Source organism: Alterotamlana spongicola (assembly GCF_035818475.1).
Lineage (GTDB): Bacteria > Bacteroidota > Bacteroidia > Flavobacteriales > Flavobacteriaceae > Cognatitamlana.
The window spans coordinates 2,744,102-2,801,772 of the sequence record NZ_JAYMGV010000001.1; the positions used below are offsets into that span (position 1 = coordinate 2,744,102).

The 57,671-nt window shown below is 34.6% G+C and carries 53 protein-coding genes (2 of these 53 running past the window's edge); 31 read left to right on the plus strand and 22 right to left on the minus strand.

Annotation, left to right across the window (positions count from 1 at the left end):
• Together meaB and VOI54_RS11885 are read right to left on the minus strand one after the other, a co-directional pair.
• Positions 1-142 carry the 5' portion of a methylmalonyl Co-A mutase-associated GTPase MeaB gene (gene meaB / locus VOI54_RS11880; protein ID WP_326283009.1) on the minus strand. Its footprint begins 932 nt before the window's first position, so 142 of the gene's 1,074 nt are visible here — the first part of the coding sequence; the start codon lies at positions 140-142; the stop codon falls past the left edge of the window.
• Between the two features lie 72 nt (positions 143-214).
• Positions 215-769 (minus strand): DUF2911 domain-containing protein, encoded by a 555-nt coding sequence (locus tag VOI54_RS11885; protein ID WP_326283010.1) that lies wholly within the window; start codon positions 767-769, stop codon positions 215-217.
• 175 nt (positions 770-944) lie between these two features.
• On the opposite strand from VOI54_RS11885, the gene VOI54_RS11890 reads away from it, so the two are divergent.
• Genes VOI54_RS11890 through VOI54_RS11900 form a run of 3 tightly spaced genes read left to right on the plus strand, consistent with a single transcriptional unit; the run spans position 945 to position 3,598 of the window.
• Positions 945-1,496, plus strand: coding sequence for an RNA polymerase sigma factor (locus VOI54_RS11890; protein WP_326283011.1), 552 nt, complete (start codon positions 945-947; stop codon positions 1,494-1,496).
• Complete coding sequence (locus VOI54_RS11895; protein ID WP_326283012.1) at positions 1,480-2,061, plus strand: hypothetical protein; 582 nt, start codon at positions 1,480-1,482, stop codon at positions 2,059-2,061. The genes VOI54_RS11890 and VOI54_RS11895 overlap by 17 nt, the downstream gene beginning before the upstream one ends.
• A gap of 10 nt (positions 2,062-2,071) precedes the next feature.
• Entirely contained in the window at positions 2,072-3,598 is a 1,527-nt protein-coding gene (locus tag VOI54_RS11900) for a hypothetical protein (RefSeq protein WP_326283013.1), read from the plus strand.
• Positions 3,599-3,673: 75 nt separating this feature from the next.
• Here VOI54_RS11900 and VOI54_RS11905 read toward each other — a convergent pair whose 3' ends face one another.
• The 8 genes from VOI54_RS11905 to VOI54_RS11940 all read right to left on the minus strand — a co-directional run bounded on the left by VOI54_RS11905 (position 3,674) and on the right by VOI54_RS11940 (position 10,755).
• A complete protein-coding gene (locus VOI54_RS11905; RefSeq protein WP_326283014.1) occupies positions 3,674-4,351 on the minus strand; it encodes a GNAT family N-acetyltransferase in 678 nt (225 codons plus the stop codon).
• 2 nt (positions 4,352-4,353) lie between these two features.
• Positions 4,354-5,271 (minus strand): tRNA (adenosine(37)-N6)-dimethylallyltransferase MiaA, encoded by a 918-nt coding sequence (miaA, locus tag VOI54_RS11910; RefSeq protein WP_326283159.1) that lies wholly within the window; start codon positions 5,269-5,271, stop codon positions 4,354-4,356.
• A 274-nt stretch (positions 5,272-5,545) separates the two neighbouring features.
• Positions 5,546-6,388 (minus strand): ion transporter, encoded by an 843-nt coding sequence (locus VOI54_RS11915; protein WP_326283015.1) that lies wholly within the window; start codon positions 6,386-6,388, stop codon positions 5,546-5,548.
• A gap of 31 nt (positions 6,389-6,419) precedes the next feature.
• Positions 6,420-7,790: an exonuclease domain-containing protein gene (locus VOI54_RS11920; RefSeq protein WP_326283016.1), complete on the minus strand. Its 1,371-nt coding sequence runs from the start codon at positions 7,788-7,790 to the stop codon at positions 6,420-6,422.
• A 29-nt stretch (positions 7,791-7,819) separates the two neighbouring features.
• The gene (locus VOI54_RS11925) at positions 7,820-8,182 is read right to left on the minus strand and encodes a four helix bundle protein (RefSeq protein ID WP_326283017.1); all 363 of its coding nucleotides are present in this window, start codon (positions 8,180-8,182) and stop codon (positions 7,820-7,822) included.
• A 27-nt stretch (positions 8,183-8,209) separates the two neighbouring features.
• Positions 8,210-8,863: a YggS family pyridoxal phosphate-dependent enzyme gene (locus VOI54_RS11930; RefSeq protein WP_326283018.1), complete on the minus strand. Its 654-nt coding sequence runs from the start codon at positions 8,861-8,863 to the stop codon at positions 8,210-8,212.
• Between the two features lie 41 nt (positions 8,864-8,904).
• Positions 8,905-9,795 carry a 3-hydroxyacyl-CoA dehydrogenase family protein gene (locus VOI54_RS11935; protein ID WP_326283019.1) on the minus strand — a complete coding sequence of 297 codons (891 nt, stop codon included), beginning with the start codon at positions 9,793-9,795 and terminating at the stop codon, positions 8,905-8,907.
• The gene (locus VOI54_RS11940; protein ID WP_326283020.1) at positions 9,796-10,755 is read right to left on the minus strand and encodes a Gfo/Idh/MocA family protein; all 960 of its coding nucleotides are present in this window, start codon (positions 10,753-10,755) and stop codon (positions 9,796-9,798) included.
• A 158-nt stretch (positions 10,756-10,913) separates the two neighbouring features.
• On the opposite strand from VOI54_RS11940, the gene VOI54_RS11945 reads away from it, so the two are divergent.
• The gene (locus VOI54_RS11945) at positions 10,914-11,555 is read left to right on the plus strand and encodes a protein-L-isoaspartate(D-aspartate) O-methyltransferase (protein ID WP_326283021.1); all 642 of its coding nucleotides are present in this window, start codon (positions 10,914-10,916) and stop codon (positions 11,553-11,555) included.
• A 50-nt stretch (positions 11,556-11,605) separates the two neighbouring features.
• On the opposite strand, the gene VOI54_RS11950 is transcribed toward VOI54_RS11945, so the two are convergent.
• The 3 genes from VOI54_RS11950 to smpB all read right to left on the minus strand — a co-directional run bounded on the left by VOI54_RS11950 (position 11,606) and on the right by smpB (position 13,241).
• The gene (locus VOI54_RS11950) at positions 11,606-12,142 is read right to left on the minus strand and encodes a pyridoxamine 5'-phosphate oxidase family protein (protein WP_326283022.1); all 537 of its coding nucleotides are present in this window, start codon (positions 12,140-12,142) and stop codon (positions 11,606-11,608) included.
• A gap of 23 nt (positions 12,143-12,165) precedes the next feature.
• On the minus strand, positions 12,166-12,720 hold the full coding sequence (locus tag VOI54_RS11955) for a hypothetical protein (protein WP_326283023.1): 555 nt from the start codon (positions 12,718-12,720) through the stop codon (positions 12,166-12,168).
• Between the two features lie 62 nt (positions 12,721-12,782).
• A complete protein-coding gene (gene smpB / locus VOI54_RS11960; RefSeq protein ID WP_326283024.1) occupies positions 12,783-13,241 on the minus strand; it encodes an SsrA-binding protein SmpB in 459 nt (152 codons plus the stop codon).
• A gap of 110 nt (positions 13,242-13,351) precedes the next feature.
• Between smpB and VOI54_RS11965 the strand changes: the two genes are divergently transcribed.
• Positions 13,352-14,941 (plus strand): S41 family peptidase, encoded by a 1,590-nt coding sequence (locus tag VOI54_RS11965; RefSeq protein WP_326283025.1) that lies wholly within the window; start codon positions 13,352-13,354, stop codon positions 14,939-14,941.
• A gap of 131 nt (positions 14,942-15,072) precedes the next feature.
• Positions 15,073-16,473 (plus strand): dihydrolipoyl dehydrogenase, encoded by a 1,401-nt coding sequence (gene lpdA / locus VOI54_RS11970; protein WP_326283026.1) that lies wholly within the window; start codon positions 15,073-15,075, stop codon positions 16,471-16,473.
• A gap of 57 nt (positions 16,474-16,530) precedes the next feature.
• Here lpdA and VOI54_RS11975 read toward each other — a convergent pair whose 3' ends face one another.
• The gene (locus VOI54_RS11975; RefSeq protein WP_326283027.1) at positions 16,531-18,243 is read right to left on the minus strand and encodes a tetratricopeptide repeat protein; all 1,713 of its coding nucleotides are present in this window, start codon (positions 18,241-18,243) and stop codon (positions 16,531-16,533) included.
• 321 nt (positions 18,244-18,564) lie between these two features.
• On the opposite strand from VOI54_RS11975, the gene VOI54_RS11980 reads away from it, so the two are divergent.
• From VOI54_RS11980 to VOI54_RS11990, 3 genes are read left to right on the plus strand one after another with little or no spacing between them, the layout of a single operon-like run.
• Positions 18,565-19,140, plus strand: coding sequence for an RNA polymerase sigma factor (locus VOI54_RS11980; protein ID WP_326283028.1), 576 nt, complete (start codon positions 18,565-18,567; stop codon positions 19,138-19,140).
• Complete coding sequence (locus VOI54_RS11985) at positions 19,140-19,313, plus strand: hypothetical protein (RefSeq protein WP_326283029.1); 174 nt, start codon at positions 19,140-19,142, stop codon at positions 19,311-19,313. Before VOI54_RS11980 ends, VOI54_RS11985 begins: the two co-directional genes overlap by 1 nt.
• Before the next feature lie 24 nt (positions 19,314-19,337).
• On the plus strand, positions 19,338-20,165 hold the full coding sequence (locus VOI54_RS11990) for a mechanosensitive ion channel family protein (RefSeq protein WP_326283030.1): 828 nt from the start codon (positions 19,338-19,340) through the stop codon (positions 20,163-20,165).
• A 90-nt stretch (positions 20,166-20,255) separates the two neighbouring features.
• Here the strand turns inward: VOI54_RS11990 and VOI54_RS11995 are convergent, their stop codons facing one another.
• On the minus strand, positions 20,256-20,972 hold the full coding sequence (locus VOI54_RS11995) for a LytR/AlgR family response regulator transcription factor (protein ID WP_326283031.1): 717 nt from the start codon (positions 20,970-20,972) through the stop codon (positions 20,256-20,258).
• A 3-nt stretch (positions 20,973-20,975) separates the two neighbouring features.
• Positions 20,976-22,025: a sensor histidine kinase gene (locus VOI54_RS12000; RefSeq protein WP_326283032.1), complete on the minus strand. Its 1,050-nt coding sequence runs from the start codon at positions 22,023-22,025 to the stop codon at positions 20,976-20,978.
• A gap of 190 nt (positions 22,026-22,215) precedes the next feature.
• Here VOI54_RS12000 and VOI54_RS12005 point away from each other — a divergent pair, with 190 nt between their 5' ends.
• Positions 22,216-22,608: a MotA/TolQ/ExbB proton channel family protein gene (locus VOI54_RS12005; protein WP_326283033.1), complete on the plus strand. Its 393-nt coding sequence runs from the start codon at positions 22,216-22,218 to the stop codon at positions 22,606-22,608.
• 113 nt (positions 22,609-22,721) lie between these two features.
• Here VOI54_RS12005 and VOI54_RS12010 read toward each other — a convergent pair whose 3' ends face one another.
• Both VOI54_RS12010 and VOI54_RS12015 read right to left on the minus strand, forming a co-directional pair.
• A complete protein-coding gene (locus VOI54_RS12010; RefSeq protein ID WP_326283034.1) occupies positions 22,722-24,074 on the minus strand; it encodes a DEAD/DEAH box helicase in 1,353 nt (450 codons plus the stop codon).
• Between the two features lie 37 nt (positions 24,075-24,111).
• Complete coding sequence (locus VOI54_RS12015; protein ID WP_326283035.1) at positions 24,112-25,002, minus strand: aldose 1-epimerase family protein; 891 nt, start codon at positions 25,000-25,002, stop codon at positions 24,112-24,114.
• An 80-nt stretch (positions 25,003-25,082) separates the two neighbouring features.
• Between VOI54_RS12015 and pabB the strand changes: the two genes are divergently transcribed.
• A complete protein-coding gene (gene pabB, locus VOI54_RS12020) occupies positions 25,083-26,372 on the plus strand; it encodes an aminodeoxychorismate synthase component I (RefSeq protein WP_326283036.1) in 1,290 nt (429 codons plus the stop codon).
• Here pabB and VOI54_RS12025 read toward each other — a convergent pair.
• Positions 26,369-27,061: a hypothetical protein gene (locus VOI54_RS12025; protein ID WP_326283037.1), complete on the minus strand. Its 693-nt coding sequence runs from the start codon at positions 27,059-27,061 to the stop codon at positions 26,369-26,371. The genes pabB and VOI54_RS12025 overlap by 4 nt on opposite strands.
• A gap of 123 nt (positions 27,062-27,184) precedes the next feature.
• Between VOI54_RS12025 and tilS the strand changes: the two genes are divergently transcribed.
• The 10 genes from tilS (at position 27,185) to VOI54_RS12075 (ending at position 40,287) form a co-directional block, all read left to right on the plus strand.
• Positions 27,185-28,498: a tRNA lysidine(34) synthetase TilS gene (gene tilS, locus VOI54_RS12030; RefSeq protein WP_326283038.1), complete on the plus strand. Its 1,314-nt coding sequence runs from the start codon at positions 27,185-27,187 to the stop codon at positions 28,496-28,498.
• A 42-nt stretch (positions 28,499-28,540) separates the two neighbouring features.
• A complete protein-coding gene (gene ade / locus VOI54_RS12035; protein WP_326283039.1) occupies positions 28,541-30,160 on the plus strand; it encodes an adenine deaminase in 1,620 nt (539 codons plus the stop codon).
• Between the two features lie 34 nt (positions 30,161-30,194).
• Positions 30,195-31,148, plus strand: a complete 954-nt coding sequence (locus VOI54_RS12040; protein WP_326283040.1) for a YheT family hydrolase — start codon at positions 30,195-30,197, stop codon at positions 31,146-31,148.
• Between the two features lie 113 nt (positions 31,149-31,261).
• A complete protein-coding gene (locus tag VOI54_RS12045) occupies positions 31,262-31,723 on the plus strand; it encodes a (2Fe-2S)-binding protein (protein ID WP_326283041.1) in 462 nt (153 codons plus the stop codon).
• Between the two features lie 22 nt (positions 31,724-31,745).
• Positions 31,746-33,902 (plus strand): xanthine dehydrogenase family protein molybdopterin-binding subunit, encoded by a 2,157-nt coding sequence (locus VOI54_RS12050; RefSeq protein WP_326283042.1) that lies wholly within the window; start codon positions 31,746-31,748, stop codon positions 33,900-33,902.
• 45 nt (positions 33,903-33,947) lie between these two features.
• Positions 33,948-34,979 carry an XdhC family protein gene (locus VOI54_RS12055; protein ID WP_326283043.1) on the plus strand — a complete coding sequence of 344 codons (1,032 nt, stop codon included), beginning with the start codon at positions 33,948-33,950 and terminating at the stop codon, positions 34,977-34,979.
• 8 nt (positions 34,980-34,987) lie between these two features.
• Positions 34,988-35,614, plus strand: a complete 627-nt coding sequence (locus VOI54_RS12060) for a nucleotidyltransferase family protein (RefSeq protein WP_326283044.1) — start codon at positions 34,988-34,990, stop codon at positions 35,612-35,614.
• A gap of 184 nt (positions 35,615-35,798) precedes the next feature.
• Positions 35,799-37,283 carry a xylulokinase gene (locus tag VOI54_RS12065; RefSeq protein WP_326283045.1) on the plus strand — a complete coding sequence of 495 codons (1,485 nt, stop codon included), beginning with the start codon at positions 35,799-35,801 and terminating at the stop codon, positions 37,281-37,283.
• Positions 37,284-37,302: 19 nt separating this feature from the next.
• Positions 37,303-38,628, plus strand: a complete 1,326-nt coding sequence (gene xylA, locus VOI54_RS12070) for a xylose isomerase (protein WP_326283046.1) — start codon at positions 37,303-37,305, stop codon at positions 38,626-38,628.
• A gap of 6 nt (positions 38,629-38,634) precedes the next feature.
• Positions 38,635-40,287: a sodium:solute symporter gene (locus tag VOI54_RS12075; protein ID WP_326283047.1), complete on the plus strand. Its 1,653-nt coding sequence runs from the start codon at positions 38,635-38,637 to the stop codon at positions 40,285-40,287.
• An 82-nt stretch (positions 40,288-40,369) separates the two neighbouring features.
• Here VOI54_RS12075 and VOI54_RS12080 read toward each other — a convergent pair whose 3' ends face one another.
• Positions 40,370-40,855, minus strand: coding sequence for a CAP domain-containing protein (locus VOI54_RS12080; RefSeq protein WP_326283048.1), 486 nt, complete (start codon positions 40,853-40,855; stop codon positions 40,370-40,372).
• Between the two features lie 349 nt (positions 40,856-41,204).
• Entirely contained in the window at positions 41,205-42,230 is a 1,026-nt protein-coding gene (locus VOI54_RS12085) for a LacI family DNA-binding transcriptional regulator (RefSeq protein ID WP_326283049.1), read from the minus strand.
• Between the two features lie 153 nt (positions 42,231-42,383).
• Here VOI54_RS12085 and VOI54_RS12090 point away from each other — a divergent pair, with 153 nt between their 5' ends.
• The 8 genes from VOI54_RS12090 to VOI54_RS12125 all read left to right on the plus strand — a co-directional run bounded on the left by VOI54_RS12090 (position 42,384) and on the right by VOI54_RS12125 (position 53,324).
• Positions 42,384-43,859 carry an alkaline phosphatase D family protein gene (locus VOI54_RS12090; RefSeq protein WP_326283050.1) on the plus strand — a complete coding sequence of 492 codons (1,476 nt, stop codon included), beginning with the start codon at positions 42,384-42,386 and terminating at the stop codon, positions 43,857-43,859.
• Positions 43,860-43,863: 4 nt separating this feature from the next.
• Positions 43,864-46,158: an FdhF/YdeP family oxidoreductase gene (locus VOI54_RS12095; RefSeq protein ID WP_326283051.1), complete on the plus strand. Its 2,295-nt coding sequence runs from the start codon at positions 43,864-43,866 to the stop codon at positions 46,156-46,158.
• A gap of 158 nt (positions 46,159-46,316) precedes the next feature.
• Positions 46,317-48,830 (plus strand): nitrite reductase large subunit NirB, encoded by a 2,514-nt coding sequence (nirB, locus tag VOI54_RS12100; RefSeq protein ID WP_326283052.1) that lies wholly within the window; start codon positions 46,317-46,319, stop codon positions 48,828-48,830.
• A 285-nt stretch (positions 48,831-49,115) separates the two neighbouring features.
• The gene (gene nirD, locus VOI54_RS12105) at positions 49,116-49,493 is read left to right on the plus strand and encodes a nitrite reductase small subunit NirD (RefSeq protein ID WP_326283053.1); all 378 of its coding nucleotides are present in this window, start codon (positions 49,116-49,118) and stop codon (positions 49,491-49,493) included.
• Between the two features lie 23 nt (positions 49,494-49,516).
• The gene (locus VOI54_RS12110; RefSeq protein ID WP_326283054.1) at positions 49,517-50,101 is read left to right on the plus strand and encodes a DUF4202 domain-containing protein; all 585 of its coding nucleotides are present in this window, start codon (positions 49,517-49,519) and stop codon (positions 50,099-50,101) included.
• A gap of 10 nt (positions 50,102-50,111) precedes the next feature.
• A complete protein-coding gene (locus VOI54_RS12115; RefSeq protein WP_326283055.1) occupies positions 50,112-51,932 on the plus strand; it encodes a sensor histidine kinase in 1,821 nt (606 codons plus the stop codon).
• A 147-nt stretch (positions 51,933-52,079) separates the two neighbouring features.
• Positions 52,080-52,460, plus strand: coding sequence for a RidA family protein (locus VOI54_RS12120; RefSeq protein WP_326283056.1), 381 nt, complete (start codon positions 52,080-52,082; stop codon positions 52,458-52,460).
• Between the two features lie 198 nt (positions 52,461-52,658).
• Positions 52,659-53,324: a response regulator gene (locus tag VOI54_RS12125; RefSeq protein WP_326283057.1), complete on the plus strand. Its 666-nt coding sequence runs from the start codon at positions 52,659-52,661 to the stop codon at positions 53,322-53,324.
• Positions 53,325-53,334: 10 nt separating this feature from the next.
• Here VOI54_RS12125 and VOI54_RS12130 read toward each other — a convergent pair whose 3' ends face one another.
• Positions 53,335-54,390: an ATP-grasp domain-containing protein gene (locus tag VOI54_RS12130; RefSeq protein WP_326283058.1), complete on the minus strand. Its 1,056-nt coding sequence runs from the start codon at positions 54,388-54,390 to the stop codon at positions 53,335-53,337.
• A 190-nt stretch (positions 54,391-54,580) separates the two neighbouring features.
• Between VOI54_RS12130 and VOI54_RS12135 the strand changes: the two genes are divergently transcribed.
• On the plus strand, positions 54,581-56,008 hold the full coding sequence (locus tag VOI54_RS12135; protein ID WP_326283059.1) for an MFS transporter: 1,428 nt from the start codon (positions 54,581-54,583) through the stop codon (positions 56,006-56,008).
• A 213-nt stretch (positions 56,009-56,221) separates the two neighbouring features.
• A protein-coding gene (locus VOI54_RS12140; protein ID WP_326283060.1) for a molybdopterin-dependent oxidoreductase crosses the window boundary here: on the plus strand, positions 56,222-57,671 show its 5' end (the start). 2,075 nt of this gene lie beyond the right edge of the window; only the first 1,450 of its 3,525 coding nucleotides appear in the window; its start codon is at positions 56,222-56,224; its stop codon lies off the right edge, out of view.

Genomic DNA, 57,671 nt, shown 5'->3' on the forward strand with positions numbered 1-57,671 from the left:
CTAAAATACTTGTAATTACAGTGGCTGCATCTAAGCTTTTTTTACGCTTTGATTTAATAGAGTTGATAGAGGATTCATTAGTGACTTCTGAAGAGGAAACACCTTTGTTTTCTTGTAATGCTGATTTTTTTTCCTTGGACACGAATAGACTAATCTTTGTCTAATTTACAATTTTATTTGCAGAAATTATGTGACAAAAAAGTTGTTTATAGTGTTACTTTAAAGGAACTGCAACTTTTACATTGTCCCAAGCCATAGTTAAAGATAAATTATCAGTGGAGTTATCAAAGGCTATAGTAAACTGTTCAACATATTTCCCCAGCTTTTGTACAGGAACTTCAGTATTAATAACATCGTAATTGGGATCCCACATAGGTTCCATTTTTTCATTGACCCCCCATTTATACTGTTTTGAATTAAAAATAACGATCCATGTAGAATCTTTAGGAACGGTCCATAAAGTATACTTGCCAGGAGCCAAAGGCATACCGTTAATATCAAGTATTTGGTTGGTCTCAAACGTAGTAGCTTCGTTGGCCCCGGTACGCCAAACTTGATCAAAGGGTACTAACGCCCCAAAAATTTCTCTATCTTTTTTATATGGCCTGTTATAAAACACTTCAAGCTTTAAGTCGTTTAATTTAAATTCAACAGTATCTTTTGGGCTTAATCTGGGAGCAAAAATATTTTCTACTAAAACAGAATATAAAAATAACCCTAATGCTATTATGGATAATAGAATTAAGATACGTTTTAAAAGGGTGTTCATATATAGCAATTTAAGAAGGAGTAAAGATAATTTAAAAGCACAAACTACTAAAGTGCAAACGCAGATTTATTTAGCTTTGTTATACAAGAGTAAAAAAATATTTATTTTTTGCAACATTATATTTTTTTTATCGTCTTTAAAACGAACTAACATAAACCAGAAGTAAAAACACAGTATGTTTCAAGTTGACATTATAGAACAATGTAAACAGAACAACCGAAAAGCACAAATGCAGTTATACAACCAGTACTGCGATGGGATGTATATTGTTGCTAAACGGTTTTTGAAGGATACTGCTGATGCTGAGGATGTAGTACAAGAGTCTTTCATCAAGGCTTTTGAAAAGCTATACCAGTTTAAAGCGGAAGTTACTTTTGGAGCATGGATAAAACGCATTGTTGTTAATAAAAGTATTGACCTTTTAAAATCAAAAAAGCAACAGCTTATAGAATTAGAAGAGGTGCACCTTAAAGTAGTTGATACTTATAAAGATGACAAATGGTTGGTAGAAGATACAATTACATTAAACGATGTAAAAGCGGCAATTAATAAATTACCCGATAAATATCAATATGTTGTGATGCTATATTTAATTGAAGGGTATGACCATCAGGAGATTTCTGAGATTCTTGATATCTCTGAAGTGGCATCAAGAACACAATTGTCCAGAGGTAAATCAAAATTGCAAGAACTGTTAAAATTTGAAAAAAATGGCGCAAGATATTAGGGAGTTATTTAAGGATGATAAAATAGCTTATGAAAAGATGCCGGATAATCATCAGAATAGATTTTTAAAGAAGCTGGATGAGGCCTTTCCTGTAAAGAAAACACCCAAATTTAACTGGATTAAAGTTGCAGCAAGTGTAGCAGTGTTATTAGGCCTAAGTTTTGGAGCGCTTAAATATTTTCAAATTCCATCTGTAATAGATGATAAACCTGCTACTATAGTAGATAACCAAACTCTGGAACCAATAACTTTGGGTGACATTTCTCCGGGGCTTAAAAAGGTTGAAGATTATTACTTAGCTAGTATAAATTTAGAATTGTCTAAGATGGCCTACACCCCAGAGACAAAGGATTTGTTTGATGGGTATTTATCACAATTGAATGAACTGGATAAAGAGTATGAGCGATTATCTCTTGAATTAACAGCATCCGGGCCAAGTGAGTTAACAATAAACGCATTAATTGATAATTTAAAACTTCGTTTAAATCTATTGTATAGATTAAAATCACAATTAAAAGAACTTAGTACCTCTGATGCTGATGCTGAAGGTGTACAATCTATCTAAAAATCAAAAAATGAACAGAAAAATCATAAAATTAACATTGTTAGTCTTAATCTTTTTGGCGACAGGAAGTATTATAGCACAGCAAAAATTAACCAAAGTTTCGCAATCTATAAAGGTAAACAAGGATGTGAAGGTTGATTTAAACACAAGCCATTGTAATATAATTATTGATACATGGAATAGAGATGTGGTTGAAATAGAAGCCTATATTGAAGGAGAAGAATTAAGTAATGAAGAGTTAGAAGATGCTCTTAAGTCTTGGAATGTAGATGTAGATGCTTCAAGTAATACAGTTTCAATAAGTACCAAAGGAAGGGCCCCAAATGTATGGGCTTACAGAGTTGATGATTATGGTGATGGAGATGCAGTAAGAGCAATAATCAAAGAGCTAAAGTATGAACTGGCAGAGATGCCTGAAATAGATTTTCATGTTGAAGCTCCGGAGCTACCCGAACTACCTGAACTCCCGGAGTTACCTGAATTTCCTGAATTGCCACCTTTGCCTGCCAGGGTTAATACCATTAAGTTTGATTATGATGCCTATAAAAAGGATGGCGAAAAATATTTACAAGAGTACACAAAAGAATTTGAAGAGGAGTATGGAGAAGATTTTGCAGAAAAAATGGAAATCTGGGGAGAGAAGTTTGGCAAAGAATGGGGTGAGAAATATGGGAAGCAAATGGAAGCATGGGCTAAGAAGTTTGAAGGAAAATGGGATGATGAAGATTTTGCAAAAAAAATGGAAGCCTGGGGGGAACGATTTGCAAAACAAATGGAGCATCAGGCTGAGCGGGCTGAAGCACATGCAAAAAGAGCTGAAGCGTATCAAGAACGTGTAGAAAAGGTACAAAGAGAGCGGGAAAAAACTCGTGAAAAGCATGCAGAAAAACGTGAGAAACTGACTAGGGAAAGAAAGGTTTTAATTGAAAAATTAGTCAATAAAGAAGCACATTCTAAAGTTAAAAAAACGATTAAAATTAAAATGCCTAAAAAAGCAAAGCTAAAAGTTGATGTTAGGCATGGAGAGATAGAGTTTGCTGCTCATATAGACAATTTAAAAGCAGATTTAGCTTATACAAAGTTTAAGGCACAAAGCATTGATGGAAGTTTAACTTCCATTAATGCATCTTATTCTCCTATTTATATTACTAATTGGAATTTAGGGGAGTTAAATTTAAATTATGTTAAGAATGTTGAATTGAATAATGTCAGTCACTTGATTTTGAATGCTAGATCTTCAAATGTCGATATCAAAAATTTAATTAAAAGTGCAGTTATTGATAGCAATATAGGCGATTTGAATATTTTGAAAATTGATGATTCCTTCTCTAATTTAAATGTCATACTTCAAAACAGTGAAACTGTAATTGATTTGCCTGATACAGAATGTAATATACAATATAAGGGCGTACATTCCAGATTGTCCCATCCAGAAAACTCTTCAAAAGAAAATATTTCTAACTTTTCTACAGGTAATCTGGCCAGTGGAAAAAGCATTGTTGTTAATGCAAAATATAGCAACGTAACAATGCAATAAATTATTTATTGTAAGTAAAAATACAATTCAAAAAGCTCTTGCTGGTTAGGCTTTTTCTACATTCAAAAGCAAGAATTAATTACTAATTTTCCAATAGTGTAATTCTCTTCTAAGGACAAAACCTAATTTTTTATAAAGATTTATTGGTCCAAAATTATTTTGATCTACATGCAAAAACGGTGTCTTGCTAGTGTGAAATATTTGGTTTGCCGTGTACGCAACCAGTTGTTTAGCAAATCCGTTTCCTAAATAGTCTGGGTGTGTAACCACAGCGCTAATTTCAGTAAAATGCTTGGTTTGCATGCGTTCTCCCGTAACAGCAACTAATTTATTATCTTTATATATACCATAATATCGTCCTAATGTATTTGTTTTTGCTTTAAAAAAATGAGGATAAACAAGCTCAACAAGTTCTATTAAATCTTGATAATGCTCGTCTTTTAATTCAATAATTTTTTCTGTAATAGGGTGGTTTATTTTATTATAAATAATCATTTGAAGTCCTACGTACTTTATCGGAGGGCTAAAGTTAGTGGGTACTTTAGGTTGTTGGCCAACTATAAAAAAACTATTTACTAGTTTGGAATAGGCTTCTATAGCCTTTGAGGTATCTTGATTGTTAACAAAGGCACCAAAAGGAGCATAGTCAGCCTGATAAAACTTTATGTTACCATAATTTATACAGTGCTTTGTATGTATTTCAGTTAGCGAATACCAAACAGGATTATCTAAAACGTATTCAGTTAATTCCATTATTAGGGTTTTGTTTTTTCAAGTAAGGTATTGATAATATGCGCTGTAGGCGTATTAAAGTCAAACCATAGGGTGTTTTCATTTTTCTTAAACCAGGTGAGTTGTCGTTTTGCAAATCGGCGCGTGTTCTTTTTGATTTCTGAGATGGCAAAATCTAGCTCCCATTCACCTTCTAAATACTTAAATAACTCTTTGTATCCCACGGTATTGAGTGCATTAAAACTTTTATAAGCCAGTAAATTTTTAGCTTCATCAAGTAGTCCTTCTTTCATCATGATATCTACACGTTGATTAATACGGTTGTAGATCATTTCCCGGTTAGCCATGAGTCCGATACTAATGGTCTTAAATTGTCGCTTTGTTTTGCCTTTGTTCAGAAAAGTTGAATAGGGCTTTTCTGTACCCAAACAAATTTCAAGGGCTCTGATAACTCTGTGAGGGTTATCAATGGCGATGGTATTATAGGAAACCGGATCAAGTTCTTTTAATTGATTTTGTAAATAGGGAAGCCCTTTATTTTTTAATTGGATGTTTAATGTTTCCCGAATATTTGGGGCAACATTGGGAAAGTAATCCAATCCTTTAGTTACGGCATCAACATATAATCCGGAACCGCCTACCATAATAACAATATTTTTTTTTTCAAATAAGGTGTCCAGACATTTTAAGGCCTCTTTTTCAAAGTCTCCCACACTGTAATTTTCCTGTACAGATTTATGATGAATAAAGTGATGTTTTGCAGAAGCCAGTTCTTCTGGTGTTGGGGCTGCGGTACCTATTTGCATATTACGGAAAAACTGACGTGAATCTGCTGATACAATTTCAGTATTGAAGTGTTTTGCCAGCTTAATACTTAATGCCGTTTTACCAATAGCTGTTGGTCCAACTATAGAAATGAGATATTTATCTTGTGTGTTTATTGGTTTAATGGTTTTGAAGATTATTTGGTAAAGTTAAATTGAAAAAATGAGTGTTCCAATGTTTGACATAAAATTAAACTTAGCTGATTAGTGCGTTATGGATAGAAACGGCATCCTTATTAATAGATTATAATTACGAGGAAGTGTGACGAAGTAATCTCCTTGCAATTAAGAGATTGCCACAGGTAATTAGAAATTACCTTCGCAATGACAAACAAAAAAGATATAGTGGATAGCCAGACCACGCCAAATGCGTGGGAACGTCCAAAATAATTTAGTCCTTAAGTTTTTCTCCGCAATTATAGCAAAAACCGGCTTTATCCTTATGATTTTCTGCCAAACAATTTGAACAGGATTGTGAATTTAAATTCACTAAAGGTTCCTTTTGCTTTTTTGATTTGCTTTGACTTGTATATTCAGCCGAAACAATACCTGTTGGTACTGCAATAATACCGTATCCTAAAACCATAACCAGTGATGCTATGAATTGCCCCAGAGGTGTTTGTGGTGCAATATCACCAAACCCAACAGTGGTAAGGGTTACAATACACCAATATACGCTTTTGGGGATGTTTGTAAATCCGTTTTCTTCACCTTCAATTAAATACATAATAGTACCCAAAATGATGGCAATAATTAAAACGGCAAATAAAAACACTGAGATTTTTGCCTTACTGGCTTTTAAGGCATCGACCAGATTGTTTGATGCGCCTAAATAGCGCGCAAGTTTTAATATCCTGAAAACTCTTAATAAACGTAAGGCGCGTAAGGCGGCCAGAGCATGTACGCCACCAAAAATTATGGAGATGTATTTGGGTATGGTTGAAAGTAGATCTATAACGCCATAAAAGCTAAAAATATATTTTAGCGGTTTTTTTACCGTAACAATTCTGGCAATATATTCAATACTAAAAAGTACGGTGATGACCCATTCTGAAATGTTTAAAAAGCCATGAAGTTTATTGTCAATACTCTTCACACTTTCCAGCATAACCAGTACAACACTAGCTAAAATGGTAATGAGTAAGACCACATCAAAAAGCTTTCCTGCCGGGGTATCTGCTTCATAAATAATATCATGAAGTTTGGTTTTCCAATGTGTTTTTGTGGTACTCATTAATTCAAATTTAAGAAAAGATTAGCAAAATTTACGAGTTAGTTAATTCTACTATTTTAAGGCGCTTGTTTTTTCTTAAATAACTTTGAATAATATGTTGTGTATCCCTGTTGTTTTGCATGGGCGTTATTATGGATTCCAGAATGTTAAGGTTATTTATTTGATAATTAAGATTAAAGAACCCAATACCTTTGAATACACCATTTTCTATAAGTATGGCACTGCGTTCGTCAATATCACGTCCTTTGTCAATAATGACCATATTTTTATTGTCATAACTGTTTTTTGCAATAAGGGTATTAACTCTGTTATTATATAGATCTGGTGATTCTTTTTGAATACATGCACCTTCACAGGTTTTAATCTCGTAATTAAAGCAACTGGTTTTTGTTTTATACAGGCCTGTCAGCTTTTGGCACAGACTATAGTCTTCAACCGCTTTTGTTATAAAGTTTTTTCCGCTTTGACGATTGCTAAATGTGGTTATGGATTTCTTTCTGCCATCAGCCACATCAATTTTTAAATTGATGTAATTATTTTCATCCTCAAAACTATATAAGGCATGTGTGAAAATGGAACGACGTAAAGCTCTATTATAAATGGGTTTAACACGTTTTATTTCTTCGCTTTCTTTTAAAAGAGCAACCAACTCACTACCAGTGGCTTCATAGGTTACAGCAGTAACCTTTGCCTGGATTTTTTTTGATTTTGCATTGGTACCTGTAAAATGCTGATTAATGCGTTTTTTTATATTCTTGCTCTTGCCTATATAAATGATTTCCCCATCTTCTTTATGAATATAATAAACCCCTGTTATGGCTGGTAGCTCGGCAATGATATCTATGTGCCTAGGTTCCAATTGGTGTTTTGGATTCAGGCGAACTGAGTTTTGAATGATACTTTTATTGGTATCCTTATCAAGCAACATTTTAAATAATTTTACTGTGGCAAGAGCATCTCCGGAAGCACGATGCCTGTCAGTGACTGGGATACCTAATGAACGTACCAATTTACCTAAGCTATAAGAGGGCTGATTAGGAATTAAGTCCTTTGAAAGTTCTACGGTACACAATGATTTCCTTTCATAATCAAACCCTAAACGCCTAAATTCAGTACATAAAATACGGTAATCAAACTGTGCATTATGGGCTACCAATATACATTCTTCTGTTATTTCAACAATGCGCTTTGCAACCTCGTAGAACTTTGGTGCATTTCTTAACATATTGCCGTTAATCCCCGTAAGGTTAACCACAAAAGGCTGAATTTCCCGCTCAGGATTTATAAGGCTTATAAATTGATCAACTATTTCATGCCCGTCATATTTGTAAATGGCAATTTCCGTAATACCCTCTTCATTATATTTTCCTCCGGTAGTTTCTATGTCTAGTATTGCGTACAAATTTTAAGTTAAAAGTTAAAAGTGAATGATTAAAAGTTATTCAGCTTAGCCTTCATAGTGTTTATGGTAGATACTAACATTTTGATAAGTTCTTGATTATAACCAATTAGAGAGTTAAAGCATTTAATTTCAATATATTTAGTGTCTTTTAGTAATGATAACCAATATTCGGTTTCACTGGCTTCTTTTAGAGCAATGCTCATTTTATTAATAAAATCTTTGTTTGATTGAGCAAATTCAGCTTCTCTAATGTTTGCACCTATTGAAGTACCACTTTTTAATAACTGTTTTGATAAAGTGAATTCCCTTTGATGCTCTGAAATAGATTTACAGGTTTTAACAATTAATATGGCGAAATCATAACTTTTGTTTTTTAAAATTGACTCTTTCATAAACTGTTATCTATTCACTATTAGTTGTTAATTTCTTAGCCCAAAGATACTACTTCCAACCCTTATCATGGTACTACCACAATCTATAGCCAGTTGATAATCTCCACTCATACCCATAGAAATAATTTTAAACGTAGGATGGTTTTCTTTGAAAGTATTAAATGCGTTTTTTAATGTGATAAATTCTTCCTTCACTTTGTCTTTATCATCAGTAAAAGTAGCCATTCCCATAACTCCTACAATATTAACATTGGAACATTCAGCATATGGTTTAGAGCTTAGTAAACTTTTAGCATCTGAAACAGACATTCCAAATTTTGTATCTTCTGTGGCTATTTTAATCTGTATTAAGCAATCTATAACCCTATTATGTTTCATCGCCTGTTTATTAATTTCGTCTAACAATTTAATATTATCAACGCCATGGATTAAATGCACAAATGATGCCATATATTTTACCTTGTTGCGCTGAACATGACCTATCATATGCCATTCTACATCTTTTGGCATATCTTCATGTTTTTCAGTCATTTCCTGGATTTTATTCTCGCCAAAAACACGCTGACCGGCATTATAGGCCTCCATTAAATCACTAAGTGGTTTTGTTTTTGAAACGGCAACTAAGGTTACATGCTTAGGTAATGTGGATTTTATGTTTTGAAGGTTTTGTTCTATAGACATTATTACTTTTTAATAGGTATGCTCTGAAGGTTTAATAACATTTATTTTAAAAATTGAGAAGCTACTTTTTCAGCTTTTCTGCTTTCAGAGTAATCATAAAACCCTTCACCCGATTTTACCCCTAATTTTCCAGCGTTAACCATATTTACCAATAATGGGCAAGGGGCATATTTTGGATTTTTGAAACCGTCATACATCACTTCTAGTATAGATAAGCAAATATCCAATCCTATAAAATCGGCTAGTTGAAGTGGTCCCATAGGGTGAGCCATACCAAGTTTCATGACCGTATCAATTTCATGGACACCGGCAACACCATTATATAATGTTTCAATAGATTCATTGAGCATAGGCATTAAAATTCTGTTAGCTACAAATCCTGGATAATCATTGACCTCAACAGGAACTTTACCTAATGTTTTAGACAGTTCCATAATAGTATTGGTTACTTCATCGCTGGTATTATAACCACGAATTATCTCAACCAATTTCATAATTGGTACAGGGTTCATAAAATGCATACCAATAACATGCTCAGGTTTGGATGTTACTGCTGCTATCTGTGTTATTGAAATAGAAGAGGTATTGGTTGCTAAGATGGCATTGTCTGCACATGCCAGATCCAGTTCCTTAAAAATCTTAAGTTTTAATTCAAGATTTTCGGTGGCAGCTTCTACAACTAAATCAGCATGATCTACCCCATCTTTAATACTTGTAAAGGGGGTGATATTATTTAAAGTATCTGTTTTTTGCTGTTCGGTAATTTTCTCTTTTGCTACCATTCTATCCAGGTTAGTAGCAATAGTCTGTAAGCCTTTTTTTAAAGCACCTTCGTTGACATCTATTAATTGTACCTTAAATCCGTTTTGGGCAAATGTGTGTGCTATACCGTTTCCCATAGTACCAGCCCCAATAATAGCTATGTGTTTCATTTAAAAACTATTTATAATTTGAGTAGCAACTCGTAGTGCTTCGGTACCGTCATGTAAGGTTACAATTGGAGCTGTATCATTGTTTATAGCATCGGCAAATGTTTCCAATTCATCTAGAATAGAGTTATTTTCCGGTATTGAAGGATTATCAAAGTAAATTTGTTTTTTAATGCCTTCAGCATTCTGTAGGATCATATCAAAATCTCCAGGGTTTTCTGGAGCATCTTTCATTTTTACGACTTCACATTTTTTAGTTAAAAAGTCAACAGAGATGTAGGCATCCTTTTGAAAAAAACGAGCCTTACGCATTTTTTTAAGTGAAATTCTACTCGCTGTTAAATTGGCAACACAACCGTTTTCAAACTCTAGTCGTGCATTTGCAATATCAGGAGTATCACTAATAACGGCAACACCACTGGCCGAAATATGTTTTACTTTAGATTTTACAATACTCAGTATAATATCTATATCGTGAATCATTAGATCTAATACTACAGGAACGTCTGTCCCTCTGGGGTTAAACTCAGCCAAACGATGGGTCTCTATAAACATAGGTGATTTAATATCATCTTTTACGGCAATAAAGGCCGGATTAAACCGCTCTACATGACCTACTTGTCCACGTAAACCATTTTCTGCCAGTAATTCTCTGATATGCTCAGCTTCTTCAACAGTATTAGTAATAGGTTTCTCAATAAAAATATGTTTGCCCGAAGCAATAGCCTGTTTTGCACAATCATAGTGAGAAAGGGTTGGTGTTACAATATCCACCATATCTACTGCATTAATGAGTGACTCAATAGAGTCAAAAAATTGATATCCAAATTCTGCTTGCACTTTTTTGCCATTTTCTTCATCAGCATCATAGAAACCAACAAGCTTATATTTTTCAGATTGATTTAGTAGTCTTAAATGAATCTTTCCCAAGTGACCTGCACCAAGTACTCCAGCTTTTAGCATAATGTTTAGGTTTTCAACAAAAATAAGATAATTAATATTTGGAGTTAAGTAATTCGTACTAATTTTTTGATTATTTATAGCGAAAAATTAATTCTCAATAAATAGTTTCAGGCTTAAAAATGTTTGCCTAATTTTAGCCTGCAAAACGGCTAACTGAATTGAAAGATACATTTAAACATAAGGGACTAAGGCAACAACTTGTTAACGTATTAAAAAACAAGGGTATTAAGAATGAGGCGGTATTAAAAGCTATTGGAAATATTCCAAGACACTTATTTATGGATTCCAGTTTTTTAGATCATGCTTATCAGGATAAGGCTTTCCCCATTGCAGCAGAACAAACTATTTCGCAGCCCTATACGGTTGCCTTTCAGTCTGAGTTATTAAGTATTGATAAAGGTGATAAAATTCTTGAAATAGGAACGGGGAGTGGTTATCAAACAGCAGTTTTATGTGAATTGGGAGCCAAAGTTTATAGTATTGAACGTCAAAATGAACTTTTTAAAAAGACCAGTAAATTTTTACCAAAATTAGGATATCGGGCTAAGAAACTTATTTTCGGAGACGGTTATATTGGGCTTAAAGAAGAGGCGCCTTTTGATGGTATTATTGTAACTGCCGGAGCGCCTTTTGTTCCAAAACCCCTGTTAAGTCAATTAAAAATAGGAGGCAAACTTGTTATTCCTGTTGGTAGTGATGTTCAGGTTATGACTATGTTTACCAGAAAAGGCCCTAAGGCATTTGAACAAGAAGAATTTGGGCAATTTAGGTTTGTACCCTTATTAGAAGACAAGAATTAGATTTGTTAGCTGGACGTTTGCCTAACAATTTTTTAGTCTAAAAATCTAAGTTAAATTCCTGTTCCAAACCCATCAATACTTTTAGTGTTTTTTTCTTGCCAGTAGTTTTTAATGCGATCTTTTCCTTGTTTTTCAGACCATGCATTTAGCATACTACGCTCTTCTCTATAGTCTAAAAAAGGAACGGAATAACCGCATGATGTTTGTACCAGATCAATATTCAATTCGATAACCTGTCTGGATCCGGTATTCTTTTCAAACAATTCTATATATTTATGAAATTCAGTATCTCTTTCATGAAATATTTTAGCATGACCGTAAAGCCTTAAAATCATAGGTTTTCCTTCAAAAGCACAAAACATAATGGTCATTCTGTTATGCTGTAAAAGGTGAGCAGCTGTTTCGTTTCCACTGCCTGTTAGGTTTAACCAAACAAGTTTAGTAGGGCTTAGAATACGCAATATATTGTACCCTTTTGGGGATATATTTACCCGGCCATCCTGAGCAGCGGTACCAACAAAAAATATGTTTTGATCTTTTATAAAACTTTGTAATTCCGGGCTTATTTCTGAAAATTGTTTTCCCATAAGTTTGATAAAACTAAAATTAATTAACGGAAGTATTTTTCAGGTATAGGATTGGTGCTGGACTCATGTGTCCAAAAAATATTAACAATCCACCAGCGTTCCCCATCATTTAAAAGCTGAATGCTGTTGATACCACGTAAAAATGGTCTTTCATCTTCTTTACTGTGAAAGGCTTCATAAGTGCTAAAAACCTGAGCTATATTTCCAAAAACATCCACTTTGCGTTTGATTTCTCTTTCTATAAATCCGTTTGAAAGCATCCACTCGTCTGAGTTTTTTATATAGTCGTCTGGTGAAATATATTTAACTTTGAAAACACCAGATTTGTCTTTACCGGAAGGGATTAATTTAGCATCAGGTTTAAATAAAAATTTAAATTGTTTCCAATTTCGTTTAACACCCTTTTCTGCGGAAATAACGTTGTAAAGCGTTTTAATAGTGCTGTTTAATGTTACGGTTAGCGTACTATCTACCGTAGATTTTATAACTTCTTTGGAGGGTGTTTTATCTGAATTATTTTGCGCTTGAAAGCTAAATGCAGTTAAACATATAAATACGATGAGAAGTCCTTTTTTCATAGTTATGGTTTTAAATATCAGACTAATGAGTTTATTTCTTATAAACGTTTAAGGCGTCTTAATTATTTATAAATCTTTTTTATTCTATCCAAGTTTCTCTTGTTATCTCTATCTTTAATAGTCTCACGTTTATCATATAATTTTTTTCCTTTTGCTAAGGCTATTTCCAGTTTAGCATAACCTTTGTCATTTATAAACAGTCGTAAAGGGATTATGGTAAGTCCGGTATTTTGAACTTCTTTATTTAGTTTTTTTAACTCCTTCTTGTTCAATAATAGTTTGCGTTCGGCTTTTGGTTTATGATTATAGTAAGTCCCGTAAATGTACTCTTCAATGGTCATGTTAATAACAAAAAGCTCACCTTGCTCATTAAATTCACAAAAACTTTCGGCAATTGAGGCTCTGCTATTTCTTATAGACTTAATTTCAGTTCCCGTAAGCACAATACCGGCCGTATACTTATCTAAAATCTCATATTGGAAACGCGCCTTTTTGTTTTGTATGTTTATATTCTTTTGCATCAGGAACAAAACTACATAATTTATTGTGAGAATTTCATTTGGTTGTATTGAAAAGTTAAAGAAAAATAAATAGGTTTCCAGTTATTACAATTACTATTATTTTAGCTTATATGAAAAGACTTATTTTATCAATTGCCTTGTTGTTATTACTTGCCTCTTGCAAAAGTGTTGAAAAGCATAATAAACAAATAACAACATTGCATACTGTAGAAGATTTACATAAAGATGTAGATAAATTGTATAAGCAACTAAAGCGTCACCACCCCAGATTGTATCAATATACATCAAAGATTGATTTAGATTTTAAGTTTGATAGTTTAAAGAATGAGATCAGAACCCCAATGACCTCACGTGATTTTTATAAGATGTTATCTCCGGTACTTGTAAATGTAAGACAAGGTCATGTTTCTGTAAAGCCACCGGAAAAGCAATTTAAACGTAAAGAGAGAAAGGAGTTACAGGAAAAAAAGTTTGAGTTCTATGATTTGGATTTTGAGTTTTTAGAGCATAAACTTTGGGTTAAAGCTAACAGGGGGAAAGATTCTACATTGGTAGGCAATGAAGTGATCAGTATTGACGGTGAACCTGCTTTAAATCTAATAAATAGTTATAAAACCCGATTTGCTTCAGATGGTTATAACACAACCATGTATAATAGAGCAGTGGGGAAAGGATTCCCCGTGTTTTATTATAGAGATAAAGGGTTTTTAGATAGTTTAAAAGTTACTTTTAAATCAAAAGATTCAATATTTACTAAAATATTCAGAAGGGTTGAAAAAGAAGAGAAGCAAGATGAACCCGACTCAACTTCAATTAAAAAAGTAAAGCCTAAAAAATTAGCGGGAGCAGAAAAGAAAGCAAGCAGGTTATCAAAAAGAAAAACAAGAAAGGAACATAAAAAATACGGTTATTTAGCAAAAAGAAAGCAGTATACACGTAATTTTAAGTTTATAGGAGAAGACAGTACTGTAGCTTATATGAAAATAAGAAGCTTTACAAATGGTAACTATAAGAAGTTCTATCAAGAAAGCTTTAAAAAATTAGACGCTGCAAAGACAAAACATTTTATTCTAGATTTAAGAGATAATGGAGGCGGACGTATTGCAGAAATTGATTATTTATATGCCTATTTAACAACCAAAGACTATCAGTTTATAACAGAAAGTGAAATAAATAGTAGAGTTCCCTTTTTAAAATATTTAATGAGCAATACAAGCCCCAATAGCCTTAAGGTTTTAAGTGGATTGCTTTCACCTATAATAGTGACACATAATTTACTTAAGACTAAAAAGAAAGATGATAAACTTTATTATAATTTCAAAAGACATTCAAAATTAAAGGCACCCAACCCGGTGAATTATAAAGATAAATTGTATGTGCTAATAAACGGAAACTCGTTTTCGGCATCTTCATTATTATCAACGCATTTAAAAGCGACTAAAAGAGCTGTATTTGTTGGAGAGGAGACAGGAGGTGCATTTAATGGAACAGTTGCAGGTATCTATAAATACTATGAGTTGCCGGTGTCAAAGCTAAAAGTTAGAATGGGATTGATGCAAATTGAAGCCCCACAAAAACAACACCCGGATGGTTACGGTATAAAACCGGATATTCAAATAACGCCAACTGTTAAGGATAGAAATGCGGGCATAGATACTGAGTTAGAGTGGGTATTACAGGATATATATAAAACTGAATGATTTGTTTTAAAAAACTCAAATTCTGTTCAAATCCTTGAATCTAAATTCGTATTTTTGGGTTTTGTTTTTTGCTTTGTCATTTTAACTATTGTCAAAGCTTATTTTTTATTCTAAAATTACAATAGAAAAATATGAATTCATATGATGTAGCCGTAATTGGTTCAGGCCCCGGGGGATATGTAGCTGCCATTCGTTGTGCACAATTAGGCATGAAAACTGCCCTTATAGAAAAATATTCAACACTTGGAGGGACATGCTTAAATGTAGGTTGTATACCTAGTAAAGCACTTTTAGATTCTTCACACCATTATGAAGATGCTGTAAAACATTTTGAAGAACATGGTATAGAAATTCCAGGTGATGTTAAGGTGAATTTAGAGAAAATGATTGCTCGTAAACAAGCAGTGGTCGACCAAACTACTGGCGGTATTGATTTTTTAATGAAGAAAAATAATATTGATGTTTATCAGGGGTTAGGAAGTTTTAAAGATGCTACACATATCACCATTTCGGGTGAAGAAACCACTGAAATTGAAGCTAAAAATTCCATTATAGCAACTGGTAGTAAACCATCAAGTTTACCGTTTATAAATATTGATAAAGAACGTATCATAACATCTACTGAAGCTTTAAAGCTTAAAGAGATTCCAAAACATTTAGTTGTTATTGGAGGTGGTGTTATTGGATTGGAACTAGGGCAAGTATACAAACGTTTAGGTGCTGAAGTAACTGTTGTAGAATATATGAACAGAATCATTCCTACTATGGATGGCGGCTTATCAAAAGAGTTGAATAAAGTACTTAAAAAGCAAAAGTTCAAAATAAATGCATCTCATAAAGTAAAATCTGTTGAGCGTGCTGGAGATGAGGTTATTGTAAAAGCAGATAATAAGAAAGGAGAAGAGGTAGAAATAAAAGGTGATTATTGCTTGGTATCGGTTGGACGTCGCCCATATACAGATGGCTTAAACGCTGAAGCTGCCGGAGTGAAGTTGAATGAAAGAGGGCAGGTGGAAGTGAATGACCATTTACAAACGTCGGCACCAAATATTTATGCTATTGGTGATGTTATAAAAGGAGCAATGTTAGCGCATAAGGCTGAAGAAGAAGGCGTTTTTGTAGCAGAAACCTTAGCAGGTCAAAAGCCGCATATAGATTATAATTTAATTCCGGGAGTAGTTTATACATGGCCAGAAGTTGCTGCTGTAGGTAAAACAGAAGAGCAGTTAAAAGAAGCTGGAGTAGAGTATAAAGCAGGGTCTTTTCCAATGCGTGCTTTAGGAAGAAGCAGGGCTAGTATGGATTTAGATGGGTTTGTAAAGATTTTGGCAGATAAAAATACTGATGAGATTTTAGGAGTACATATGGTTGGTGCCCGTGCAGCTGATATGATAGCAGAGGCGGTTGTAGCTATGGAATATCGTGCCAGTGCCGAAGATATTTCAAGAATGTCACATGCTCATCCTACGTTCACGGAAGCTATAAAAGAAGCAGCACTAGCTGCTACAGACAATCGTGCATTGCATATATAAGTAGCGTCATAACATACATAAAAGTTTAATAAGGCCGCTCAAGTTGAGCGGCCTTATTCATTCGAGTTCAAAATCGGCGTGTTTCCAGCTTTTTCTGAATAGTACGGTCATCCGCCCGGCATTGGTATCATCATTAATATTGGCATAGGCCTGTTTTAAGCCATGTAAAGCCCAACCGTTTTTTGGTAAACGCCTAAGGTCTTCTAAATATGTTTCAATAGCTACACGATGTTGCCCGTTAAGCATGAGAATACGTCCTAAATGATGTCTGACAGAAAAGAACCAATCAGGTGGTTCATTATAGTTCAATGCATCTTCTATGGCAATGGCCTCTTTTAATAATACAATACTTGCCTTATAATCAGATTTTGATGCCATTATTTCTGCTTTAAGAACTTTTGAAGCTATCTGTACAAGATTATATACGGTATTAATATCCCAAATGGTTATATCATTTAAACTTTGATCATTAGCCAGTTTGTGTAATTCATCTAATTCGGCTTTGGCCAGCTCTATATCTCCTTTACCTAAATGTGCCATGCCTTCGGCATAGTGACGGATGGCTTTTGGATATTTTAGATCATAAGTTTCTAGTTTCATATCTAAAATAGCATCCCATTTTTTGAATTTTACCGCTACGTAATACGGAATGGTATAATAATGTTGTAGTGTTCCCCAGCCGGGTTCTTTCATAATTTCAGGGTGTACATGATCAGACACTTTATTAGCACCAATCATGGCCCAATGGCTGTTGCCTTCCAGTGTTGCTGTGGCAGCCATAAAGTGATAGTTATGCGGGTAATACCCAAGCGGATAGGCCCCTTGTGCATGACATGCAGTAACGTAAGCACTATCGGCTTTTACTGCTGCAATATTTGATAAAGTACCTTTGTGGTATTCTCCTGTTCTGATATAAGTATGTGATGGCATATGTAATAAATGCCCCGACCCGGGGACTAAACCGTCATCAAATGCTTTAGCCGAACTATCTGAACGTTCAGGGGTATTTGATGCTTCAACAGCATGAATGTAAAAATGATGCGCTCCCGGATGCTTAGGATATTTTTCTATTAGGCTTTCCAAAAGAGCAACAATTTCTGGGGTCCATGTTTTTGGGTTGCCAGTCTTGTCATATAAATCCCAAGGATGCAAATTCATAATGGATTCAACATAAAGCGCGCTTATTTCTGAGTCATCAGGATATTGGTTATAAAGTTGTTTTAAAGCATTTGAGTAGTCTATATCCAATTGTGTTCTGTCTTCAGGAGGTTCTGGAGCATATCGTATAGCCATAGTATTAATAAACTGCCGTTCTTTTTCGGTAACATTATTGGAAAGTGATTTTGCTTTTTGAATAGCCTTATAGGCGCGTTCATAGTTATCAGATTCCATACCTGCATTGTAATTTGGGCCTAACACATATGCAAAGCCCCAGAATGCCATTGCACATTCAGGATCTAACTTTGTAGCATAGTGAAATGATCTTGCGGCTTCAGCATGATTAAATGCGTAGGCCAGAGCCATCCCCTGATTAAAATAGCGTTGCACCAATTCATTGTCTGTTGTGATTGGGTAATTGATAACATCATAGCCCTCAAGTAGCGGCGCAATGTTATCCTCTTTATACCACTGAGCGTCTGTAACAGGAGGTACACAAGCATATTTTGAATTTGAGGCTTGGGTTATAATAAGTTCAGTAGGTTGTTTTTTTGAGTTTTTACAAGAAAAAAAAAGACTTAGGGCAATCATAGTAAGGATTACACTTTTCATTTTTGTAAATATTTGATTGTGAGTTGTTTATTTTGTTACAAGTTACTGATTTTTTAAGTTTTTATCTATAATTTGCTTAATTTAGTTTTATAGAAAGCGCATATGCATGTATTCTGTATGGATTTAATTATGACGGCTGATGAACAAAGAAAGGCGTATTTTTACGAAAAGACTGTAAGATTGCGTATCAAATGCGTATGTATAAATACTATTCTTAATTAGAATTAAATACTATTTTTATTTTGCATTTGCATGTGACTTTTTTTTAAGACACGTGTCTTAATTATCAATTAAACCAAACCAGCGACGATAAAGCTAAATTTGAAGACCCAGAACGACATTAAAAAGTTACCTGATGAAGATTTGGTAAAGGCAATTGTTAAAACAAATAATACGTTGCTTTTTGAGATTTTATATGATAAATATGTCGGTTTAGTCTATAATAAATGCTATAGTTTTGCTAAGGATGAAGATGAAGCTAAAGATTTAACACAAGATGTGTTTTTGAAACTCTTTGTTAAGCTAGCCAGTTTTAAAGGAAAATCAAAGTTCTCAACCTGGTTATATGCATTTACTTATAATCATTGCGTAAATTATGTAACCAGAAATACGGCAAAGAAATTTGAAAAACAATCTGTAGATTATAATGATATTGAAAACCTTTCAGAAGATGATGAAGACGATACTAGTTTTCTAAGTATGAAAGTAGATAAATTGAAGATGGCTTTAGAGCTAATTTCTCCAGAAGAGAAAATGATATTATTACTAAAATACCAGGATTTTCTATCTATAAGGGAAATTGAAAGTGTTTTAGGAATTGGCGAAAGTGCGGTTAAGATGAGAATCAAACGCGCTAAGGATAAATTGAGAACCGTTTATAATGATAATCTAAAGTAATGGATAATCCGTTTAAGCAAATAAACCAACCGCTTAAAGAAGTTCCAAAGGAGCTTAAGGCAAAGGTAATGGGAGACATAGCTACGGCTAAGCTGTTAATGGATTTAGCAACTCTGTTCTCAGTTGATATGGCTCAAATTGTTGAACAAACCATTAAGAAAAGAAAAGAATAACCCAAACTTAAATAATAAATCAATATGGAAAAAATATCTGCATGGAATGAAGGTATTATGCATTCGTTGAAAACTATGACAGAAGAGGTCGGTCAAGTCATTCCTAACATACTTGGGGCTATTGCCATAATTATTATTGGTTGGTTGCTAGCTAAGCTCATTGTTGGAATAGTTAGAAAAGCATTAAAACTGGCTAAGGCTGATAAGATAGATGATAAAATAAATGACATCGAATTATTTGGTAGCAAAAAGCTAAGTTTTAATGTTATTACCATTACTACAAAGTTTGTGAAATGGATCATATATATCATGATCTTGATTATTGTTACTGATATTTTGAACTTAACCATAGTATCTGAAGAAATTAAAAACTTTCTTGGTTACTTACCTAAGCTGTTTTCGGCATTGATCATATTTACAGTTGGATTATTATTAGCCAACTTTATAAAGAAAACCATTAAATCATTTTTTGAATCTATGGATTTATCGGGTTCAAAACTGATAAGTCAAATTGTTTTTTTATTGCTAGTGGTTTTTATTTCAATTACGGCATTAAATCAAGCAGGTGTAGATACGGCAATTATTACCAATAATATTACATTAATATTAGCAGGTCTTTTATTAGCATTTGCCTTGGCTTTTGGACTGGGAGCCCAAAAAGTAGTAGGGGATTTACTGAAAGCATTTTATGCAAGAAAGACTTATGAAATTGGACAAAAAATAGAATTTGGAGATATAAATGGAGAGGTGGAATCAATAAATCACATCACAGTTACGTTAAAGACTAAGCAAGGCAAGTTAATTGTGCCTATAAAAGATATTGTAGAGAGCCATGTAAGTATACGGGATTAACTTTAAGTTAGGGTTAAAATTTGGTTGGTTACTTTTCTGTATACTGAAACTCTTTACGGGTCCCTTTTCATTCATTTGAAAGGGGATTTTTTAGTACTTTTCAAGTACCTGAAGTACATCTTTTTTATAACTTCTACTAATGGTTAAAGAAGTATTGTTAATCGTAATTTCTTCATTGGTAAAAGACGATATGTCTTTTAAAGAAATGATATAAGACCTGTGAATTCTCAGAAAATTATGCTTAGGTAATTTAGCTTCAATAGCGCTAATGGTTTCTCTGGTTACAATAGTTTTATCGGTTAAGTGGATTTTAATATAATCACTGTAACTTTCAATATAGATGATAGATTCAAAATCAATTTTTATCATCCGCCTATCGGCACGAACAAACATAAAATCGTTATGGGGTAACTCTTTAGTTTTGGATAAATTATCATCAGCATAGATATCAAAATAGTTGTTTACAGCCTTAAGTAATCTTTCAAATGAAATGGGTTTTAGTAAATAATCTACGGCTTGTAATTCAAAACCTTCAATAGCAAAATCTCTATATGCCGTGGTAAAAATTATTTTTACATTTTTATTAATGGATTTGGCAAAAGAGATTCCTGAAATCTCAGGCATATTAATGTCAAGAAAAACCAAATCTATTACCTGTTCCCTTAAATAACTAAAAGCCTCAATGGCATTGCTGCAACTGGATACAATTTTAATGTTAGGAATTTTTGATAAATGTGTAGCAATTACCTCCCTGGCCATAGATTCATCATCAACAATCATACAGAAAATATCCTTTCTTTGTTCCATACTTTATTTAGTGTCAAGTTTTAAATTTACTCTGAACAGACCCTCATCATTTTGAATAGCCAAAGAATAATCATCTTTATATAGCAAATCTAATCGTTTTTTTATATTGTCTAAACCAATGCCATTAGTAGTTAATTCTGTATGTTTGCTTGTATTCTCAATTAGAAAAAGGATACTGTTGCCTTTGCAAAAAAGCTTGATGTTAATATGTAATGTACCTTGTTTCAAATGACCATGTTTAAAGCTGTTTTCTATAAAGGGCAGTAATAGCATGGGGGCAATTTGGGCATCGTTTGATATGTCTTTAATCAAAAAATTAATATTTAGTGTTTTATTAAAACGCATTTTCTCTAATTCAATATAGTCATTAAGATGATTGATCTCATCGCTTAACAGGACAAAAGGTTTATCAACCTGATACAATAAATAATCTAATAAATTAGATAGTTTTAGTATCATTTCCGGTGTTTCATCAGCTTTTTTTAAGGCAAACCCATACATGGTATTTAAAGTATTAAATAAAAAGTGTGGATGAATCTGCATTTTTAAATAATTCAACTCTTGTTCTTTTAGTTTTAGTTGAGTTTCTAAAATCTTTGTTTCCAGTTTTTTGGTTTCTTCTGAGTGTTTTAAGTTAAGTTTCAGTAGTTTAAAGCTACTTACTATAATAACTACTATGTATACGGCAATGGCAACAAATAATAGACTTTTGCTAATGGGCGCCATATTTGAATATTGAAAGTTTGATAGGTAAACAAGTCCAAAAAATACAGAAATTACAATGAGATAAGCAGAAATAATTAAGGCATAAAAACTATATACGCCAAAGAAGAAGTAGCGCTTTTTAATCAGGTAATCTGGTATGAGTTTATAAATAAAAACATAGGTAGTGGCAATGGTTATAGGCATTAAGAACAATGAAAAAGACAATACATAACTAAAGTCCTTGCTGTCAAACCCAAAAAAATAGGTGTAAAACAGAAGTACTGCACACCAAAATAAGGTATGTAGTATCAATTGTATTATCTTTTTTAAAAAAAATGCTTTAAGCATGAGTTGTAGATTGTAATACAATATTAATATATTTTTTGTGGCATAATGGGTTTTGTAGATGAATGACAGATTTAGCCATGGTTTTAACATGATGTTATTTTAATTGCTAAATTGGTCATCCATCGCATTTTAATTTTGATAGAACAAAAGCAAGCTAAGTTTGTGTTAAGTTTAATCAAAACCATTAGTTATGTATATGTTAATTATTTTATTATCAAACCCGTTTATTGACCGTTTTATTGAAGGAGGCCCGCTGTTTATGTCGCTTATATTAATATGCTTCTTGCTAGCTTTCTTTTTTTTAATATCAGGATTTATTAGCCTTAAAAAAGATTTGGCAAAATCTAAAAAGATGACCGGTTTGGCATCAGACGTTAGTGTATTAGGATTGGTTATAGGGCTTTTAGGCTCAATAATAGGAATGATAACGGCCTTTGATGCCATTGAAAGTGTGGGAGGGATGTCACAAGGGGTAATTGCCGGAGGACTTAAAGTTTCATTTTTAACTACAGTCTTTGGTAGTGTTACTTTTATTTTGCCCAGAATTGGTATTATTATTTTGAAGGCGTTGCAGAAAGTATAATCAGTATTAAAGAGTTTCAAGATAAAAGCTCCTTCTTATTGATTTAAAAAGGAGTTTTAACTTATAAGTAATTATTCCGAATTAGTTTTTATTTCTTAAGCAATTATATAAAACTATTTCTTTTTATTCCGTTTGTTATAATTTTTATCACCTCTGGTTTTTGGCTTTTTATATTTGGCAGCCATTTTAAATTTGTACGAACCCCCTAAGTTTTCCTTTTTGTTTTTGGCTATCTTTTCATGAAAAGCGGGCCCCGGAGCATCTATATCACGTCTTTTGGTTGGATTGTTATGCTCTTTTATTTGCGGACGCTCTTCTTCTATGAGTTCTGTAGATATTTCAATATGATCAGGTAATTCCAACACCGGGATGTCCATTTTCATCAAATGTTCAATATTGGTAATGGATTCTTGTTCTTTTTCTGTTGAAAAAACAAGCGCTTCTCCTTTACGTTCTGCACGTCCCGTTCTACCAATTCGATGCATATAGTTTTCAGGATATTCTGGCGTATCAAAATTAATAACATGAGACACATTGTCAATGTCTAAACCGCGTGCCATAACATCTGTAGCAATTAAAATACGATTGTGTCCTTCTTTGAACTGTTCTATACTCCGTAACCTGTAATTCTGTGTTTTATTAGAATGAATAACACATAACTCTTCTTTAAAAAGGATGTCTAATTGCTCGAATAACCGATCAGCCATTCTTTTATAAGCCACAAAAATCAGTACTTTATTAAAACGCTCTTCATCTTGAAGTAATGCTGTTAGTAGGTTTACTTTGGTGTAAAAGTTGGGAACATTATATCTGTTTTGTTTAATATTATCAAGGGGCGTACCTGAAACGGCTATAGAAACACGTTCAGGGTTTTTAAAGAAGTCGTAGATCAACAGATCAACATCTTGTGTCATAGTAGCCGAAAACATAATGCTTTGTCTGCGTTCCGGAAGAATATCAAAGATGTTTATCAACTGATGTCTAAACCCTAAATCCAACATGATATCAACCTCGTCAATAACCAGTTTCTGAATAGACTTAAGTTGTAAAACCCGGCTCATGGCCAGATCATATAAACGTCCGGGCGTAGCCACTAAAATATCCAGGCCTTGGGCAACGGCTTGCTTTTGGGTATTAATATTAGTACCGCCATAAACACCTAAAACACGATTGTTTATGTATTTTGATAGCTTTTCAATTTCCTCAACCACTTGTACAACCAATTCTCTTGTAGGTACTAAAACCAAAACCCTGGGGTTCTCCTGTTTAGAGAATTTTAGGTTTTTGAGAATGGGTAGCATATAAGCAAAAGTTTTTCCTGTACCCGTTTGTGCTATACCTATCACATCTCTACCGGAAGCTACAACATTAAAAGCATGTTCTTGTATAGGAGTAGGGCTAGAAAAACCTAAATCATCTAAAGCATTATAAAGCGGGGTGTTTAAATTTAAATCTTGAAAAGTCACAGTATGCTATTTAACAGGCAAAGTTAAGCTTATTATTTTACAGTAAATGAGTATTATTTATTTCTATGCTGTAGCTTGCATTAAACGTATTACCTGACCCTAATTCTATGATGCCTTCTTTGGTAGTAAAGTCTTGGTTGGTCTCTTCATGATCAGTGGTACCTAACCAGGGCTCAATACAAACATAATCTCCATTAGGCTTGGCCCAAATCCCTAAATAGTTAAAGTCGTTATACTCAACCGATAGAATTTCACCATGTGTAGAACTCTTAAGAGAAACGCGTCTTGATTTTAAGTCTTTAAAAATAAGCGCATCATCATTGAATAGATCATGACTAAGAGGGAGTAAATTAGTATTATTCAAGGTAGGTTTGGTTCTAGAAGAGAGGAGGTCATTTTCCATATTAATAAGGTGTGTTTTAGAATTTTCAACAGATTCAAATTCTAAAACGTAGTCATTATAGCTTTCATCATTATAGACAGGACACTTAAAAGCCGGATGTCCACCCAGTGAAAAATAAAGCGGCTTATTATCTATATTATTAACCGTATGTGTAATCTCAATTTTGTTATCAATAAGTTTATATGAGATCAGAAATTCAAACTTAAAAGGATAAATTTTTAGTAGGTTTTTGTTGTACTTCAACTTAAAAACCAAGCTATCAGAGGTTTTTTTATCAAGTTCAATAGCGTCATTATGTCTTATAAATCCATGCTTGGGAAGCTTATAAGTTTCATTGTCAAAAATATAGCTTCCTGCTTTTAACACTCCAATTATAGGAAACAAATTAGGCGCATAACTCCCCCATATTTCAGGGTTGGCATCCCACATAAAATCTAAATTATTCTTAACACTCTGTATTTTACACAGTTCGACACCAATTTTTGTAACGGCAATTTCTAGCTTATCATTTTTTAAGGAGTACATGGGCAATTGTATTTAAACTTATTTGCAAAAATCATAATTTTTTAAGTATTCTAACTAACTTTGCCCCTTATTATTTTCTATTGAGAGCAAGATATATTCATAGTTTAAAAGATATTACAAAGTTTAAAAATCAACTACTCATTTGGGGACAACAGTTTGATGATGTGGTTTGGTTAGACTCTAATAACTATGAACAAAAATATTCCAGTTATGATGCCGTTTTGGCCGTTGATGCTTTTACCGGCATCCAAACTGATTTTAATAAAGGTTTTGAAAAGCTAAAGGAATACCAAATACATACTAAAGATTGGATTTTTGGTTATTTAACTTACGACTTAAAAAACGATGTAGAGAATTTAGAATCAAATAATTTTGATGGGCTAGGATTTCCGGATTTATATTTTTTTCAGCCAAAAAAATTGTTTTTGTTTAAACGAGATCAAGTAGAAATTTGGTATTTAAATTGTGTTGAAGATGAATTGAAATACGATCTGAATGAGATTGAGCAAATCAACAGATCAAATGAACAATTACAAAATGATATTAAAATTAAACTGCGCATTCATAAGGATGAATATTTTGAAAAAGTAAATCAGATGTTGGCCCATATTCATAGAGGTGATATTTATGAAGCTAATTTTTGCCAGGAGTTTTATGCTGAAAATACTGAAATTAATCCATTAGAAACATACCAAAAACTAAATAGTATATCCAAACCTCCCTTTGCATCATTTATTAAATTACAGGATAAATATGTGCTGAGTGCTTCTCCTGAACGTTATATAAAGAAACAGGAGCATGCTATAATTTCTCAACCTATAAAAGGGACAGCAAAACGTTCGGTAAATCCAGAAGAAGATGAACTGTTAAAATCAAATTTGTTTAATGATAAAAAAGAACGTAGCGAGAATATTATGATTGTAGACTTGGTACGCAATGATTTGTCTAAAACAGCTTTGAAAGGCAGTGTTCAGGTTGAAGAATTATGTAGAGTTTATACGTTTGATCAGGTACACCAAATGATCTCTACGGTGACTTCAAAAATTGAAGATCGTACACACCCCGTAGATGTTATAAAAAGCACATTCCCAATGGGAAGTATGACAGGTGCTCCTAAAATTTCAGCAATGAAAATTATTGAGGACCTGGAAGAGACCAAAAGAGGAGTGTATTCCGGAGCCATTGGCTATTTTTCGCCATCAGGTGATTTTGATTTCAACGTGGTTATTAGAAGTATACTCTATAACCACGTTAAAAAATATGTGTCCTATTCTGTAGGTGGGGCCATTACTGCAAAAAGTGATCCGCTTCAGGAATACGAAGAATGCTTAGTAAAAGCCAAAGCTATGAGAACAGTTTTGGAAAGCTAGTTTAAATGTGTTCTAAAGGTTTTTATAACCAAATTCAGAATACGCTTAACACGTTTTGGCTCTATAGATTTAACTTCTGCAATTTCCTGAAAAGATAACCGTCCAAAGACGAGCAAATCCACAATATCGGAAACTTTTATAGGTAGCCATGAATAGAATTTACCTAAAAAGAGATTATGTTTGGTAGTTAGATGATTTTCAACTTCAAAAGTATTTATCGAGGAAGTGTTTTTATCGTCATATAAAAACAAATGCCAGTGTTTGCTATCTTGTTTATATGAGATATCATCCAATTCATCATTCATAATCAGGTCTAATCCTTCATCAACGGTAAAGTGTTCTTCCAAACCGTCTAGCTCTTCTTCCAGTATGACATTAGTGCTAAATGTGTTTTTATGAAAAGCTTCTTGTTTGAAGAGATTATCTAAATCAGCATCAACAATCTGAAAAAGTTTAATTTTGATCTCTTGATTTTTAGCGTCCAGATTAATACCATATTCATAAAAAGTGGCTACGGCATCATCAATAAAATCATTAGAACAATACATGTTTTTTGGAATTATGCCTGTAACCTCTGCAATGTATAGTCTATGCTTTACATAAGCTTGTAAATGTTGTGTTGTAGACACTACTTTTTTATCAAAAGTAATTTGAGTAGCCTTATCGTTTAATTGTTTTATAGTACACATAGCGCTTAGTATTAAATTAATACTATAAAATTAATAAATCTGTAATCCTGGCGTATGACAATTGTCATGGGCTATTATTTGTAATATGTGTATTTATATAGGCAAAGTTGTATCTTTGAAGACATGCTTAACCACTTTAAAAACCATATTGAAGACCAGCTTGAATTTTTAAATCAGAGTAAGCTACTTATTGCCATTTCTGGGGGTGTGGATAGTGTAGTTTTAACGCATTTATGTTATCAGCTTAAATTAAATATAGCATTAGCACACTGTAATTTTAATTTGAGAGGAAAAGAAAGTGATGCAGATGAAGATTCCGTATTGCAATTAGCAGAAGATTTAGAGCTTGAAGTTTTTATACAGCGTTTTGACACTGATCAATATGCAAAAGCACATAAACGCTCCATTCAAATGGCAGCTCGTGAGTTACGCTATAATTGGTTTGAAGAATTGTCAGAGCAGTTGGGATTTGATTATGTTTTAACGGCACATCATGCCGATGATAATCTGGAAACTTTTTTAATTAATTTTACCAGGGGTACCGGGCTGGATGGATTAACCGGAATTCCACGGGTTAATGGCAAATTTGTACGTCCTCTTTTACCTTTCTCAAGTGATGTTATTAAAACTTATGCAAAAGAGAACACTATAAAATGGAGGGATGATAGTAGTAACAAGTCTGTAAAGTATTTACGGAATAAACTGCGTCATGAAGTGATTCCTATTCTAAAAGAAATAAACCCGAGTTTACTTCAAAGTTTTCAAGCTACACTTAACCATTTGAATGATTCGTCTTCTATAGTTAATGATCGAATGAATTCTTTTTTGACAAATACAGCTGTAAATATTAAGGACGATGAAGTTAAATTCAAAATATCAGAATTTAAAGAAGTAAGGCAGCCAAAGGCCTATTTATTTGAAGCATTAAAAGCGTTTGGGTTTACAGAGTGGGATGATGTTCTTAATTTACTGGATGCCCAGTCAGGAAAGCAAGTATTCTCAAACACACACAGACTTATAAAAGATAGGGATTCTTTATTGTTAAGCCCAATTTCAACAGAAAGCCATCAGGAAATTTTAGTTTCAGAGGGAGACATACAGAAGGAAACACCTTTAGGAGTTTTATTTTTTGAAGAAGTTAATGAAGAGGTAAAACAAGCTGTAAATTGTATTCATGTAGATAAAGCGTTGTTAAGGTTTCCATTAATTCTCAGACAAAAAAGAGAAGGCGATGTGTTTTATCCTATAGGAATGTCAGGTAAGAAGAAGTTAAGCAAGTATTTTAAAGATGAGAAACTGTCTTTATTGGATAAAGAAAGAACCTGGTTACTTTGTTCAGGTAATGATATTATCTGGGTCGTAAACAGAAGGGCAGATCGCAGATTTAAAGTAACAAAGAGTACTGAAACCATACTAAAAATTGAATTGAAGCCCTAACACCATATTGAATGTGGTCATGGCATTTAAATAATATAAGAATTGAAGCTGCAAGGACAAATAGTTGATATAGTAAACAGAACAATTTTTAAAGGAGAGATTACTTTTGAAAATGGAAATATAGCATCGATAATAGAAAAGCAGCATGATGTTAATCACTATATTCTGCCGGGCTTTGTAGATGCACATATACATATTGAAAGTTCCATGCTTGTACCTTCAGAATTTGCAAAAATAGCAGTCAGTCACGGTACGGTAGCTACCGTTTCAGATCCTCATGAAATAGCTAATGTTTTAGGAGTTGAAGGTGTAGAGTTTATGATTGAGAATGGAAAGCAGGTACCGTTTAAATTCAATTTTGGAGCCCCGTCATGTGTGCCTGCTACAAATTTTGAATCGGCAGGGGCCACAATAAACTCCAATGCTATTAAAACATTACTTGAAAGCCCTGAAATTAAATACCTGGCAGAGATGATGAATTACCCGGGTGTTCTTTTTGATGATGGCGAGGTCATGAAAAAAATAGCATGGGCGAAAACTTATAATAAACCCGTAGATGGTCATGCTCCCGGTTTAAGAGGTGATGATCTTACTAAATATATAGATGCAGGTATTTCAACAGATCATGAATGTTTTACTTATGACGAAGCCTTGGAAAAGCTACGGAAAGGTATGAAGATTTTAATACGGGAAGGGAGTGCTGCCAAGAATTTTGAAGCATTAATTGATTTATTACCTGAGTATTATAACCATATGATGTTTTGTAGTGATGATAAGCATCCGGATGATTTGATAATTGATCATATTAATCAATTATGTGCCAGGGCTGTTGCTAAAGGCATTGATGTTTTTAAAGTTTTAAAAGCGGCTTGTGTTAATCCGGTAAATCATTATAATTTAGACGTTGGTTTACTACAGGTTGGAGATTTAGCAGATTGCATTGTTGTGGAAGATTTAAAGACCTTTAAAACACTGCAAACTTATATAAATGGCCAATTAGTTTATGATAATGACAAGTCGTTGATAGAGTCAGCACCTTTTGAAAATTTGAATAATTTTAATTGTGATAAAAAAGAAATTGAAGATTTCAGGGTAGAATCTTTAGCAAAAGAGATTCGGGTTATAGAGGCTTTGGATGGGCAATTGGTGACAAACGAAATTATTGCTAAACCATTAATTTCAAAAGGAAATTTGATTTCAGATATTGATAAGGATATTTTAAAAATGACGGTGGTCAACAGGTACCAAAATCAAAAACCAGCAATGGCTTTTATTAAAAATTTTGGATTGAAGGAAGGCGCCATTGCTTCTTCAGTTGGGCATGATTCTCATAATATTATAGCAATCGGTGTTTCAGACAAAGTTATTTGTAAAGCCGTTAACCTGGTGATTGAGAATAAAGGTGGTATTTGTGCAGTATCTAATTCCAATGAAAAAATAGTACCACTTCCGGTTGCAGGTATTATGAGTGATAAGAATGGAGAAACTATTGGTATACAATATGCCGAATTGGATAAAATGGCGAAACAAATGGGAAGTCAATTACACGCGCCATATATGAGCCTGTCCTTTATGGCCTTATTGGTTATACCATCCTTAAAATTAAGTGATAAAGGTCTGTTTAACGGAAAAGATTTTAAGTTTACCTCATTAGAAGTTTAGAAAACACTGAAGGTTGCTGCAAAAAAGTTGAATTATGCCAGTAATAGAGAGCAAATACAAACCCAGGTTTTACTTTAAAAACGGATTTATTTCCACTGTTTATTCCGGATTAATAAGGCGTGTGTCTTTAAATCAGGAACGGGAACGAATAACCTTGCCTGACGGTGATTTTCTGGATCTGGATTGGAGCCATGCTAAAGAAAAATCAGAAAAACTCATTGTTTTATTACATGGACTGGAAGGAAATGGCCAACGGCCGTATATGACCGGAACAGCAAAACTTTTTAATAAGAATGGTATAGATGCAGTTTGTGTCAATTTTAGAGGTTGCAGTGGTGAGGATAATTTGAAGTTTAAAAGTTATCATTCCGGGGCTACAGAAGACCTGGAGGCTATTATTGAACATGCCGTTTCAAAAAAGCACTATTCTGAAATTTATTTAAAAGGAATAAGTCTTGGTGCTAATATGATTTTAAAATACTTAGGAGAACGTCCTACAGTACCTAAACAGCTTAAAGCTGCTATCGCTGTTTCTGTGCCTTGCTATTTGTCTGGTTCGGCAGCCGAATTACACACCTTTAAAAATAAACTGTATCATGACAGGTTTTTAAGACATTTGGTAAATCGTATAAAGATTAAACAAAAGCGATTCCCTGAACAACTTAGTGTTAAAGCACTGGAATCTATTAAAACACTCATGGATTTTGATAACATTTACACTTCCAGAGCACATGGTTTTGAAGATGCACTGGATTATTATACAAGGTGTAGTAGTTTGCAGTTCCTTGAAAACATAAAGATTCCAACACTTATTATAAATGCATTGAATGATTCGTTTTTATCTCCGGAATGTTTTCCGGTAAAAGAAGCCAAAAACAATGAAAACCTTTATTTAGAAATGCCAAAACATGGCGGACACTCCGGGTTTATTGATAAAAAGAATGTGTATTATAATGAAAAGTGCGCCTTGGAATTTGTAAATAATTAAGGTAAAATAATCTTATTTGTTGGTATTTGAGACTTAGTTAAGGCTCTGTTAAAATTATATGTTAGTGAATTACTAATTGTATTTTTTAATAACTTCATGCAAAAATCAAAATCATGCCAACGTTCAATTTAAAAATTAATAATAAAATACATACTGTTGAGGCAGATATGGACACCCCCTTATTATGGGTTCTAAGAGATAATATAGATCTGGTAGGTACAAAATTTGGATGCGGTATAGGGCAATGTGGTGCATGTACTGTTCATGTAGATGGTAATGCGATGAGAAGTTGTCTTCTTCAGGTATCTCAGGCAGAAGGTATGGAAATTACTACTATTGAAGGGCTTTCTAAAAATGGAGACCACCCGGTACAGCAAGCTTGGAAAGACATTGATGTCCCACAATGCGGGTATTGCCAATCCGGACAAATCATGACAGCTTCGGCTTTTCTGGAAAGAAATTCCAATCCCAGAAAATCTGAAATAAGAAATGCCATGCACGGTAACATATGTAGATGTGCGTCTTATAACAGCATAGAAAAAGCAGTAGAGACCGCAGCAAAAAAGTTAAGTTAATAACCTTATTAAACAAACAAAAATGAAACCTTCAAATAAATTAGCTTTCAGTAGAAGATCGTTCTTAAAAACCTCGGCATTAGCCAGTGGAGGAATGCTTATAGGGTTTAACTTATTCAATGCCTGTAAAGAAAATGTTGACCCGCCAATAGATATTAGCCAATTAAATTTTAATGACTTTAATGCATTTATAAAGATTTCGGATGAGGGAAAAGTGACTATTTTTTCTCCTAATCCGGAGATTGGCCAGGGGGTAAAAACATCTATGCCTATGCTTATAGCTGAAGAGCTGGATGTGAACTGGGACGATGTATATGTAGAACAAGGGAAATTAGATACGGAAAATTATACACGTCAGGTAGCAGGAGGAAGCCAGTCTATAAGACATGGATGGGAGCCGTTAAGACAAACAGGTGCAACGGCCAAGCAAATGCTTGTAAATGCAGCTGCAGCAAGATGGGGTGTAGAGGCTTCTGAGTGTACAGCTAAAGCAGGTATTATTACCAATGCCAATGGTGATAAATTAGGCTATGGAGATGTGGTTAAGGAGGCCGCTTTATTGGAAGTTCCTGAGGATGTAAAGTTAAAGGACCCTAAAGATTTTAATATTATTGGAAAGGGGAAAAGTAATGTTGACATAGACAAGATCATTACAGGTAAGCCATTATTTGGGTTAGATTATAAAGAAGATGGTATGCTGTACGCATCGGTTTTAAGACCGCCCGCATTTGGGCAGGTATTAGAATCTTTTGATGATTCTGAAGCAAAAGGTTTATCCGGAGTTAGTGACGTTATAAAGTTTGGCAATAAAATTGCGGTTTTGGCAAACAGCACGTGGATTGCTATGAAAGGTAAAAAGGCGTTAAAGGCGAATTGGAAACAGGATTCACCGGCTGAAAGCACAGCACTTCACGATCAAAAACTATTAGAACTTTTAAATGGAAATACATTTGATACACGTAGAAAAGACGGTAATGTAAAAAAGGCTTTTTCTGAAGCAGATAAAGTTTTAGAGCGTACCTATGAATCACCGTTTTTACCACATAACTGTATGGAACCTATGAATTTCTTTGCCAATGTAACACCGGAAAAGATCCACCTGGTAGGACCTATTCAAACACCGGGGGGAACAGCAAGAAGAGTCGCAAAACTTTTAGATAGAAAAGAAGAAGAAGTCCTTTTGGAAATGACTAGAATGGGCGGTGGTTTTGGAAGACGTTTATATGGAGATTTTGTTTTAGAAGCTGCTGAAATTTCCAATTTAGCAAAAAAACCGGTGAAAGTTGTTTTTTCTCGTGAAGATGACATGACAGCAGGAACATACAGACCGGCCATTAAATACAAAATTGCTGCAGCTATTAAAGACGGTAAAATAACCGGGTATCATTTAAAGGAAGCCGCTATAAACAGTAATATGTATGGTTTAATACCTAACTTTTTTCCGGCTGGGGCCATTAAAAATTATCAGGTAGATACGGCCAATTATAAAAGTAATATCACAACAGGTGCCTGGAGAGCGCCATATACCAATTTCCTGGCGAGTGCAGAACAAAGTTTTTTTGATGAGCTTGCGGAAGAACTGGGCATTGATAGAATTCAATTACATTTAGATTTATTACAAAATGTAAAAGGCACTACAGATAAACGGATCCAATATAGTCCGGAACGTTTGGAAGGTGTTATCAAGCTGGCTGTTGAAAAATCCAATTGGGGTAAAGCTAGTGATGGTGTTTATCAGGGGTTTTCGGTTTACTATTGTCATAATACACATGTTGCAGAAGTTGCAGATATAGTTATGGAGAATGGTGTGCCAAATGTAAAAAAGGTTGTTTGTGCAGTAGATTGTGGAGTGGTAGTAAACCCCTTAGGGGCATTAAATCAAATAAAAGGAGGTGTAATAGATGGTATAGGACATTCGATGTATAGCAATTTTGCCTTTAAAAATGGAAGACCTCAGTTTAATAATTTTAATGACTATCAGTTAATTAAAATGGGACAAACACCAGAGGTTGAAGTCTATTTTGTAGAAAGTGATATCGCACCAACTGGGCTAGGAGAACCAACATTGCCTCCGGTAGGAGCAGCGGTAGCTAATGCTATTTATGCCGCAACTGGTAAACGGTTATACAAACAACCGTATATGAGTCATATGAATATAGAAGAGAAGGTATTGGGATAAAATAAATGTATTAGTAGTTATAAAACCTTTTTAATCAAAGGTTTTATGCTTTTTATTATGACACATGAATTCAAAAAAATAGTTAAGGAAGGTTTAAAAGCCGGAGAAAAAGGGCAGAAATCTGTTTTAGCGTCAGTAGTAGCATTAGATGGATCGTCTTATCGAAGACCGGGAGTTAGAATGCTCATTTTAGAGCATGGAGCAATGGTTGGAGCTGTTAGTGGTGGTTGTGTGGAAAAAGAGATTTTATTACAATCAGAATCGGTATTTAAGACGGGAGTATCTAAAATAATGACTTATGACGGTAGATACCGTTTGGGGTGTGAAGGTGTTTTATATATTTTGATTGAACCGTTTAACCCCAATAAAGAATTTGTTAGCGCCTTTACTAATTATCTGAAAGTGCGTGCTTCTTTTGAAGTTATATCCTACTTTAATAAGAAAGTAGGAGTGTCCTCATGCTTTGGGTCCTATGTGAAAATAGAAAAAGAACTATTTTCTATTGGTAACACTAGAATGACCAATGATACAGATCAGATGGAGGTGTTTAAACAAACGATGACTCCTTGTTTCAAGTTAATCATAGTTGGAGCCGAGCATGATGCCGTTGAACTTTGTAAATATACGGCTTTAATGGGATGGGAAGTTACTATTCTTGCAGGGGTGTCAGAGCCTAAATCGATCAGTGATTTTCCAGGTGCTGAAAAGATTTACACCATCACCCCGGAAAATATGGATTTTTCAAAGGTTGATGATCAAACAGCTATAGTATTGATGACACATAATTTTGCATACGACCTTCGTTATTTGGTAGCGTTAAAGAATACTAAACCCAATTATATAGGCTTATTAGGACCTACAAAAAGAAGGGACGATATGTTATCGCAGTTTATGGAATACTGTCCTGATATTGATGATGATTTTTTAGAAACCATTCATGGGCCGGCTGGTCTTAATATTGGTTCGGAAACGCCCCAGGAAATAGCAGTTTCTATTGTTGCAGAGATTTTGGCGTTTACCAGAAAGCAACATCCCATTTCTTTAAGTGATAAAGTAGGACGCATTCACTCTAAATAGTTTTTTGTTTGCATGATTACAACCCAAATATTGCAATTGTTGTTTTAGCAGCGGGAAACTCCTCCAGAATGGGAACCCCCAAGCAATTACTAAGATGGGGAGATAATAATTTATTAACCCATACGGTACAAACAGCTATTGAGGTAGGAGGTATTGAAGTTATAGTTGTTGTTGGAGCAAATAATAAGCGTATTGAACAAGAAATTAAACATCTCTCGGTAACGATACTAAATAATGTCAATTGGCAGGACGGACTAGGGAAGTCTATTGCCTGTGCTGCCAAATATGTATTAGATTCACAAATACAAATTGATGGCATACTTATAACATTGGCAGATCAGCCATTTATTGAAGCCGACTATTTAAAAGACATAATCCGGAATTTTTCAGCAAACAAAAAGTGTATAATTGCTACTTCGTATGGTAATAATAAAAAAGGAGTGCCGGTTCTTTTTGATAAATATTACTTTGAAGAATTGTCTAATTTAAGCGATGATGATGGCGCTAAATACGTGCTAAAATCAAATATGTCATCTGTTAAAACTTTAAAAACTCGTGTGAAGACTTTAGATATAGACTCTAGGGAAGATTACGAAAATATTTACAAGATGAAGTTTGGCCCCAACGATAACTAATTTACTTCTTAATGAAATTTACGAAAACCTTTAAGTAAAGGTTTTTAATTTGTATTAATTTGATTTACAGTTTATTGCAAAGTATTTTGAATTCTGTTGGTATTAAAAATAGAGCCTTCAATCTTTAAAATGAAGTTTGCCTTCTTAACTTTGAAATTACCATTCAATTTTAATACATGTTATTTTGTACTATATAGGATACGATTTAGGAAGCTCATCAGTTAAAGTGGCATTAGTAGATGCAGAGACAGGTGAAGGTATAATTTCTCTTAATGAGCCCTCCGGTGAAATGGAGATTCATGCACCTCAGTTAAATTGGGCAGAACAAGATCCTAATATGTGGTGGAACTATGTTTGTGTTGCAACAAAAAGGGCCATAAAAGAGGCAAATATTGATGCTTCAAAAATTTCAGGTATAGGTATTTCGTATCAAATGCATGGTTTAGTTGTTGTTGATAAAAATGGCAAATCACTAAGGAATTCTATTATATGGTGTGATAGTCGTGCTGTAAGTATTGGAAATAAAGCTTTTGATACTTTAGGTCATGATAAATGTACAAGTCAATTACTAAACTCACCTGGAAACTTCACGGCATCTAAGTTAAAATGGGTTCGAGATAATGAACGGGAAATTTATTCTCAAATACATAAATATATGTTGCCCGGAGATTTTATTGCATTTAAACTAACAGGAAAAATTAATACAACAAAAAACGGGCTTTCAGAAGGTATTTTATGGGATTATCAAGAAGAGAGGGTTGCTAACTGGTTATTAGAATACTATGGAATTGATCCTGATTTAACACCAGAAATTGTAGAAAACTTTAAAGAACAATCTTACGTTAATGCGCAAGGTGCATCAGAAACCGGTTTGCCAGTTGGAATACCGATAACCTATCGGGCGGGCGATCAGCCTAACAATGCACTGTCTCTTAATGTCTTTAATCATGGTGAAGTTGCAGCAACAGGAGGTACTTCTGGGGTGATATATGCAGTTACCAATCAAAAGCAATCAAAAGAGGCTTCAAGAATTAATCATTTTGCACACGTTAATTATTCCCGGGAATGTGCAAATTTGGGTAAGTTATTATGTATCAACGGAGCTGGAATTCAATACCGCTGGTTAAAAGACAATTTGGATTCAAATTCATATGAAGATATGAATACCAAGGCAAATAATATCCCTGTAGGATCAGAGGGGGTTTGTGTTATCCCTTTTGGCAATGGTGCAGAGCGTATGTTAGATAATAAGACTATAGGAACTCATTTTTGTAACCTGAACCTGAACAAGCATAATCACAGTCACCTTTATAGGGCAGCTCTGGAAGGCATTGCATTTTCATTTGTTTATGGTATGGATATTCTTAAAAATGATAATGCAGATATTAAGGTTATAAGGGCGGGTAATGACAACCTCTTTAGATCTGAAATTTTCTCAAATACTGTAGCCACTTTAATAGGTCATGATATTGAAATATATAATACTACAGGAGCTATTGGAGCGGCCAGAGCAGTAAGCTTAACAGATGGAGATTTTAAAAAATTTGGGAGATATATCACTGCCAATGATCATGTTATGACTTATAAACCGTTGGAGAATAAAGTGCCATACCTGGAGGCCTATAAACGTTGGAAAAAAGAACTTGAAACTATATTAAATAATAAATAAAAGAATAAGCACTAAAAACATGGCATTAATAGGAAACAAAGAATATTATAAAGGTATTGGAGAAATAAAATATGAAGGAAAAGGATCAGATAATCCTTTAGCATTCAAATATTATAACCCTGATCAGGTGGTAGCTGGGAAAACAATGCGAGAGCATTTTAAATTTTCTGTAGCCTATTGGCATACGTTCTGTGGACTAGGTGCAGATCCATTTGGACCAGGAACACAGAACTTTGAATGGGATCAATCTTCAAACCCTATTCAAGCCGCGAAGGACAAGGCAGATGCTGCTTTTGAGTTTATTACCAAAATGGGTTTTGGATATTATTGTTTTCATGATTATGATTTAATTCAGGAAGGGGCAACCTTTGCTGAATCAGAAAGCAGACTAACCACAATAACAGACTATCTAAAAGAAAAACAGGTTGCTTCGGGAGTTAAATTATTATGGGGGACAGCCAATTGCTTCTCTAACCCAAGGTACATGAATGGAGCCGCTACAAATCCGGATTTTAATGTCGTTGCACGGGCAGGAGGGCAAATAAAATTAGCTTTAGACGCTACCATTAAACTTGATGGTGAAAACTATGTATTTTGGGGAGGTCGTGAAGGGTATATGTCTCTATTGAATACAGATATGGGACGTGAGTTGGATCATATGGGGCAATTCCTGAAAATGGCCAGAGATTATGCACGAGCACAAGGGTTTAAAGGGAATTTCTTTATTGAACCTAAACCCATGGAACCGTCAAAACATCAATATGATTTTGATTCGGCTACGGCTATTGGTTTTTTAAGAGAATACGGCCTGGATAAAGATTTTAAAATTAATATTGAAGTAAACCACGCGACATTGGCGCAACATACATTTCAACATGAGTTAGAAGTATCTGCAAAAGCCGGTATGTTGGGAAGCCTCGATGCTAACCGTGGTGATTATCAAAATGGTTGGGATACAGACCAGTTCCCAAATAATATTCAGGAAACTACAGAAGCCATGTTGGTTTTCCTCAAAGCAGGAGGCTTACAAGGGGGAGGTGTCAATTTTGATGCTAAAATCAGAAGAAACTCAACAGATTTAGAAGATGTATTCCATGCCCATATCGGGGGTGCAGATACTTTTGCAAGAGCGTTACTGATTGCAGATAAGATTCTGACTTCTTCACCTTATGAGAAATTGAGACAAGAGCGTTATAGCTCGTTTGATTCAGGTAGCGGAAAAGCTTTTGAAGATGATAAATTGACCATGGAAGATTTGTATAAAATCGCTCAGGAAAATGGAGAATTGACGCTACAGAGTGGGAAGCAGGAGTTGTATGAGAATATTATTAACCAATACATATAAGGCATTATGAGTTCGGTATTAGAAGGATTGGATTGGGTTGTCTTGGGTATTTATTTTTTGGCATTGGTAGCAGTGGCTGCCTGGGTTGTTCTTCAGAAGAATAAGAACACAGAAGATTATTTTTTAGCCGGAAGAAATGTAGGATGGTTTGTGATAGGAGCTTCAATTTTTGCTTCCAATATAGGATCAGAGCATGTTGTTGGCTTGGCAGGAACCGGTTTTGAATCGGGAACCCCTATGGCACACTATGAGTTACATGCCTGGATTGTATTACTATTGGGATGGTTGTTTTTACCATTTTATATAAGAAGCGGTGCTTTCACTATGCCGGAATTTTTAGAAAAACGTTTTGATTCCCGTTCAAGATGGTTTTTATCCGTGTTTTCATTAGTGGCATACGTACTTACAAAAGTATCGGTAACTATTTATGCCGGAGGTATTGTTGTCTCTGAATTATTGGGAATTCCTTTTTGGTACGGCGCTATTGGTATAGTGATCTTTACTGGTATTTATACTGTGATAGGCGGAATGAAGGCGGTTATTTATACCGAAACCTTACAAACGGTGATTCTGATCTTAGGATCAATAATTATTACGTATTTAGGATTACAGGAAGTAGGAGGCTGGTCTCAATTACGAGAGACGGTAACAGCAGTGAGTCCCGAGCATTTTAATATGTGGCGCCCAATGAGTGATCCGGATTTTCCCTGGACAGGCTTATTAATTGGAGGCACAATTGTTGGGGTTTGGTATTGGTGTACAGATCAATATATTGTACAACGCACTTTAGCAGCCAACAATATAAAAATTGGTAGAAGAGGGGCTATTTTTGGAGCTTATTTAAAATTATTGCCTATTTTAATTTTCCTGATTCCAGGTATTATAGCTTTTGCACTTTCAATACAAAATCCTGAAGTGTTTTCAGTAGCCAAAGCAGATAGAGCCTTTCCTATGTTGGTAAAGACATTATTACCGGTAGGATTAAAAGGGCTGGTTGCCGGTGGGTTAATGGCAGCGTTAATGAGCTCGTTAGCTTCAGTATTTAATTCTTGTTCTACAATTTTCACTATTGATATTTATAAGAAATTAAAGCCTGAAATGACCGAAGCTAAGTTGGTTAAAATAGGTCAGATAGCTACTGGTTTTATTGTGGTGTTAGGTATTATTTGGATTCCTATTATGGAGAAAATTGGAGGAGGGGTGATGTACCAGTACCTTCAAAATGTGCAATCTTACATTGCGCCACCGGTTACGGCAGTATTTCTTTTAGGCATCATTTGGAAGCGTGTTAATGCTAAAGCAGCTATTACTACACTTCTTGCCGGGTTGGTGTTATTGGTACTTAGATTGGGGGCTGAAATCTATTTCCAGCCACAAATAGCAGCAGGAGTGCATTTAGAAGGAATGCTGTATGGGTTTGCCACAATAAATTTTGCGCATATGGCAATTTTTATGTTTGTATTTTCGGTAATCTTGTGTGTTTCGGTGAGTTTAGCAACTACAGCTCCGGATTACAAAACCATTGTTGGTCTCTCATTTGGAACACTCACTGAGGAACAAAAACAAGAAAATAAAAACAGTTATGATACTGTAGATATAGTGCTTTCTGTAATACTTGTAATACTGGTAATTGGTGTATTGAGTTATTTTACGGGATGATAAAAATTTGAGTTAGTCACTAAATCAGGGATTATATTTAATGTTAAATTGAATAGGGTTCCTGATTTTTTTTATTTTGCAACTACTTTTTGATGAAAATGTTTGTAAAATACCATCTCCCGTTTTTATTTTTTTCAGCAGAAACATCAAAATTGCTAAAATCACCTTCTAAGTTTGCTTTATGGGGAATACTTTTTATCCAGGCATTTACTACGCCTTGTGCAGTGCTATAACCAAAAGCTACATTTTCAGACACTTTTTTTGCGTCAGCATTAGTTTTTAGGTAATCGCTGCGCGTGAAAAAATTATCATGTGAAATGACATCGTTATCCACCATATAGTTAGTATGACTAAAGGCCACAGATTTTATAATACTCAAACTTTCTAACTCACCTAAACCTTGAGTTAATCTATGTTGGTTAATGAGGTTAAGTATTTCAATTTCGATAGGCTTGGCCTCTTTTGAAACCAAATTTAATTCAAGTGTCTCTTCCAGGGTATCAGTATGATCTGTATAACAGGAAGAAAAGGTTAGTATAACCAATAATATTACTTGTAGCGACTTCATAAGTAGGTGTTTTAATTTTTCCTTTTAGGATAGGAACTTCAATGCTTTTGTTAAGCAATTGTTTTATTTATCCAATAATAAGTTAAATGAGTAAGGAAAAATTTACCATATGGTAAATTCGAAAAGAACCTTTTGAAGGAGGGGCTATATCAAAATAGGAAAGAGAAAATGTTATGTAAAAACTTGTTTCATATGGCCAGAGCGGGCCTAATAAATTTATAACGTTTAAATTAAAGGACTATGATTCAGATATGGGGTCAACAAAATTTTTATCAAAGGAAGGTGTTTGTTTTTTTTTGATAAACGAATATAGAAGAGGTTTTTTACAAAATCAAGCGCGAGAACCCAACTATTTAAGAGGTTTAGTACTTTCCCGTTCAATTAAAGAGGTTTTTATCACTTTTGTAAAATAGGGTTTATTGTCCGCTTCATTTTCAATACGCTCAATAAGCATACCGGCGGCGGTTTCTCCAATATGCTTTCCGTGCTGACTTATGGCAGATATAGTAGGTGTTACGTGCTGTAAGAGTTTGCCGTTGGTAAAACAAGCTAAGGACATCTCTTCCGGAATATTGTATTTCATCTGTTTTACTAACCTTAAGGCGTTTACGGCGGCACTTTCTTCAAGACATAATAGTCCGTCTATGCTTTTATCAGCCAGTACAATTTTTAAAGCTGTATCAAAGTCTTCTCTGTGTCCTATACGCACTATTAATTTTTCTTCCACATCTATATTAAACTCCTGTAAGGCTTTTTTATAGCCTTCTACCCGTAATTTCCCAACACTTAAATTATCAATAACGGAGATTAGTGCTACTCGCTTGCATCCAGATAGAATAAGATGTTTGGTAGCATGAAAAGCACTTTCTAAATCATTGACAACAATTTTATCACATACAATATCTTCAGAAACCCTATCAAACATAACTATAGGAATTCCCTCATTAAGTGTGTTCTTTAAATGCTTAAAATTCTGCTTGACTTGTGTTTCTTCAGCTAAAGAAATAATCAATCCGTCTAAGGAACCGTGTTTTAACAGGTCTATAGTTTTGACTTCCTTTTCATAAGATTCATTTGAAATACAAGACACCAAATGATACCCTTTTTGAGAAGCAATTTTTTCAATACCAACAAATACTTTGGCAAAAAAGCTATTCATGATATTAGGAATAACAACTCCGATAGTCTTTGTGTTCTTGTTAAGCAGACTTAGCGCTGTAACGTTAGGTTTATAGTGATGAGATTTAGCGTACTCCTGAATCTTAAATTTGGTTTTAGTACTAATCTCATGACTGTCATTCAAAGCCTTTGATACGGTTGCTATAGAAACGTCAAAGGTTTTAGCTATATCTTTTAAAGTAATTCTTTTTTTCATAAACTGTTAGAGGAAAACCTTGTCTAAATTTATAATATTTATTTTGTCTATCATAGCTTTTCAGATTTTAAGAAAGAATATTTTTAACAGATGAATTAATAAGTACTTATATTTAGACCTGATTAATATAGATTAATGAAAAAATGTGTATAAATGGAAATTGGTAGGTTGAAAATTATTGGATTGATAGTGATTGTTATATCTATGTATGGGTGTGGTAAAACCAACCAACTTGTAGCAGATCCATATTTTGGTAATGGGGTTCATAATGGTTGGGCAGACCAAAATTCTGTTGTTATTTGGACACGTCTGACTAAGAATAAAGAAATGAATAATGCCGGAAAGCTATTTTTGATACCATCTAAAGAGGAACATACTAAATTAGCTAAAACCGATAATCTGGAAGTTATTAATCAGGCACAAATTCCTGATGGGGCGGTTTTAGATGATATGAAAGGTGCTTGTCCGGGTATTTCCGGTGAAGTTAAACTGACCTATTTTCCTAAAAACGATCCTCAAAATAAAACTCAAAAAGACTGGGTTAAAGTTGATGACGATAAAAATTTCACAAAGCAGTGGAAACTAGAAAATTTAAGCTCAGGAACTGACTATGTTATAGAGATTGAAGCACGTGCAAACAAAAATGCTGCAATTTCAGATAAAGTTGTAGGTGCTTTTAAAACTTCACCAAATAAAGATCAAACTGAAAATATAGATTTCTGTATAGTTACTTGTCATGATTATATCCGTAAAGACGATGAAAAGGGGCATAAAATTTATGAAGCTATGTCTAAAATAAAACCAGATTTTTATGTCCATACCGGAGATATTGAATATTATGATAAGCCTAAACCCTATGCACTAACAGAAGAATTAATGCGTTTTCAATGGGATAGACTTTTTGCATTGCCCTTACAAAGAAGTTTTTGGGCCAATACCACATCTTATTTTATGAAAGATGATCATGACGTATTAAAAGACGATGCATTTCCCGGACAGACATATGGGGATGTTTCCTGGGATAGAGGCCTTGAGATTTTTGAAAAAGAACAGTTTCCTCAACATCATAAGTATTATAAAACTGTTAGGTGGGGTAAAGATTTACAAATTTGGATTACAGAAGGAAGAAAGTACCGTAGCAAGAACTCAATCCCTGATGGAGTAAATAAAACTATATTAGGAGAAGCTCAAAAACAATGGCTATTTAAAACAATAAAAGAATCGGATGCAACATTTAAAGTGATTATTCTTGCAGATCCAATCCTTGGACCAGACCGTGAGAACAAAAGCGATAATCATGCTAATGTTAGTTTTAAAACTGAGGGTGATCAGTTAAGAAGTTTTATCAATCAGTATGATAATGTATTTTTGTGTAATGGAGACAGGCACTGGCAATATGTGACTAATTTAAAGGATACTAATTTATGGGAGTTTAGTTGCGGTCCTGGTTCTGATTCACATGCAGGAGGATGGAAAGCTAATGACATAAGACCGGAGCATAAGTTTTTAAGAGTTAAGGGAGGCTTTTTAAAGGTTAATGTAAGCCGGAGTGATGATGTTGCAGAAATAACATTTTCACACTGTGATGTAAATGGAAATATAGTAAATAATAAAAGTTTTAAAAGATAATACATTGAGCTCAACACCAGAAAAAAAAGCTATAACACCAGAATCGTTTTCAGATTTGAAAACCACAAAACCACATAAAAATAGTGTAGGGTTTGGAGGTATTAAGGCTGCAGTGGGACAGGTTTCAAAATACATGAAAGCTATTGATGCTTTTAAATTAGCAGTTAAAATGAACCAAAAAGGTGGTTTTGATTGTCCGGGTTGTGCGTGGCCGGATCCTGACGATGAACGATCTTCTTTAGGAGAGTTTTGCGAAAATGGCATTAAAGCCATTGCAGAAGAAGCACAAAATAAAACTATTGGAGCAGCTTTTTTTGCAAAGCATAGTGTTGAAGAATTAGCCGATTGGTCTGATTTTGAAATTGGGAAATCAGGACGACTAGCGGAGCCTATGTTTTTGGCTGAAGGATCTAGGCATTATAAATCTATTTCATGGGAGGACGCTTTTGCAAAAGTTGGAACTCATTTAAATGCATTAAATACACCGGATGAAGCAGTGTTTTACACTTCAGGTAGAACAACAAATGAGGCTGCTTTTTTATATCAACTTTTTGTGAGAGAATTTGGAACGTCAAACTTACCAGATTGCTCAAATATGTGTCACGAAGCTAGTGGTAGCGCTCTATCTGAAACTTTAGGTATAGGTAAAGGCTCTGTGACTTTAGATGATTTATATAAAGCTGAAGTTGTAATGGTTGTGGGGCAAAACCCGGGAACCAATCATCCAAGAATGCTTACGGCTTTAGAAAAATGTAAAAAGAACGGAGGGAAAATCATTGCTGTTAATCCACTTCCGGAAGCGGGGCTTATAAAATTTACCAATCCGCAAAATCCAGTAAAACTATTAACAGGAGGTACACAAATAGCAGACGTGTTTGTACCAATTACTATTAATGGAGATGTTGCTTTTTTTAAAGCTATACTTTTAAAATTATTGGAAGAAGAAGAGCAAAAAGGCGGTGTATTTGATAAAGAGTTTATAGATACTTATACAAGTGGTTATGAGGTGTTTTTGTCAGATTTAAAGACGTATGATTTTGATAAATGTCTTGAAGCTTCGGGAGTTTCTAAACAGATTTTTGAAGAGGTTTTTGATTTAATCTTCAATAATAACAAAATTATTATTTGTTGGGCTATGGGGTTAACACAGCATGAAAATGCCGTAGACAACATTAGAGAATTAGTTAATTTATTATTATTAAAAGGTAGCGTTGGAAAGGAGGGGGCAGGTACTTGCCCAGTGCGCGGTCATTCTAATGTGCAAGGAGATAGAACGGTTGGTATTTGGGAAGCAGCGCCTCAAGCTTTTTTAGATAAGATTGAAGCAAAGTACGGGTTTAAACCCACTGTAAAGCATGGTTATTCAGTAATTGAAGCCATTAAGGCCATGTATGAGAAAAAGGCTAAGGTCTTTTTTGGTATGGGAGGTAACTTTATTTCAGCGGTTCCGGATACAGCGTACTCAGCACGAGCTATGGCAAATTGTAATTTAACCGTTCATGTTAGCACTAAACTTAATCGTTCACATTTGGTAACAGGAAAAGAAGCACTTATTTTACCTTGTTTAGGGCGTACAGAAAAAGACTATCAAAAATCCGGAGAACAAGTGCAAAGTGTAGAAAACTCAATGGGTATTGTATCCTCTACAAAAGGAGTATTAGAACCCTGTTCTGATAGTTTGTTGAGTGAAGTTGCTGTGGTTTGCGGCGTGGCTTATGCTACTTTAAAAGAACGTTCTAAAATTGATTGGTTAACTTATAAAGATGATTATGATTTGGTACGTAATGATATTGAAAAGGTGGTGGACGGTTTTGATGACTACAACAAACGCATAAAGCAACCTTCAGGATTTTATTTACCAAACGGAGCCAGAGTTAGACAATTTAACACTAAAACAGGAAAGGCCAATTTTTCTATAAATAAGCTTCCGGAGTGGGAACTTCAAGAAGACGAATTGATAATGATGACCATACGTAGTCATGATCAGTTCAATACCACCATTTATGGGTTGGATGACAGGTATAGAGGTGTTTTTAATGAAAGGCGCATCATTTTTATGAACCGAGAAGATATGAAACTACGTAATTTAGAAGAGCAGGATGTAGTTAATTTAAAATCTGTATTTAAAGGTGTTGTACGCGAAGCTCATAAATTTAAAGTGGTAGTTTATGACATTCCTAAAAACTGTTGTGCAACCTATTTTCCAGAAACCAATGTACTGGTTCCTTTAGATAGTTATGCCCATACAGCAAAGACTCCAGCCTCAAAAAGCGTAAAAATCACCATTGATAAGGTTTAAGGTTTCAATAAAAACTAAACCCATAATTTTCTTAATAAACAATTATCTACATTCTAATTTGAGAAATTGGCAATAATGCAGTTTTTTCAAAAAATTCTCCGGTAGCTTCATATAAAAATACGTATAAATACTTAGTTTTGTTTTTAAATACGTAATTTATGAAGCATATTATTGTAGTAGGAAACGGCATGGTAGGTTATAAATTTTGTGAGAAATTTGTAGAAAAGCCAGAGTATAAAGACTTTAAGATTACTGTTTTTGGTGAAGAACCAAGGCCTGCTTATGACAGGGTTCATCTAAGTGAATTTTTTGAAAATCAGGACGCCAAAGCTTTAGAAATGGCTCCGGCTGAATGGTATTCTGAACACGGTATTGATTTAATTGTTAGTGAGCGTGTTACGGATATTCACAGAGAGAAAAAAACAATCACTACAGTTAGAGACAGGGAGTTTGCTTATGATTATTTAGTTCTGGCAACTGGGTCTTCCGCATTTGTTCCGCCTATAAAGGGTGTGGAAAAGGAAGGTGTATTTGTGTATAGAACTATTGAAGACCTTGAAGGTATGCTGGCTTATGCTGCCAGGCTTAAATCAAAAAAGCCAAATGCTAAGGCTGCTGTTCTAGGTGGCGGATTACTCGGATTAGAAGCAGGAAAAGCGGTTATGGATATGGGGCTGGAGCCTCATATTGTTGAGTTTGCCTCTAAATTAATGCCCAGGCAGTTAGACTTAAGAAGTAGTCAGGTACTACAACTCAAGCTGGAGTCTATAGGCTTAAATATTCATTTAAGTAAGGCTACCAATCAAATTTTAGGAAACGGTGTGATAACCGGAATGGAGTTTGGGGAAGATGATATTTTAAATGTAGATATGTTGGTGATTTCTGCGGGAATCCGACCAAGGGATGAGCTTGGTAAAACCTGTGGGCTGGAAATGGGAGTTCGTGGAGGTATTGTGGTTGATAACAAAATGCAAACTTCTGATGAAAGTATTTATGCCATTGGAGAGATTGCTTTATATAATCAAATGATTTATGGTTTAGTAGCTCCAGGTTATGATATGGCTAGTGTAGCCGTAGATCAAGTTATAGGAAAGGCTGGAAGCTTAATGCCCGGAGATATTGATATGTCTACAAAGTTAAAATTAATTGGAGTAGATGTAGCCAGTTTTGGAGAGCCGTTTATGCCAGCATCCAAAGGGCATTCTATCATTTTTGAAAATAAAACACAGCATTTATATAAAAGAATTAATGTGAGCCTTGATGGTAAATCATTACTGGGAGGTATTCTGGTTGGTGATGCTTCAGATTATAATATGCTACATCAGGTGTACTTAAACGGCATGGCTATTCCAGAAGATCCGTCTCAATTGATCTTACCTGCCAGTGAAGGAGGAGCCTCATTTGGAAGTGTGCTGGATTTACCGGATACAGCCCAGGTGTGCTCTTGTGAAAGTGTAAGTAAAGGAGATATTTGTTGTTCTTTAAATGAAGGTGAGAGTTCTAATTTAGGTGATGTAATAGAGAAAACCAAAGCTACTTCAGGTTGTGGAGGATGTAAGCCTATGGTAGTGGATCTGGTAAATGAAACTTTAAAGTCTCTGGGTAAAGAGGTTAAAGAAGTGCTTTGCGAGCATTTTAGCTTTAACAGACAAGAGCTTTATGACCTGATCAAGGTTAATAAAGTTGCTGATTATGAAGCGGCTTTAAATCTATTTGGTGAAGGTCATGGTTGTGAGACTTGTAAGCCCGCTCTGGCATCTATTTTTGCTACAATTACTATGGAAACACCAAATCGTCAACCCGGAATTCAAGATACAAACGATAGATTTTTAGCTAATATTCAACGTAATGGTACTTATTCGGTTGTCCCCAGGGTTGCAGGTGGTGAGATTACCCCAGATCAACTCATAGTGATTGGTGAAGTGGCTAAAAAATATGATCTATATACTAAAATAACCGGGGGTCAGCGTATTGATTTATTTGGTGCGCAGATTCATGAATTACCATTGATTTGGAAAGAATTGATTGCAGCCGGTTTTGAAAGCGGACATGCCTATGGTAAATCATTAAGAACGGTGAAAAGCTGTGTAGGCTCTACATGGTGTAGATATGGGATGCATGAGAGTGTGACTTTTGCTATAGATATTGAAAATAGATACAGAGGTTTAAGATCACCCCATAAATTAAAAGGAGGTGTTTCCGGATGTATTAGAGAGTGTGCTGAAGCCAGAGGAAAAGATTTTGGACTGATAGCTGTTGATGGTGGATGGAACTTATATGTTTGTGGTAATGGAGGTGCTACACCTAAGCATGCTGTCTTACTTGCGGAGCAATTGGATGATGAAACCGCAATAAAATACTTAGATAGGTTTTTAATGTTCTATATACGTACGGCAGCACCGTTAATGCGAACTGCACCTTGGTTGGAGAAATTAGAAGGTGGTATTGCATATTTAAAACAGGTGGTTATTGAAGATTCACTGGGTATAGCCGAAGAATTAGAAACGGAAATGCAAGGTTTGGTAAACAGATATGAATGCGAGTGGAAACAAGCTATAGAAAACCCTGAAATGATGAAGCGTTTTAAACATTTTGTGAATTCTGATGATACAGATGACAATTTAGTATTTGTACCAATGCGTGAGCAAAAAATGCCTAAGGCCTGGAGTTAGATTAAGGTTTAACTGTTGAGTTGTTTTACTGTATAGTTAGAGTTTGATTAAACGAATAAGTAATTCAACGCATAAACGTAATCTGCGTTAGGGATTGCAGTGGAAAGCCCACAGTGAAGTATGAGCGAGGACTTGTAATGTAAAGCCCGACCTTTTGTGATCTTGAAAAGTTTATAAAACCTGGCAGGTATGAACAAAAGGTAACGCCCAAATAAGAATTAATTTGCTTAAAATAAGAAACAAATTGATTCAAATAAGATATAAATTGATTTAAATTTTATAGATATGCAAGATATACTTAGTCAATACGAAACAGTTACAGAAGATGCTGTAAAGGAATGGTTTAAAGTAGGGAAGCCTTCTGATTTTCCTGAAAATAGTGGGGCCTGTATCAAGTATAAGACCAAACAAATTGCGGTTTATAATTTTACAAGAACCGGTAAATGGTATGCTACCCAAAATTTGTGTCCGCATAAGATGGAGATGGTATTGTCTTTAGGTATGATTGGGGATAAGGATGATATTCCTAAAGTGGCCTGCCCGATGCATAAAAAAAACTTTTCATTGGAAGATGGACGTAATTTAGCCGGTGAAGATTTAAAAATTGCGACCTATCCTGTTAAAATTGAAAACGGAAATGTGTATATTGGCTTTTCAGATTAACAAACTGATAAAAAAGTAAACAAATGAAGCCGACTAGATTTGAAACCGCTATTGCATTAATTGACAGGGCTAACTCTGAAGACATAAATACATATCAGGTAGCAGGAATGGATTACTCCAAAGAGTTATTGTACTCGCAACGGATGACCAGAAAATTGCTACAATTTGAACCTAATGCTTCTAAAGCGTTACAAATTGCGGCACGCGCACAACATATTTGCCGTTGGAAAATTGCACGCAATGAATACCCTATGGACCGCGTGGGGTATTTAAAATGGCGAGAGACTTTAAAGAAAATGCATGGCGAGTTAACCGCCGAGATATTAAAGCAGGTTGGTTATGATGAGCAATTTACTGATAGGGTTAAAGCCATTATTCTTAAAAAACTAATTAAGAAAAATGAAGAATCTCAAACACTTGAAGATACTATTTGTCTGGTGTTTTTAGACTACTATTTTGAAGAGTTTGCTGAAAAACATGACGACGATAAAATCATTGATATCTTAAAAAAAACCTGGGCAAAAATGTCTGAAAAAGGACATGAAGTCGCTTTAAAACTTCCATTCTCAGATAAAAGTCTGGCTTTAATAAAACAAGCTATTTCTTAAATGTGAGCAAATGACTAAAGCAAGTAATTCATTAGACCAAAGCACGTTTGATAAATTACGTCGTTTGTACATAATAGCTTTAAGTACTATTGCGCTTTCTGTAATTATTAGCCAGATATTAATACGAACGCATCTTAGCAGGCAGGAAAGTGATTCTAGCGTAATTAACGTTGCTGGGAGGCAGCGTATGTTAAGTCAGAAATTAACCAAGGATATTGTTTCACTATCTTCTGTAACTGATTTAAATCAAAAAATAGAACTAAAAGATAGAATTAAGGAGACCTTACACCTTTGGGGCCTTTCACATGATGCATTGCAGTATGGAAATGATAGTTTGGGCTTGCCCAAAACCAATAGTTTAGTAATAACTACAAAATTTAAGCATTTAAATCCCGTTTTTGATACCTTAAGTAATGCATCAAAATCTATAATTAATAAAATAGAAAACAAACCGCCTTTACCTCTAAAGGCCTATACCTCAGAAATTGAAAAAGTAAAAGCTAATGAAGCTACATTCTTGATGATGATGGATGCTATTGTAAACCAATATGATCTGGAGGCAGAGCAGAAAGTTGAGTGGTTGCGAAAATTAGAATTTTGGCTAACGGTTTTAACGCTGTTAATTTTATTAGGCGAGTTCTTATTTATTTTTTGGCCTGCGGCAAAATCGGTTAAGACTACGTTAGCTGAGTTACTTTCATCTGAAAAACGAGCTAAGAAAATGGCTTTTGATGCAGATGAATTGAGTGCGACTAAGGAAAAATCTATTAAAGAACTAAGGGCTTTGAGCCATGCTATGGATGACACCCTGTTATTTGCACGTATTTTGCACAATGGAAGCATTGTGCATATGGGTAATAAATTTTCTCGTTTGTTTAGATTTTCAAAGTTTAATGAAAGCACTATGTTTTGGAATGTATTGTCTATAGATGAAAATGAGCAAACCATCATCGAAGACTTAGTGACAAAGCACAAGAAGACAGGATGGCAAGGTGAAGTTAAGGCCACAGCAAAATCAGGAGATGATGTTTGGTTAGAAATGGCATTGATTCCTTATAATCCTACTGAAGAGAAATCAGAATTACTTATTATAGCTTCAGAGATTACGGAACGAAAAGCGGCACAATTGGAAATTGACAGACTTACCCAGCAGCGCTTTGAAGAGCAGATGAACCAACAGAAAATTATTTCCAGTAAGATTATTGAGAACCAGGAAAAAGAACAAAACCGTATTGCTAAAGATGTGCATGACGGTATAGGGCAGATGCTTACAGGATTAAAGTATAATTTGGAGAGCATTGATACTAAGGATGTTAAAAAAGCAACAGCAAAGCTTGAACATTTAAAAGAGTTAACCGCCAATATTATTAAAGGGGTAAGAACAGCTACATTTAATTTAACACCTCCTGAGTTAACAGATCATGGTATTGTACCGGCAATTACTAAATTAACTCAAGAACTGGCACGTCTTACAGGAAAGGAGATTGTGTTTTTTAATAAAACCGATTTTAACCTGCGTTTGGATTCACTTGCAGAGATCAATATATATCGTATTACCCAGGAAGCTATTAATAATGCCATAAAATATGCAGAATCCACGCATATCTTAGTGTCCTTATCACATAGTAAAAATATATTGAGTCTGGTGATTGATGATAATGGTAAAGGTTTTGATCCCGGAAAAGTGAAGCACATAAAGACAGGGAATGGAGGTATGGGAATGACGTTTATGAAAGAACGTATTAAGTATATTGACGGACGTTTATTTTTGACTTCTGAAGAAGGTAAAGGAACCCGGGTGACTTTGAATATTCCTTTGGTAAGCAATTGAAATTAAGCTTTATGGTCATGCCGAAATGAGATATGATTCAGTCATTATACTATTTTAAGAAGTTCTAAAAGAAAGATGTCTCAAGAGATGAAATTAGAAGCTTAGTCAGATTGGTAATGACATTTTTAACTACGCTAAAACAGCATAATGAAAAGAAGATTAATTAGTTCAGGTTCTACATTTGAAGCGCAAATAGGTTACTCAAGAGCTGTTGTTCAGGGAGACTGGGTATTTGTTTCAGGAACAACAGGGTATGATTATAAAACCATGACTATTAGTGATGATATTGTAGAACAAACCGAACAATGCCTTATCAATATTAAAAATACCTTAGAACAAGCCCAATATGATTTGTCAAATGTTGTCAGGGTAACTTATATATTGCCTGAAGCCGGGGAGTTTGAAAAATGTTGGCCGGTTTTAAGACAATACTTTGGAGATATAAAACCTGCAGCAACTATGTTTTCTGCCGGATTAGCCGACGACAAAATGAAAATTGAAATTCAGGTCACCGCACTAAAAAGTTAATTAGGATTATGATAAGGTTCCTATGATCTGGAGTCGTTATCATGAAGCTAAAGCGTTGTTTTAGAATCTAATAAAATTTGGTTGGAGATGCTAAACGTTCTAAGTAATACTATGGTTATAGTTCACCCTATGTCGATTTACAATAAAAATACGTAGTATTACGTAATTTTATTATTTTTGTACTTATAATTTAACTTTATGGATATTATTAATGTAGTACTGGCTGATGATCATGTGCTGGTACGGGATGGCATAAAAGCACTTTTAGAGGATCAATCAGGAGTAGTTGTAATTGACGAAGCATCAAACGGAAAAGAGGCTCTAGAGGTGGTTAATAAGCAAAAACCACATGTGTTGATTGTAGATATTAGAATGCCGGAAATGAATGGTATTGAAGTGGTAGGGGAGATCAATAAGTATTATAAGGATGTTAAAACACTAGTGTTATCCATGCATGATTCTGAAGAATATGTAGTACAAGCTATTCAGGCAGGAGCAGATGGGTATTTATTAAAAGGAGCCAGTAAGGAAGAATTTTTAAAGGCCTTAACAAAAGTTGCTTCCGGAGGAAAGTATTTTACAGGAGACGTATCTGCCATTATTATGAATAATTTTGTAAATGGCAATACAAATATAGCCACAGCGCCAAAATCAAATCATAAAGAAAATCCGTTCAACCTGACAAAACGGGAAAGGCAAATTTTAGAGTTGGTACTACAATTAAAGAACAATAAAGATATTGCAGAAGAGCTTAAAATCAGTAAGCGTACAGCAGAAGTGCACCGTTTTAATCTGATGAAAAAACTTGAGGTTAAAAACTTGATGGAATTAACTAATAAGGCTAAGGCATATGGATTGGGTTAAGGTATTTAGTTTAAAAATCTGGCGCCCATCTTTGATTTATTATGTTCTTCAAAAAATCAAAATAATTCCACCCCAATCCTCTTGCAGCTAAAGAACTCAAACTGTCTTGATTTAGTCTATGGGAACGAGAAGGTCCGGTCATATTAGGTTTTAGGTTTAGATCAAATAAATAGAAACCTCCATTTTTATGGGCCCTGCAATCTATTCTAATAGGAGCTTTTATATTTAATAGTGTCGCAGATGTTGCACAATAGTGATAAAGTTCCTGTATTTCTGGGGTATGCTGTCGATCACTGTCTAATAGCTTACTGTTTTCTATAATAGCTACAATACCGCTATAAGGGGCAATACCATCTTTATGGTTGAAACGTTTGATAGCTGGTAAACACCATGGCGTATTAAATACTTTTTCTTTATGTTGTATGTTATACTTCCCAGGAGGCATAACGGTAATTGTTAATTCTTCTCCGTCTAAGTATTCTTCAATGTATACACGGTTTCCATATTTGCCAATGGAGAAAAAAACATCAAGTTTTTCTTTTAATCCAGCAAGGTCTTTAATCAGGCTAACACCTTGACTTCCTCTTCCGCGTATAGGTTTGATGATTAATGGAAACCTGAGTTTCTTTAAGTTTTGATCAAAACTATTTTTATTGAGTATGAGTCCGTTTGGAATAGGAATTCCATTTTTTTTAAGTAATTGATTAGTTACCCATTTGTCATCATAAACATCAACAATATCAGGTGTTTGACCAATAATTTCAATGTTCTGACTAAAAAAACCAGTAATAGGATGATTTCTATATAGCACGGTATTTAACCAAAAGATTCGTGCTCCTTTTTCCAAAGCGCTTTGAATACCTAGAGTTGTATCTGGAAATACCCAGTCCAGATCATTTTCTGCTTTGGGGTGAGCAACCGGAGTAACTAACAAAACATCGTGTTTTACTAAAGCATTGGCAATATCTGCACCGCTGTCTGAATACCCTCCTAGTTTTAATGGTTTTTGTATACCGCCTTTTTTAGGAGCGCGCTTAGCTTGATATAGTATTGCTATTTTGTTCAATTTAGATTCTTATTAATGGTGTCGTATAAATATAATCATTAAAATCTCACAAATTTTGTACTTCATTTTACAAAATCCTCAAAATCTCCTTTTCTAAATTATCAACCTCATAATTCTTTTTAATTACGTAATTTTTAATATTTAAATTAAGTATAAATACGTAGTTTTGTACGTATAAAAGTACTTAATTATGAATACTACAGCGCAAACGAAGTCTACAACATTAAACTTATTAAATTTTAAGAACGTTTCTATACGTACCTTTTGGATTACGGCTATATCTTTTTTCATGTGTTTTTTCTCATGGTTTGGTATTGTACCATTTATGCCGGATGTAGTCAGGGACCTGGGCTTAACACCGGATCAAAAATGGAATTCTATTATTTTAGCTGTTTCAGGGACGGTTTTTGCCCGTTTGCTTATTGGTAAATTATGTGACAAATACGGGCCAAGGATATGTTATACCTGGTTACTAATGTTAGGCGCTGTTCCGGTAATTTTATGTGGATTGGTACAGACGCCATTACAATTTTTAATCTGTAGATTATTTATTGGATTTATAGGTGCATCATTTGTGATAACCCAGGTACACACTTCTTTAATGTTTGCTCCTAATATTGTTGGTACTGCCAATGCTACGTCTGCCGGATGGGGAAATCTTGGAGGAGGAGCAAATCGTTTGGGAATGCCAATTATTGCAGCTACTGTAATTGGCTTTGGTGTAGCAGAAGGTGAGGCCTGGAGATATTCTATGGTTATTGCAGGTGTGGTTTGTTTCTTAATGGGGCTGGTTTATTTCTTTTTCACCCAAGATACACCACAGGGAAATTTTAAGGATTTAAGAGCATCTGGTATTGAAATTGAAAAGAAAAAGGATCAGGTGGGATTTGCCACGGTATTAAAAGATTACAGAACCTGGATTTTATTCTTAGTATATGCAGCGTGTTTTGGAATAGAGTTAACAGTTTATGGTACTATGGATGATTATCTTCAAAACACCTTTCAATTAGAGCGTGCAACTGCCGGAAATATTGTATTGTCTTTTGCTTTAATGAATATTTTTGCAAGAACACTTGGAGGCTTCTTCGGAGATAAATTTGGTAAACTTAAAGGATTAAGAGGACGTGTATTGTTCTTATCAGCCATATTGGTTATTCAAGGTATCATGTTAATGACTTTTTCTACTGCAACAAGCATTTTTGTTGGTATTTCATTTTTAATATTATTTAGTTTATCGGTTCAAATGGCAGAAGGAGCAACCTTTTCTGTGGTGCCGTTTATTAATAAAAAAGCCATTGGATCGGTTTCGGGTATAGTTGGAGCTGGTGGTAATGTTGGTGCATTTTTAGCAGCTATGCTGTTGAAATCTCAATCGGCTGTAGCTGAAAAGGCAGCCATTATTGCTAATCAAGGACAGGGAGAAGAAGTTATTAAAGCAGCGCAATCAGCAGCATCGGCTACCGCAGTATCAAGCGGTTATTTTATAATTGGAGCTATTGTGGTTGTAACTGCTATAATTTCTTTAGCGATTCGCTTCTCTACTGAAGATGAAAAAGTGGCTAAAGGAGATTCCAATATTAATACAGATGATCTGATTCCGGTTAAGGTAAAAAGCTGATCTTGAATAAAACTTTTTAAAGGGGCATAAAATCACATTTTTTAAAAACTGTGAATTTAAATAAAACCCGAGTGATAAAGTTGATTATTTGCGATACCGATTTTTGTCAAATTTAAAATATAAAGCGCCTTTTTTACGGTATTCAGAATAATAAAGTAAGTATTTGTTTTCTGAAATTAAATGGTGTTATTTAGTATAAAATGTTTGGTCTGAATGATTAAAAATGAAGTTAAAACAACGTGTTCATATTGTGGTGTAGGCTGCGGAATTATTGTTAAAAAAGATAATAACAATAAGGTTTTTGTTGAAGGCGATAAAGACCACCCGGTTAACAAGGGTATGCTATGCTCAAAAGGCATGAATTTACATTATGTGGTCAATGATACTTCTGATAGAATTATGTATCCCGAAATGCGATGGAGCAGATCACATCCTCGTGAACGCGTAAGCTGGGACGATGCTCTGGATAGAGCAGCCAGCGTTTTCAAATCCATTATAAAAAAGCATGGTCCGGATAGTGTTGGATTTTATGTGTCAGGCCAAAGTTTAACAGAAGAATATTATATTGCTAATAAGCTTACCAAAGGGTTTATAGGAACCAATAATATAGATACAAACTCACGATTATGTATGAGTTCTGCTGTGGTTGGCTATAAAAAAACTTTTGGAGAAGACAGTGTACCTGTTTCATATGCTGATATTGAATTGGCGGATGCGTTTCTTATTACAGGAGCAAATCCGGCATGGTGCCACCCTATATTATTCAGACGCTTAGAGAAACATAAAGAAGATAACCCTGATGTTAAGATCATTGTTGTAGATCCCAGAAAAACAGACACGGCAAACTTTGCAGATTTACATTTACAGCTTATACCGGGAACAGATGTTGTCTTGTACAATGCCATAGGAAGGTACTTGTATCATAGTGGATTGATAGATGAAGATTTCATTACAAAACACACTCAAGGTTTTAAAGCATATAAAGATTTAATATTTTCAACATCGTTAAAACAAGCTTCCAAGCTCTGTGGCGTTTCTGTTGATGACATCAAAAAAGCAGCAAAAATTATAGGGCTTTCAAAAGGGTTTATAAGTATGTGGGCTATGGGACTCAACCAAAGTGTTGTTGGAACAGATAAAAATGTATCACTTTTAAACTTATCTTTAATTACTGGCCAGGTAGGAAAACCCGGGTCGGGACCTTTTTCTTTAACAGGGCAGCCCAATGCTATGGGAGGACGAGAAGTAGGAGGAATGGCTAATCTGTTGGCAGTTCATAAAGATTTGATGAATGAAGAGCACCGCAGGGAAGTCGCACAGTTTTGGGGAGTGGATAAGATTAACCCCAAACCGGGTTTAACAGCTACTGAAATGTTTGATGCGCTAGAGAGTGGTAAACTAAAGGCCGTTTGGATAGCCTGTACAAACCCCTTGGTGAGTTTGCCAAATCTAAATAGAGTGGAGAAGGCCATGAAAAATGCAAAATTTGTTGTGGTTCAGGATATTTCACACAGATCAGATACGGTAGCTTATGCAGATTTAGTATTACCGGCAGCCGGATGGTTGGAGAAAGAAGGTACCATGACCAATTCTGAAAGGCGTATCTCATATTTACCTAAAGAAATAGATGCTCCTGGAGAAGCCAGGCCAGATGTAGAGATCT

Excerpts from the sequence above, each read along its gene's own strand:
- VOI54_RS11890 (WP_326283011.1), top strand. The coding sequence starts at position 945 with ATGTTTCAAGTTGACATTATAGAACAATGTAAACAGAACAACCGAAAA.
- VOI54_RS11995 (WP_326283031.1), bottom strand. The coding sequence starts at position 20,972 with ATGGAACAAAGAAAGGATATTTTCTGTATGATTGTTGATGATGAATCT.
- VOI54_RS12125 (WP_326283057.1), top strand. The coding sequence starts at position 52,659 with ATGGATATTATTAATGTAGTACTGGCTGATGATCATGTGCTGGTACGG.
- VOI54_RS11915 (WP_326283015.1), bottom strand. The coding sequence starts at position 6,388 with ATGAGTACCACAAAAACACATTGGAAAACCAAACTTCATGATATTATT.
- tilS (WP_326283038.1), top strand. The coding sequence starts at position 27,185 with ATGCTTAACCACTTTAAAAACCATATTGAAGACCAGCTTGAATTTTTA.
- VOI54_RS11955 (WP_326283023.1), bottom strand. The coding sequence starts at position 12,720 with ATGAAAAAAGGACTTCTCATCGTATTTATATGTTTAACTGCATTTAGC.
- VOI54_RS12080 (WP_326283048.1), bottom strand. The coding sequence starts at position 40,855 with ATGAAGTCGCTACAAGTAATATTATTGGTTATACTAACCTTTTCTTCC.
- nirD (WP_326283053.1), top strand. The coding sequence starts at position 49,116 with ATGCAAGATATACTTAGTCAATACGAAACAGTTACAGAAGATGCTGTA.
- VOI54_RS12005 (WP_326283033.1), top strand. The coding sequence starts at position 22,216 with ATGTATATGTTAATTATTTTATTATCAAACCCGTTTATTGACCGTTTT.
- xylA (WP_326283046.1), top strand. The coding sequence starts at position 37,303 with ATGGCATTAATAGGAAACAAAGAATATTATAAAGGTATTGGAGAAATA.
- VOI54_RS11925 (WP_326283017.1), bottom strand. The coding sequence starts at position 8,182 with ATGAAAGAGTCAATTTTAAAAAACAAAAGTTATGATTTCGCCATATTA.
- VOI54_RS12090 (WP_326283050.1), top strand. The coding sequence starts at position 42,384 with ATGGAAATTGGTAGGTTGAAAATTATTGGATTGATAGTGATTGTTATA.
- VOI54_RS11895 (WP_326283012.1), top strand. The coding sequence starts at position 1,480 with ATGGCGCAAGATATTAGGGAGTTATTTAAGGATGATAAAATAGCTTAT.
- VOI54_RS12025 (WP_326283037.1), bottom strand. The coding sequence starts at position 27,061 with ATGTGTACTATAAAACAATTAAACGATAAGGCTACTCAAATTACTTTT.
- VOI54_RS11975 (WP_326283027.1), bottom strand. The coding sequence starts at position 18,243 with ATGAAAAGTGTAATCCTTACTATGATTGCCCTAAGTCTTTTTTTTTCT.
- VOI54_RS12050 (WP_326283042.1), top strand. The coding sequence starts at position 31,746 with ATGAAACCTTCAAATAAATTAGCTTTCAGTAGAAGATCGTTCTTAAAA.
- VOI54_RS12000 (WP_326283032.1), bottom strand. The coding sequence starts at position 22,025 with ATGCTTAAAGCATTTTTTTTAAAAAAGATAATACAATTGATACTACAT.
- VOI54_RS12115 (WP_326283055.1), top strand. The coding sequence starts at position 50,112 with ATGACTAAAGCAAGTAATTCATTAGACCAAAGCACGTTTGATAAATTA.
- smpB (WP_326283024.1), bottom strand. The coding sequence starts at position 13,241 with ATGCAAAAGAATATAAACATACAAAACAAAAAGGCGCGTTTCCAATAT.
- VOI54_RS11900 (WP_326283013.1), top strand. The coding sequence starts at position 2,072 with ATGAACAGAAAAATCATAAAATTAACATTGTTAGTCTTAATCTTTTTG.
- VOI54_RS11990 (WP_326283030.1), top strand. The coding sequence starts at position 19,338 with ATGGAAAAAATATCTGCATGGAATGAAGGTATTATGCATTCGTTGAAA.
- VOI54_RS12075 (WP_326283047.1), top strand. The coding sequence starts at position 38,635 with ATGAGTTCGGTATTAGAAGGATTGGATTGGGTTGTCTTGGGTATTTAT.
- nirB (WP_326283052.1), top strand. The coding sequence starts at position 46,317 with ATGAAGCATATTATTGTAGTAGGAAACGGCATGGTAGGTTATAAATTT.
- lpdA (WP_326283026.1), top strand. The coding sequence starts at position 15,073 with ATGAATTCATATGATGTAGCCGTAATTGGTTCAGGCCCCGGGGGATAT.
- VOI54_RS12045 (WP_326283041.1), top strand. The coding sequence starts at position 31,262 with ATGCCAACGTTCAATTTAAAAATTAATAATAAAATACATACTGTTGAG.
- VOI54_RS11965 (WP_326283025.1), top strand. The coding sequence starts at position 13,352 with ATGAAAAGACTTATTTTATCAATTGCCTTGTTGTTATTACTTGCCTCT.
- VOI54_RS12015 (WP_326283035.1), bottom strand. The coding sequence starts at position 25,002 with ATGTACTCCTTAAAAAATGATAAGCTAGAAATTGCCGTTACAAAAATT.
- VOI54_RS12085 (WP_326283049.1), bottom strand. The coding sequence starts at position 42,230 with ATGAAAAAAAGAATTACTTTAAAAGATATAGCTAAAACCTTTGACGTT.
- VOI54_RS12040 (WP_326283040.1), top strand. The coding sequence starts at position 30,195 with ATGCCAGTAATAGAGAGCAAATACAAACCCAGGTTTTACTTTAAAAAC.
- VOI54_RS11930 (WP_326283018.1), bottom strand. The coding sequence starts at position 8,863 with ATGTCTATAGAACAAAACCTTCAAAACATAAAATCCACATTACCTAAG.
- VOI54_RS12120 (WP_326283056.1), top strand. The coding sequence starts at position 52,080 with ATGAAAAGAAGATTAATTAGTTCAGGTTCTACATTTGAAGCGCAAATA.
- VOI54_RS11905 (WP_326283014.1), bottom strand. The coding sequence starts at position 4,351 with ATGGAATTAACTGAATACGTTTTAGATAATCCTGTTTGGTATTCGCTA.
- VOI54_RS11885 (WP_326283010.1), bottom strand. The coding sequence starts at position 769 with ATGAACACCCTTTTAAAACGTATCTTAATTCTATTATCCATAATAGCA.
- VOI54_RS12055 (WP_326283043.1), top strand. The coding sequence starts at position 33,948 with ATGCTTTTTATTATGACACATGAATTCAAAAAAATAGTTAAGGAAGGT.
- VOI54_RS11950 (WP_326283022.1), bottom strand. The coding sequence starts at position 12,142 with ATGGGAAAACAATTTTCAGAAATAAGCCCGGAATTACAAAGTTTTATA.
- VOI54_RS11940 (WP_326283020.1), bottom strand. The coding sequence starts at position 10,755 with ATGCTAAAAGCTGGAGTACTTGGTGCAGGTCACTTGGGAAAGATTCAT.
- VOI54_RS12135 (WP_326283059.1), top strand. The coding sequence starts at position 54,581 with ATGAATACTACAGCGCAAACGAAGTCTACAACATTAAACTTATTAAAT.
- VOI54_RS12110 (WP_326283054.1), top strand. The coding sequence starts at position 49,517 with ATGAAGCCGACTAGATTTGAAACCGCTATTGCATTAATTGACAGGGCT.
- VOI54_RS11985 (WP_326283029.1), top strand. The coding sequence starts at position 19,140 with ATGGATAATCCGTTTAAGCAAATAAACCAACCGCTTAAAGAAGTTCCA.
- VOI54_RS11935 (WP_326283019.1), bottom strand. The coding sequence starts at position 9,795 with ATGAAACACATAGCTATTATTGGGGCTGGTACTATGGGAAACGGTATA.